The following is a 57,491-nucleotide window of genomic DNA, read 5'->3' as shown; positions in this document are numbered from 1 at the left end:
CTGAAAGCGGTAATTCTGCCTTATCAATAAATTGTGTGTATTGAGATAAATTCCAGGATTGATCCTCGGCACCGATGAGATTGGCTTCTAAAGGAATATGTTCAAATTGAGCTGTTTTATTGATATCCTGAACAACGGAAATAAAGTTTTGAGCTTGAATTTCGTACCCATCTACAGGAGCTGATACCGTCAGTTGATTATCCGGACTAGCAATCAAATGATTGGTTTCAGGTTCTTGTTTCAATAAATCCGGAAAATTTTGAATCGATTTTTCTAAAGATTGCAACCAAAATAACCGTTTTGAATAGATTGATAAGAGTTGATTTTGTTTTGTTTCAAAAAATGGTACAAACTTATCCCATAGATTGGTATTCGAAATTTTATCTAAACTTTCTAATTCCGTTTTTGAAAAATAACTCAATCCTAGCAATCGCATATCCATTGAGAAGGAATGCCCTGTTGACAGCTCAAAGCTCGCTTTGTAGGGTAAGCTTTTGTATACTGCAACTTCTGCTTCACTTCTCGAATGAACATGTAGAGTCTTTTTGTCATTTATACTCATGGGCAAACTTGGTTTATAGATCGTCATAACATATAGCAGCAAGCTAAGCATAAAGACCAAAACTAAACCTAGGGGAATGAAAGGTTGATACTTTGAAAATCTTCCCTTCATTCTAGCCTACACTCCCTGCCAAACGAACCAACAATCGTCTGTCAATTCTACGCAACAAGTCAATCATTTCTTCTGTTACAACTTCACCCGCATAAAGAAGCACACTACCATCTGAGTTCAGTAGATTTTTTTGCAATTTTTTGCCAAGCAAAAGCCGTTTTTGATTGTCGACATAACTCTTCGTTTCATCAGTTGCAACTGTCATTGGTACCACTTGATGGTGAATCACAGGCTCCGTAATGGTTTCATATTCTACTGGAATTTGAAACTCATCGCGTTTTACTGGGACTTCTTTTGGAGTATCATTGTTTGAAAATGATGCAAAGATATCTTCTAATGATTGTTTCGGTGTTTCAGCTGTTACTTCATCTTCTTTCAATTGTTTCAAAGATGTGCTTTCAATTGCCATTGACTCAAGCGCAGGCATTTCCTGTGGCATCGTTTCTTCAACTTTCATAGAAGAATTCAAATCTGAAAAATCTTCACTAGTTTTTAGATTTGCCAACATAGCATCTAAATCAAAATTTTGATCATTTTCGATGTTAGTATCCATTTCAGGTATCCATGAATTTATTTCTTTTTTAGGAGCTGGCTTCTCATTGAAAGTAGGTTCTGCTACAGGTTCTACTTTTTGAGGAACAGCAATCTCAGCTTGTTGTTCAACTCTTTCTAAAGCTGGACGTGGCTTAGCTGGAACATCAATCATTTTTGCCTGGGCACTTGCTTCCACAGTGTTGCATTCTTCATTTAAAATGATGTACTCTTTTCCAATCATTAAAATTTGTGATTTAGGAATTTGGAATACTTCTCCATCATTCTCAGGATCAACTAGCAAGAAGCCAATTTCATTTTCATTATCAATAAAGTAGTCTGTTACACGACCAATTTTATTTCCATCGACAGTAATAACAATTTCATCGATGATCACACCTTGTTTATCTACAAGAAGTTGTAATTCATCTTGTGTAATGGCCTTCAATGCATCTGAATTTTTCACAGTTGCTGCAAAATTACCAATACCATAAATATTATTTCCAATCATTAAAGCGTGCGATGGGTCTTCCTGTCGTGATTTGACAACAAAAGTTAGCGTAACCCCCTTGTCCACGACAACTTGATGAATTTCTCCAAGTCCCACACCTTTTTCAATTTCAATTACTGCAGTTCCAATGACCGACTTGCAACTAATCATAATACTTTACGCTCCTCTAAAAACTTATATTCATTTCTTATGGTTTCACTAATATGTGGATTATAGAGTTCCACTCGAATTAACTCCAATAAACAAAGGGCATTCTGACGAATTTCCTTGTCGTAAGAATCAATTAAAATCTCTTTCAAATAATCCACCGCTTCCTGATAAAAGCCCAACACTAACAACTCACGAATTTCAAATAATAAGAATCGGAAATAGATTTCTTTATCAATTTGTTCCTCAGTATTGAAATATGGTTCTTCTGTTTTCTTCGTTTTCACCCATTCAACCGCCTCGCCCGACAATGGATTAACGGTTAAAATCACGTCATCTTGTGCTTGTTTATTATGTACAGTAACTGGTGATTCTTGGTCCTTATGTTGAGAAAAAATGATTTCAATTTCTCTCAAAATCTCTTCCTCTTCATCCGTTACCGTAACATCCATCGGTTGTTCTGCCGATGATTCCAGATGCACAGGAGATTCTTTTTCAATAAATAAATTATTTGATTCTTCCTTATCCATATTTCCTGAAAACAAATTGTCCAGTTTAGATAAGGTTTGAGATACCATATTGTCCACCTCTTTTATAGAGGTTTGTTGTGGTTCAAATGTGGAAGAATGGTACGAAATTGGCGTAACTTTATCAGTGTTTTCTTTTTTATCAACAGCTAAAAACTCTTCCTCTAAACTCATACGATTTGGTTGATCGTATGCTTGTTCCTCCCGTGAAGGCATGTTTTTTTTCGCAGGTTGTGATACATTTTTCGAAGGCATCTGTATCACTTTATCGGTAGAGGATTTGGTGCTTGTCTTTTTATCCTTTTGTCTTGATTTCAAGCGAGACAGTTCTTGGGTATCATCTTCTACAGCTTCCGTTTTCTCCATCAATAAACTACCGTATACAGGATTCTCTATGAAAGATTCCTCTACTTGTGTCTCACTGACAAAGAATAGTTCTCTAGTTTCTCTAGTTTCTCTAGTTTTCTTAATCTGTTTATAATGTTCTATGTAGTCTCGGATATTTTGTGAAAATAGTGAGACTGTATAGATACCAAAAATACCCGCACATAGACCACCAAAATAGAGTGGACTTGCTTGTAAATATTGATACATTCTAGGAAGGAAAAAGACAAACATTCCCATCCATATCGCTAGAAAGATTCGCTTTGCTATCTCCAACTTAGCTACAAACATAATACTAATCGTATGAATTATGATGAATGTTAGGCCAAACATTTGTAAATACGCCATTATTTCCTCCTTCTTTTTTATTCCTTGTTCGTTCTTTCATTGTTTCTTTACATACAGAGAAATGTGTTACGAACTCAAACCATGACTCAATATGAACTAAAAGTTAAAAAATGCTACAGTAAGTTGTACTCATAGAGGTTGTTTGGTCTTGCTCTATGAATCACAAATTTACTTTTTAATTGGATATCAAACTCTGAATAGCAAAATTATCCAATTTTAGGGTTGTTCCATCACTATTGGTATTTGGTGTTTCAAAGTAGAAACCTTTTACCTTCAATGGATATGTCAAGCTCGCCACGCTGGCAGGATCAAATCGAGCTTCACGCCAACCTTCCCATTTCAAGCCTTCCAATAAACCGACTTGGATTTCTTGACCGTTCGCATTTTCAACAATCATCCCCAAGCTGCCGTCCCATTTTTTAGAACTATGGAAGTCGAAAAGGATATAATCTGGTTTTTCATTTAATGTAATAAATGGATCTTGCAATCTCATTTCATAGATGACTTTTTCTTTGCTTGCAGGAATTTGCACAACATTCGAACCCGTACCTTCAAGGAAGTCACCGGTATCAACCGTAACGTCCGTCTCTGCATTATTGGCTTTGTTTTTCAATTTTAAGTTTGTTTCAAAGCGATAAAGTGTTGAGGTATTGTAGTAAGCTGAAATTCCACCTGTATTGCTGGTTGAGTTGGCCAATTGTTGAAGATAAGCTGGTCCAGGAGCTGATCCTAAACCAGAACCCACATCCGACGAATTACCTGACGATGTTGAATCTGATTTTGAATCTGATTTTTTACCACCATCTTCAGAGATAGACAACCAAGATGCACGCTTAAATGGTGAAGCCACATGGGCAAATGGAATCGGTGTCTTATCTACATTGCTAGCTGGTTTGCTGACATACCGTTCTACATCTTCTACTTGGTAAAATCTTAGTTTGATATGCCCTTTTTCAATCAGCGGATCAATTCTATCCACTTCTTGCTTGGCCTTAGGAGAACCCAAGTCCAATTCACTTGATACGATTGTACGCTCATTGGCATCAATCATTTTCAATAATTCCAACACCTGAGAATAGGTTCCTGAGAAACTAATATCAGCTGTCATTTGTGTGATATTCGTATTGGCATACTTGTTTTCTGCCTCGTTATCTGACTGTGTAGCTGGCGCAGCACTTTTTTGTGTTTCAGCAGCAGAACTAGAACTTGTACTTGTTGACGTTGACGTCGAAGTACCTGTACTTGAAGCACTTGTTGTTGAGGAAGTTGTTTCAGTTTTTTTAGCCTTCTTATCTTTCTCTTGTGCTGCTGCATCCTTATCCGCCTTTTTAGGAAACTCTAGTTCTTTTGTTTCCGCAAATTCAACCCGTTGAAGAGTGATGCCACTTTTACTAATCAGGTGATCAATCAAATAGATAAATTCCCCCTGATTCGTATTGCCGTAATAGTTAGAAGCAACTTTATTGGTATCACTGTTCAGCTTTTTCAATTCTTGAACCAAGGCTCCTTTCCGAGCAACCTTTGCAGATTTTTCGTTAAACTCCAACTGCAACCTGTTGTACTCTTCCGATAGCTCACCATTTTTAGTTACTAAACCATTTAAAACATTGTAACAACCGAATGCAACGAGACCGACAGCAACTGTACCAAGCAAAGTTTTTTCCTTTTTGTTTAGCTTTAGCCCGGGTTTCTTATCAGTTTTGTTAGTATTATTTTTTTTCACTGAAGTCCACATCCTTTGTCTCAATTTCGATAGTAAATTTATATACATCCTTAAATGGATCATTGGCTGCTACACCAACTGCAGCACCACCACCGTCGACATTTTCAATCGTGCTGACCAAAATATGATTAAATTTGTCTGTTTTTCGTAATTCTTCCTCAAATTTTGCGATAGAAAGTCTCTCGGTTGAGAGTCCCACGATAGACACCTTATCATCTGAAATGCTCAATTCATCAAAGACTAGATTACGTGTCACACGGTTTTGGACAAAGTCCATGAAAGCTCTATTAACCTTGTGAGTCCGTTTGAAATCACCTTCTAAATTCTTAAAGATCGTCTGATCGTTTGTCACAGTTGCTTTGTCAACTTGAAGTTTTTCAATTTCTTCTAATTGCTGTGTCATTTCAGGTGCTTCTAGCAACATATGTAATTTATTGATTTCTGTCTCGTAGTTACTGTTACTTGAGTAGTAATAGAAGGTACCTAGCAATACCCCTGCTAATGCTAGTATACTCCCCGTGATCGCAGCCAAGCGAACTGTGCTGGTCTTTGCAGGAGGGATATGGTATGTCGCAAAAAAGTTTAAATCTCTCATCATCATTAGTTGGCCCTCCGAATTAACATTGCTACAGCTGGTATCATTTCAGGATCATTATCTGCATACGGTCCCCAAACAATATCCTCTGAGTCAACGCTACCGACAGCCTCAATATCACCGTCAAATTTTGTTTTTAATACTGAAATCAAATGCCAGCAAAGGGCACCTTCTCCGATAGAATAAAACTTATCAATCGTTTCACCAGTTGTTGAGCTGAAAAATCGCTCGGTATTGATAATATGCATTTTTGTTTCATTTAACCATTCATCTAAGACGCGTTTAAGAGACAAATCTGTCATATTACCAGCGACAATCTCATGAAAATGACGCATGGTCAATTCAGTATCTACTAAGTCTTCAATCTCATGATAGCCATGATCCATATGGTTACTTGTCACAAATCGACCATTCGCATAGAGATAGACATCAATACTGTGCTTGCCTAGTTGGACAATCCCAATATTTCCTTCTGTCAAATACTTGCCACGATTGTTGATCGCTTCTACACGTTCCAGCCACTTTTCATACGTATTGGAACGCAGGTCAAAGACATACGGTACCAAATGCAAGGCATCTGCCAAGTCATAATGTTGCTCTACTGTCGCTTTTGGCACAGCATAGGCAATCAAAGACTTGCTTCCTTCTTCAATCATACCATCTGCTTGTGGACTAAATTGATAATCAATGATATATGAGCTTGTATCGATATCCAGATACTGCTGCAACTCAAAGGAGATAAAGTTTTCGATGTCTTCTTCTGCAACGGCATCTGGTACCATGACTGGACGCGCAATAACCCCTGTATTATTGACTGCAAAAAAAGCATACTTAGCTATGACATCATTTTCTTTCATCAAATGATCAATGAACTCAATCAAGGCATCCATGTTGATAATCAAACCATCATGTACCAACCCTGCTGGTAACGAAGATTTGACCGTCTTTACGATTTCTAATTCTTTGCGTTTTTGCTTCGCAACTACCAAGGTCAAATCATAGTCATCAAAATCAATCGCTAACAAATTTCCTTTGATGGGCTTTGAAAACATGGTGTAGGGCTGACCGGCATTTTTCCCGCCCTGCCCTTTTTTAATTGAAAACAAACTTGTGATTGACTTGTTCTTGGTTGAAGCCGCTTGTGAGACTTGGAGGTCGCTGTCTAGCATGTACTCCTCATCTGCCAACTCCTCTTTTTTCTTAAAAAGGGGTTGGTTCAACCGTGTCAGCAAGGAACTTTTCCCGCTCCCGTTATCAGACATATGTCCTGTTTCTTTTTTTTTCTTAACAGAGAACATTGATCTCCCCATTCTACTTTCTTTTTAATTTTTTACTTCGTATTTATTTTTGAAATATTCAGTCATGGACTTAATCTTATCCTGACCTAATGAGCGTTCAAATACAGCAATTTCATTGATGTGGGTCTGTCCACCGAAGGTAACTGTTATAGGTTGTTGCCCATTACGGTTTCTATTCTTAACAGTTAGTGTATCTGTATGGATTTTTTCTCCATTCAAATATACTTCCACTTCCACTTTCAATTGAGAATCGTTAACTGGTTGGCTTACAATTTGAATAGAGTTATCTTGGTCTTTAACAAGCTTTTGGGTAACTGTAGAATTCGATGATAAATTGCCATTTGAAGCATCACTAGTTGCTATTTTCAATTCTCCATTGTCACCTATGTCTAGCTTCCAAATTAATTGGTTCCCAAACTGATACGAAACTAAGGCACCTGACTGAGATTCTTTTGTGAGCAAGAAGGAGTTTGTCAGTCCATTTTGCATTTTTAAGTTTTTAATGCTCAAGCTATTATTTCGCAAAGCTAACATTTGTCTTGCTTGATGTTTTTCCTCATCAAAAATGCTCTTTACTGCCACATTATCTGTGATTTTTTGACCATTACGATAATTAAACAACTCTATATCACTTTGGGCTTCGTCAACTGTTGGAATAGCTACAGGGGTCCCATTCTCATTTTTTTTCACAGCAAGATCAGCGTCTGTATGGAATGTCAAATCTTTCGTAACTGGGATCCCCATTACCCAGATACGATGTTCGGCTTCGTGGTATTGACCTACTCGACCAAAAGAATTGATGGCGCGAGCTGCAAAGGTTAGATAAGAGCCACGCATTTTATCTTCAATTTTAATCCCATTATGTTTCTTTGAAATTTGCTTAAAGTCTTCCAACATCTTAGGATGTACTACCTTTGATTCTGTTGACCCTATCGCCGCCAGACTTCCCACCAAAACAATCGGCTTACTTGGATTATCCTTATTTTTTATAGATAAATGGCTTTGGAACCAACCTTCTTCGGTGTAAATTTTAGAACTTGTAGACTTGTCAGTCAGTTGAACACGTCCGTCTGGTGTTTGTTCATCGACATAATAGTAGGCTTTACCTTTTTTCCCCTCTTTTTCATCAAGAGTAACCTTTAAATCCTCAGGAATTTTCAAGACACTTTCTTTATTATTCGCGACAAAGAGATGAATTTTTTTAGGAGCTTTGTCATTTTTATAGGACAAATTTGTCCCTTTGACTTTTACTGTTTGTGGAGCGTTGCTCCCAATTTTATAAACAAATTCCCGCTCCTCTGTACCTGTGCCTCCATTTTTCTTGACTTCTGCTATTCTACTTTCAAATTGCTCTTGGATTGCAAAATTAGTTTCATTCTGAGTGCGGAGCCCAAATACATTATTAAATGAGTTTGAGAAAAAGCTCATGGTTCCCACAACGATAACAGAAATAAGAATTAAGGAGATGATAACCTCCGCGAGGGTAATCCCTTTTCTTTTCTTAACGTTTTTCATATATCACCTCACTATGGACCTACAACAAACCAGAGATCTTGTTCAATTTGTTTTTTAATATCTGAAAAGACCTTTGCCAACTCTTCTTGATTAGATGCATCATAGTAGTTTGCATCGACGTGGTCATTTTTAATACCTTTCGTAAGTGCCTGACCGTAGGCTTTTTCAGATGCTACCCCAGAAAAACCGATCATGCTGACACGACGAACGCCCTTCCCAAAGGTTTTAGATACCTCTTGTGTATAAGTTACAGCCTGTTGAAGAAATTCCCCAGTTCCATAGTAAAAATCTTTACTAGCACTGCTTCCTACTTTGTCTGACAAATCAAACTGTGGCTTGACATAATCATATACATCTTTGTAACCGGACCGTTTTCGTTTTGAGTCATACTTTCCTACTGTATAGATATTAGGAACTCCGTCTGTTAAGAGGACAACATACTTGAATTGAGCGGGATTTTTTTGAAGACTAACCATAGCGTGTCGAAGTCCGTCACCAGGATTCGTCCCTCCATCTGGTTTCATATTCTGAATATTTTGCTTGATGGTATCTGAGCCAGACTTCAAATCAACAAATTCCTCTTGGATGTAGCCCCCTAGAGTTGAGAATTGTACTAGATTGACGCTAACGTTTCCCAATTCAGTCAATTCATCAATCATATTCTTTGCTTTGTCTTTCAAAATAGTCATTCTGACATTTGAAGGTTTGACACGAGTAATGTTTTTTCCGTTGATATCCCATCCCATCGAACCGGATGTATCAAAGACAAAACTGATGGCTGTATTCATCTGCCCTTCGATAGGGTCATTACGGTAAGCGATGGCGACCCCTTGCTTGTCTCTAGCAACGTGGGAGAAAACTTGTTTTGTATTGAGAGCGACGGAAGCCGAATCTAAGGCAAACTTTTTATTCGTATTAGTATACTGTCCCTTGACTTCGTAGTTCACCAAGCGGTTATCTTGGTAGTTGTCGTCACTTGAGAACTTGAGGTCCATCGTAATATCGTAGAGATGGCGATTTCCTAACTTAACTTCATCCCAAGTATTTTTTGCCTTATTCCAAGAAAAGTTAACTAGATTTTTTTTATCTTTTGTGAGGCCGATGTAACTCCAGCCAGATTTCATATTTTTGGTATCACCATCGTATTTTGAATCATCTAAGACGAAGATGGCTGTAGCATTTTGGACACTTTTATCTACAGCCTGCATACTGGTTCGAACTTCTGCTTGTATGGTCGCTTCCTTGTCAACCAAATCCTTGCTAGCAAAGACCGTATGAGAAATGACACCTAGCACAAGTGAAACCACTGCAATTAGTGAAATAGAGACGATAAGTTCAACGAGTGTAAACCCTCTTTTTGCCTGTTTCATTTTTCCCTCTTTCTATTTGGAGTGGCGAATACCACTTTTTTCTGTTCTCAAAGCTGGATTTTCCAGATTAAAACGGACTGTATGTACATAGTAATCATCACTATCTCCAACTTTTGCTTTTGACGTAAGGACGACATAGTAGTCGTTTTTAGAACGGCTAGTCTGTGGACTAAACTCACCTGTCATGGTGATCTCTGCTGTACCATGTTCAAATTGATGAGTAGCTGTTACTTTTTCTTCTGAAGTTTTCTGTCGGTTGGCTCGTTCAGAAAATTCAGTGTAGAGGTCTGACTTTTTACCATCGCCCTCAAAGAAAGCTCCCAACGCCAACTGACTACCCGATGTCGCGACATACTTGGCATCCAGATAGTAATAATTCCGTAGGGTCTGTCGGTTGGCTGTGCTTAAGACTCCTGCCATCAGAGCAACTGTGGCTGTCACGATGACCATCATAACGATCACCATGGACAAGGTCCCACCTTTTCTTTTTTTTCGGATAGTTTTGATCATATGTTCCTCCTCTATAGTCTTATCAAAGGCCTGATGAGGTGTATCAGACCTTTGATAAGACCCGACGAAACGTCGGGGTAGAGTTTTATAGATTATTTTTTATTATTTATTTTTTCCCTGCTGGGCTAAAAACATATTCCCATGTATCATTTTTGCTAGAATCACCTGGATTAGTATAAGTTGAAGTTAGTTTTCCATCAGCGATTACGTGAGCAGGTTGTTTATTGTTTTTCTCAACAGATGAAGTCACAGTTCCACCTTTGATATTCATATAATCTTTGAGATCGTCAAGCTTAGTAATTTTTTCATACTCTGTTGTTGGTTCAGCTGCTTGGGCAATGCGTGATTGAATAGCTGTTACCAACTGACGGTGTTCAGATTGGATACGTGATTTACGAGCACTTTCTTGGAAAGAAGCGATACGTGGAAGGGCTACAGCAGCGATGATGGCGATGATGATGATAACTACGACCAACTCGACAAGGGTAAACCCTTTTTTCTTAGCGTTGCGACGGATGTTTTGTAATTTACTTAGCATGTTTATTTCCTTTTCTTTTTCAAAATGTATAGGTCTGACCCGCTTGATAGTTAGAGAGACTCTACAAACTCTCAAAGTAAGCGGGGCAGTTGAGAGGAGCCATAGGTAATTGAGGGAAGGCTAGGATAGTTTGTACCAGTCTCAACCTTCAATCACTGGCCTATGGTCATCTCCAGTGCCAGTTTTGTTTGTCTATTGGAAGGTCTTGCAACTCCCAAGTTTTTTTGTTTATTGACCAGCGCCTGACTCAACCGCTCCTGCGAGACCGAGCAATGGAAGCATGATAGAGGCTACGATACCACCAATAACAATCCCCATGATGATGATGAGGGCTGGTTCCATGAGGGAGAGCAACTGCTTAATGGCAGCTTCGAGTTCTTCCTCGTAGTAGGCAGAGGTCTTATGAAGCATGGACTCTAGTGAACCTGACTCCTCTCCGATTTTAACCATGGAGAGCATCATTGGAGGAAAGAGTTCAGTTTGGCCAATCATCTCAGTCAGATTTTCACCTTTTTGGATTCCCTCGCTAGCCTTATCAATCTTATCCACCACCACACTATTGTTGGTCGTTGAAGCAGCTGCTTCCAAAGCATCTACCAATGGAATGCCCGCACTAGTTAGCGTCGCTAGTGTACTTGAAAAGCGAGCAGTGATAATTTTTTGGATAGAAGTTTTGATAATCGGAAGGTTCAGTTTGAGTAGGTCAAGCTGAAAGCGCCCTGCCTCTGTCTTACGGTAGCTAAGAAAGCCAAAGGTTCCACCAATAATCGTCAGCAAGAGGATGTACCAGTAGGACTGGACCCAATTACTGAGGAAGAGGACGATCCGTGTCGGTAGTGGCAACTCCACACCTCCACTCTCGAAAATATCCTTAAAGGACGGTACCACGACATAGAGAAGGACAAAGACCGCACCGATAACTAGCAAACTCAAGATTGCCGGATAAATCATAGCACCTGTAATCTGACGATTGATTTTGACTTCTTTGGTATAGTGAACGGACATTTTTTCCAAAACTTCATCGATTTTACCTGTCTTTTCACCTGCTTCAATCATACGGACAAGGAGATTAGGGAAAACCTTACCTTGCGCTTTCATCGTTTGAGAAAGCTGATTCCCCTCTTTGAGCTGAGTACTCATTTTTTTCAGAGCAGCTTTGAGAGGCTTAGAGGTCGTTTGATGCTCCATGATATCCACAGCATTATTAAGCGGAATACCGGCTTCCAACATAACAGACATCTGCTTACAGAAAAGGGAAATATCTGTTATTTTGACCTTTTTAGGTCCACCTAGTGTAATCTCGGTTGAACCAAGTCCCTTTTCTTCCACACTGATGGGACGACCTTTTAATCGGAGCTGGGCTAGAGCTTCGCCTTTAGAATCTACATCCAGTTCTAAAACTTGAACTCGATTTTTTTCGTCAAGATATTTACATATAAATATTGCCATGGTTTTCTACCCCATCATGACTGCTTTTTCAACTTGCTCACGGTCTACTGCGTAAGAAAGCAAGGTCTTGCGATCAATTAGATTGCGACGATAGAGTCCAAGTAGAGAGGTGTCCATTGTGATCATGCCCTGACTAGCTCCCGTTTGGATTGGCGTCAACAATTGGTGAGTTTTTCCTTCACGGATAAGGTTTCGAACCGCAGGTGTTGCCAGCATAATTTCAAATGCTGCCACACGCCCTTTCCCATTTGAAGTACGCATCAATTGCTGAGATACAACTCCCTCTACAACGGCAGAGAGCTGAACACGAATCTGTTCTTGCTGTTCGGCAGGGAAGACATCAATAATACGGTCCATTGTATTGACCGCTCCGACCGTATGGAGTGTAGAAAGAACTAAGTGACCCGTTTCTGCCGCACGAAGGGCAATCTCGATGGTTTCCTTATCCCGCATTTCCCCTACAAGGATGACATCCGGGTCCTGACGGAGAGCACCACGAAGGGCATTTCCAAAACTTTGTGTATCCGCACCAAGCTCACGCTGGTTAACCAAGCACTGCTTATGTGTGTGCATGTACTCGATCGGATCTTCGATGGTGATGATATGCTCATCACGTAGCTCGTTCATATAGTCGATCATCGTGGCTAGGGTCGTTGATTTCCCTGAACCAGTTGGTCCTGTAACCAAGATCAGCCCCCGACGCTTTTCAGCCAATTTTTTTATAACTGCTGGCAATCCGAGGGATTCCATGCTAGGAATTTGATTTGGAATAACCCGCAAGGCAATCCCAGAGTTGTTTCGTTGTTTAAAGATATTGACCCGCAAACGGAAACCGTTATCAACTTCGTAGGCACAGTCAACTTCTCCCACTTCAAGTAGGTGTTGAATTTGTTTTTCTGTTAGTATTTCTTTGGCAAATCGAACCGTGTCCGTATTTGTCATCTTTTCATCGGTAATGGGCATTAGCTTCCCGTGCAAACGCATCGTTGGCTCAGCCCCCACCGTAAAATGAATATCCGACGCACCATGTTCAATGGCTTGTTTGATTAATCCATCTAAATTCATCTTAGGCTTCTCCCTCTAGACTAAAGGCAATCTTCATTGCTTGTTCCATTGTCGTTATCCCATTTTTGGCTGTCTCTATTGCTTCTTCTGACAAATCTCTCATCCCTTGTGAACGAGCTTGATTGCGCAATTCAGCAGTTGTCGCACCTTGGTTGATCATGGCTTTTATTTCTTTGGTAACAGCCATGATTTCATGAATCGCAATACGACCATAGTAGCCAGTCCCACCGCAATAGTTACAACCTTCACCCTTGTAAAGCTTGTCTCCATGATGGATGCCTAAGTGCTGATATTGATTTCCTTCAACGGTATAAGCCGTTTTACATTTCGGACAGATCCGCTTAATCAAACGCTGTGCGATAATACCAACAGTAGCTGTTGAAACCAAGTAAGGTTTAATTCCCATATCCACCAGACGGTTGACAGTAGAAGCTGTATCGTTGGTATGGATTGTAGAAAGAACGACGTGACCTGTAATAGCGGCACGAACAGCGATACTTGCTGTCTCTTCATCCCGAATTTCTCCCAGTAGGACAATATCCGGGTCCTGACGCAAGATACTTCTCAAACCACTGGCAAATGTCAAACCTGCTTTGACATTCACTTGCACTTGGTTGACTCCGTCTAGTCTATACTCTACCGGGTCTTCAACAGTGATGATATTTTTTCCAACATCGTTTAACTCGCGCAAGGCTGTGTAAAGAGTGGTCGTTTTACCAGATCCCGTTGGCCCTGTCAGCAAAATAATTCCTTCAGGTGCTTTCAAGATATCATCAAAGATTTTTTCATTGGCCGGTGAAAATCCAAGTTCTTCCTTACTCAAAAGAGTCGCGTTCCGATTCAGAATCCGAATAACAATCTTCTCACCAAAAACAGTTGGAAGAACAGACACACGCATATCCACTTCACGTCCATCAATCGTAGTCTCAATCCGACCATCCTGTGGAATACGACGTTCAGCAATATCCAAGCCACTCATAATCTTAATCCGTGTCGCAATAGCAGAATGCGTAGAAGCCTTTAATTGCATATTTTCAACCAGTGTTCCATCCACACGGAAACGAACACGAACAACTTTTTCAAATGGCTCGATGTGAATATCTGATACCCGTGTTTTGATAGCTTGACTAACAATCGAGTCAATCAAGCGTACTACAGGTGAATTTTTGATTGAGATATCTTCTTCTACGACATCATCTTCAACACCAAAGCCCTCAATCTCTGTCGCCGCTTGGTGGGCCGCATCCCCCTGTGAATAATACTGGTCAATATATTTTTGAATATCGTCACTCAAACCAATGTGTGGTTCAATCGACATCTTCGATACAATTCGAACATCATCCAAGGCGATGTAGTTTTTTGGATCTGCCATCGCAACGATAAGTCTTGGCTCCATATCCTCTGTGAAGGCAATTGGAATCAAGCAGTGGCGACGTGCGATTTTTTCGGTTACCTTAGCTACCGCTTCCTTATCAATCGAAAACTGAGAAAGGTTGACTTGAGGTGTTTTGTAGTAGTAACTTAACACTTTCAGCAAATCTTCTTCATTGACATACTTTTTTTTCAAAAGATATTTTTCAAGAGAAGTATCCGTTTCTTTCATTTCGTTTATGATATTTTGTCTATCACCCTCGCTGATTAAGCGCGAACGGACCATTATTTCTAAAATTTCTATATCACTCATCACCTTTCTTTATTTTTGTTTATACTCTTGTGTTTTTGCATCCGAACAACGATACAATTTTGCTAGCAAAATTTTTTACCACAATTCCTCACTGAAATTGTTAGAAAATTGCTGTGTTGTATTTATCTCAAAGACTGTCTACGATAGTCTGTAATAAAATCTGGTATCTCACTATATAAACGTTGCACCGATTGGCTATCTGTCAAGCTGCGTAGTTCTGCATCTGTTACTCCGACAAATTGAATAAACCGGACTTCTTCATTTGGCGTCTGAACTTTTTCTACTGTATCATCTGGAACACAGATAAATCCTGTCAACAGGGACTGTTGGTCTACGTCAACTCCCTCTGTCTGACCGGTATAGACATACTCGTATGGACCAAAGAGTTCACCCTTTTCACGTGTCAAACTCGCTAAACTTTTCAATAAGTTTGCAGTGCCAATGATGACCTTTTCTTCATTGTCGTCAGGGTATTTTTTCAGCTTATACGTAAATTCCATCCCAAAGCTAGTCGTATCTGTCCCTTGATCATATACATCCGATAAGCCATAGGTTACAAAATGCCAGTAATCTCCAGCATCATAGATAGTAATTCCCTCCAAGCTATGCTTTCCACCTTCTAAGCGAGAAGGACTAGCGCTTAACTGTCGTGGTTTATCTTGTCCTGGATAAGACAATAAAAAAGCATCTGTAATAGACTGCCAACCAGCTGGAATCTTTTGCGGAGATGTTTCATTTTCTGATGACATCTCTTTTGCGGAGTCACTTGCTGTATTTTGATAAGTATTTATACTCTCTTCCGATTTCGGCTTTTTCATTAAAAAGTTTAATAATCCCATCTGACCCCTTTCCATCTTTTCCATCTATTTTGACTAGCTGCTTAGTATTAGCAAATAGAAAACGCCTACACCAAACAACCCTGATAGATTATAACACATCAAATCCGTCGTTTAACTTCTATGTTTTAGGTGTTTTTTCTCAAAATCCGACGCATTTATAAGACCAAAAATGAGAAAACGGCATAAACATATAAAAATATTTATAAATTATCAACTATAATCTGTATCCTTTTCCCCATTTTTTTAAAGATTTTTCCCTTGCATTTTCTCTATCTTATAAAAAAATAAATTTCACTGTATTGTAAAATAAAGTGCATAAAAAAAGGCATATTTATCCACTATACTAACGGTTAGAACACCAAGTATAGAAAAATGATCAATATGTCTACTACTAATTATACAATAAAGTATGATATTGATACCACACATCTGACCCGTGGCGGCGCATCACTTTCTTCAAAAAACAAGTCACTTCTTAGACTGAAAGGGGCCATCAGCTAGATGTCATCCTTCTACCCTCACTCGTGAAATCTACTATCATTATGATGGACTACAAAAAAATCCATGTTTAAAAACATGGATTTTTGAATCATTAAAATTGTGCTGGAACAGCTGCTAGAAGTTCTGCAATCTTGCTTGCATCACTACCACCGGCCATGGCCATGTCTGGCTTACCACCACCACGTCCAGAAACGATTGGAGCAAGGGCCTTGATGATATTGCCTGCGTGAGCGTCAGCTGACTTGCTAGCCACGAGAACATTGACTTTCTCACCGATAGCTGCGACGAGTACAAGAACGTCTGAGTAGTCTTTTTGCTTCCAGTTATCTGCAAAAGTACGAAGCGCACCGGCATCTGAGACAGATACTTGGCTTGCAATGTAGCGTAAGCCATTTGCCTCTTTGACATCTTTGAAGATGTCACCAGCTGCGGCTGCTGCAGCTTTTTCTTTCAATTCAGCTGTTTCTTTTTGAAGATCACGTAGATTTTCTGAAAGGCTAACGACCTTAGCAGGAACTTGCTCCAACTGCGGCACTTTAAGCGTTTGTGCTACTTCTTTGAGGGCATCTTCACGTTGGCGGAAGGCTTCAAATGCTGCTTGACCTGTCAAGGCAAGGATACGACGCGTTCCTGAACCAATTCCTTCTTCTTTGACAATCTTGAAAAGGCCGATTTCAGATGTGTTGGATAAGTGAGTCCCCCCGCAAAGTTCAACAGAGTAATCTCCGATGGTAACGACACGTACAACCTTACCATATTTTTCACCAAAGAGAGCCATTGCGCCCATTGACTTAGCCGTTTCAACGTCTGTTTCAATTGTTGTCACAGGAAGAGCTTCCCAAATCTTTTCATTAACCTGTGTTTCGATCGCACGTAATTCTTCTGCTGTTACCGCTTCAAAATGCGTAAAGTCGAATCGCAAGAAACCTTCTTCATTGAGTGAACCCGCTTGAGTCGCATGCTCACCGATAATCTGATGAAGGGCTGCGTGGAGCAAGTGTGTCGCTGTATGGTTTTTCTCAACAGCCAAACGACGTTTGTTGTCAATTTCAAGTACGTAGTTGGTACCAACTGACAGACTCGCCAATACTTCTACCGTATGGAGCGGCTGACCATTTGGTGCTTTTTGGACATCAATCACACGCGCAACTGTGTCACCCTTGTCATTTTTCACGATACCGTGGTCAGCAACTTGTCCACCCATTTCAGCGTAGAATGGTGTTTGGCTAAAGACAAGGAGGGCCTGACCTTCTGACACGGCTTCAGTACGCTCATTGTCTGCAACGATAACAGACAAGTTCGCTTCAAGGCTTGTTGCTTCGTAGCTGAAAACAGACTCCTCAGTGATGCTTGCCAAGGTTTCATTTTGCATACCCATTGAACCACCTTTGACAACAGCCGCACGCGCACGGTCTTGCTGCTCTTTCATGGCTGCTTTGAATCCCTCGTGGTCAATCTTATAACCGGCATCTTCTGCCAATTCTTCTGTTAACTCAACTGGGAATCCATAGGTATCATAAAGTTTGAAAATGTCTTTTCCTTCAAGAATATCTTGACCGGCTGTCTTCAAGTCAGCAAGTAAAGAATCCAAGTGACCGCTACCTGCGTCAATTGTACGAGCAAATGTTTCTTCCTCACGTTTAACGATTTTCTCGATAAACTCACGTTTTTCAAGCACTTCTGGATAGTAGCTTTCCATGATATGACCAACAGTTACAACCAATTTGTACAAGAAAGTTTCGTTAATACCAAGACGACGTCCATGCATAACAGCGCGACGAAGTAGACGACGAAGGACATAACCACGACCTTCATTTCCTGGAAGGGCACCATCACCGATGGCAAATGACAGGGCACGGATGTGGTCAGCGATGACCTTAAAGCTCATATTGTCCCCATCTGGATCATAGGTCTTGCCAGACAATTTCTCCACCTCACGGATGATCGGCATGAAGAGGTCTGTTTCAAAGTTTGTTTTAGCACCTTGGAAAATGGCTGCCAAACGCTCAAGACCTGCGCCCGTATCAATGTTTTTATTCGGCAATTCCTTGTATTCTGAACGAGGAACAGCTGGGTCAGCATTGAACTGTGACAAAACGATGTTCCAGATTTCGATGTAACGGTCGTTTTCGATGTCCTCTGCAAGGAGACGGATACCGATATTTTCTGGGTCAAAGCTTTCTCCGCGGTCAAAGAAAATCTCTGTGTCTGGACCTGAAGGACCCGCACCGATTTCCCAGAAATTGTCCTCGATTGGAATCAAATGAGATGGCTCAACACCACAAGCAATCCAACGATTGTATGAATCTGTATCCGCTGGATAGTAGGTCATGAACAACTTATCTTTGTCAAATCCGAACCATTCTGGGCTTGTCAACAACTCAAAGCCCCACTCGATAGCTTCGTCACGGAAGTAATCTCCGATAGAAAAGTTTCCGAGCATTTCAAACATGGTATGGTGACGAGCTGTCTTCCCAACATTTTCGATGTCGTTTGTACGGATTGATTTTTGCGCATTGGTAATCCGTGGATTTTCAGGGATAACGGAACCATCAAAATATTTCTTAAGGGTTGCTACACCTGAGTTGATCCAGAGAAGGGTTGGGTCATTAACAGGAACCAGATTTGCTGATGGCTCTACTGAGTGACCTTTTGATTTCCAGAAATCAAGCCACATTTGGCGAATTTGTGCTGATGATAATTGTTTCATGATGTCTCCTATTTTACGAGAAAATGACAAATCCAATCAAACGAAGGGCGAAAAACCGCGGTACCACCTTCATTCGATGAACTTGTCATCCTCTTATTATTTACATTTGTATCCTGTCATAAGTAGCAAGTAGTCGGTCTTTCATGGCTCGCAACAACCGCCAATTTTCTGAAGAAAGATTCCTTTCTACCATTCTTATGATTATTTGCTTGATGAAGAGCTTGAAGTTGAACTCTTGCTTGTTTTGTCTGTTGTGATGTAGCTTGACAATACATTTGAGAATGCAGAGTCTTTCACTTTAACATTGGCATCTTTCAAGGCTTTTGAAATAATACTTGTTTTGAACGTGTAGTCATTTTGCTTAGAGGTCAAGATCGATTCTTTCAAGACTTTCTTGTAATCTTTCCAGTTTTCTGACTTAGCAGTTTTCTTGTTCAATTTCACAACATAGTAACTTGTTTTGTAAGTAGACGCATCGGTTACTTTCACAACTGAAGCACCAACTTGGCCTTCTTCCAAGGCAAAAATAGCTGTTTTCACTTCTGTTGCAACACTTGTTGACGTTGAGTCAAATTTCACTTCGCCACCTTTTTCTTTAGTAGCAGTGTCTTCTGAGTTGTCTTTTGCAAGTTGTGCAAAGTCTTCACCAGCTTGTGCTTTGGCTAATACTTCTTTTGCTTTTGCTTCATCTGAGAATTTGATGATTTGAGCAGAAACCTCTGGTGTGTAAGCATCATAAGCTGCTTTGTAGTTAGCATCTGTCAATTCTTTTTTAGCTGCTTCTTTTACAGCGTAATCCACCAACATATTGGCACGGATTTGTTTTTTGTAAGTGTCTGTTGTCAAACCTGCTGAAGTCAACGCCGCGGTAAATGAATCGCCGTATTGTTTTGCGATTTTGTTGTAGTACTCGTCTACTTCTTTATCGGTCACTTTTTTACCGTATTGTTGTTCAAAAACGTCAGAAATGACCAATTCAAGCAATACTTGTTGAGCACTTGAATTAGTTTTCACACGATCATAAAACTCAGAAGTTGTGATAGAACCACCCTTCATCGTAATGATGTCTTTACCGTTTGAGCTACAAGCTGCAAGTGTGACTGCTGCTAAGAGTGTCACCGCACCTGCTAGAATTTTTTTAGTTTTCATTCTGAAAATACTCCTTTTTTCGTTAACCCTATCATTATAACATAAAAGCTTAAAACTTGCTTAATTTTCCTGAATAGGCAATGAAATCGTCTCACTATTTTTCCGAAGCATGAGTAAGCCGTCACTTAATGGCAGTAAGCTGGCCGTCAAGTCTGGATTGTCCAAGGTTGCGTCGAATAATCGTTGCAGACCTCGATAAATAGTCCGCTGTCCACGGCGCACATCCATAATATCTCGCGCCACATCTCCACCTTGAAAAATATCATCAAAAATAATGATACCACCCACTTTTACCTTTTTCAAAACTTCTGGTAAAAAGACGATATACTTAGACTTAGCTGAGTCCATGAAGACAAAGTCATATTGGTTATCTGGCAAGGTTGGAAGGAGGTCTAAAGCATCGCCTTCCAAGAGCTCAATCTGCTTGCGGCTATCGTACTGGGCAAGATTTTTCTTAGCCAAGCCAATCATTTCTTCATTGCGATCAATTGTCGTAATGTGAGCCTCAGGAGCATTTTCAGCCATTAAAAGCGCTGAAAATCCAATAGCCGTACCGATTTCCAAGATATTCTTAGGCTGCATTGTCTGCAGAAGTAAGCGAAAATAGGCTACCACCTCGTGTTGGATAATAGGAATATTTTCTTGACGAGCAAAGTCTTCCAAGTCTTTCAGAAAACCTTGATTTTGAGCCTGGCGCGTCCGCATAAAATCAACGATTTCTTCCTTGACAACGGGACGTCGCATATTGTGATTTGCATTTTTACTGTATGATTCAACCATGCTTTCTAGTATAGCGTATTTATGTAGTTTTTTCAAAGTTTTCATTTTGTAATCTAGCGACTAAAAATCTCATTTATGATATGATGTAAAGAAAGACTAGGAGGTTCTATGAAAGCTACAAAACGACGCCAACTGATTATTGACTATTTATCAAATGCCAATCGCCCCATATCAGCAAGTTATTTGGCGAAACATTTATCCGTGAGCCGGCAAATTATTGTGGGAGATATTGCTCTGTTACGTGCTGAAAACCATGATATTTTATCCACACATAGAGGCTATCTTTTATCCCCGACAAAGAACTCACATGCATTTTTAGGAAAAGTTGTCTGCTCCCATCAATCTCTAGATACAGAAAAAGAAATGCTGCTTATTGTCAATCAGGGAGGGAGCATTCTTGATGTCCAAGTAGAACATCCTATCTATGGTATGTTGACTGCTGTTCTTAACATTGAAACACGTGAGGATGTTTATCATTTCATCAAGGAAATGAAGAATTCAAATGCCACCCTACTATCAAGCTTGACTCAGGGACTTCATCTTCATACGATTTCCTGTGCTTCCAAAAATCAATTTGAAGAAATTAAGAAGAGCCTGGCAGCCGCACATTTATTATGGAATGAAGAATAAAAACATTACAAGTGTCTTGACACTTGTAATGTTTTTATTTATAATTATTTCACAAAGGAGATAAACAACAATGAAAAAAAGACAAACAAAATCGCTCGCTTTTACTGCAATATTGGTTGCATTTGGTATTCTGATTCCAATGATTATGCCTATCAAATTAATAATTGGACCAGCATCATTTACCCTTGCCAGCCATGTCCCGCTATTCATTGCACTATTTCTCTCTCTTCCGATTGCTATAATCGTTGCCTTAGGGACAGCACTTGGCTTTTTTATGGCTGGCTTTCCAATGATTATCGTCCTGCGTGCTCTTTCCCATCTTATCTTTGCTACAGTGGGCGCCTCTATTTTTCAAAAACACCCTCTCTTACTACACAAAACTTCCCTCACTTTCTTCTCCGCCCTATTCCTAAACGTGTTACATGGATTGACTGAATTTGCTGTCGTCTATGCTATAGCAGTTACTGAAAATCCCAATCCTAATTACTTTTGGTACTTATTAGTACTTATCGGACTGGGATCATTAATTCATGGCATCATTGATTTTTACTTGGCCCATTCTCTCTTTGGTGTTCTCAAGCATCGAGTTGGAATTCACTTTTCATAAAGTAAAAACCACCCGTGAAAACGGGTGGTTTTTACAAGGGCTATAAGCCCATATTACCAGCTAGCACCTAAAGACGCTGGCTTTCACTTTGTTCAAGCCTCTCTGTTCTTGACTCGTCACCAACTTCTCAACGAAGCAGAATAAGGGCACACCTAAACTTTTTCTGTATTGTGATTATAGATAATTTTTCGCCTATACTTAGGGGTAAAGATAATGTGATATTTACGCATCCAATTTTTGTGCGATAAACTATGCGTTTTTTATGCCATATTTTTTCTCCTTTCGATTTACAATAGGCTTAAACACCTTTACTGTACTCCGATGGAAGATTTTTTGTATAACCGGCGCTGATACGAACTCAAATGGCGAATAGTTCTTTCGCGCCTTTGGAGCAAAACGGACTACGGTCACCAATAGAACTCCTGAACTTATTCAAATGCCAGATTTTGTTTTACAGATTAGAAATAGAGATTTTTGGGGGTACTTCATATAAGGAATGGATAAAAAAATTATCTGGACTATCCGACTGCGTCAAGCTGATACTGCGCACACCGCTATTGAGAGCAAACTCCATATCCAACTTGCGGTCACCGATATAATAAGTCTGCTGCCTATCCAAATCATACTTTTCCACCAAGTAATCCATAGCTTCTGGAGCCGGCTTGCGTGCAAAGCCAGATTGACTGTGGAGAACTTCTGTAAAGTAGGACTCGATGCCCAACATTTTTAAGACATGCTGGGTGTTGTCCCCCTTGTGGGTATAAATATGATTGGCAACGCCTTTCGAGCGAGTCCAGTCGAGAACAGTTTGCGCTTCTGGAAATAGTTGTAATTCTCGATCACGCTTTTTCAAATCCGCCGAATACAAGGTCTTGACCTCACGGGCATCCAGCTGATGCTCTTGCGCCATTTCTCCCAAGAGTTGTCCAACTGAGAATTCTAAAATATAGTCCTGCAACTTCTCCCCGTCAAATTCCCACCCGTAATGGGCATAGGTGACCTCTAAAGACCGCATAATGGCAGGATAGGAATCAATCAAGGTCCCATCCAAATCCCACACAAACGTTACTGTCATGTATTTTCCTTTCCTAGATAAATCCAATACTTGGCTGCTAACATGGACTGACCAAAATAGTGAATCTGCCTAATGCTCTCCAATTGCCCCCCCATTTTTTTAATCAAGCCACGACTGGGAAGATTGTCACGGTCGGTTGCCACAGAGACTTTTTCATAGCCTTTTTTCTCAAATAAATCCAAGGCAAATGCCAAAAGTGCTTGAGCAATTCCTTGCCACCGATAATGGGGATGTACCATGTAGCCCACCTCACCTAAATCAAGAACTGTAGAATTATCAGCCTCCCAAAAACAGCGCACCATCCCTACAATCTCATTATCAATAAAACCATAATACGTCGAATAGGGAGACCAGGTTTGTCCTGCTTGCTTGACCTCAGACTGTTGCCCATCTAAGATAGCTTGTTCTAGGTCTTCGACGAATTCCAACTCGACAAAAGGATTGCCCTGCTTATCTGACAACATAGCTGCTTCGTAGCGACGATAGGCTTCTTGGTCACTCAATTCTAATTTGCGAATGTCCATACTAGCCTCCTTTTCTGATATCTACCCAGTACCGTGCTAGTCGCTTTCCGTCTTCGAGGTCAATCACATCCTGCAAGACACCACCGACACTTTCAATCGTTTTTCGGCTGGGAAGGTTATTTTCCAAAGCCGTAATAAAAATCTTGTCAATACCGCGCTCCAAGTAACGGTCAAAGGCAAAGTACAAGAGACCTTTCATAATCCCCTGACGGCGAAAACGAGGGGACGTTGCATAACCGATATGGCCTCCGATTTCTGCCAGGTTTCCTTTTTCTAATTCCCAACGGCAAGAAATCTTACCAGCAACTTGGCCATCAACAAAGGCAAAATAGGATGTGACCATCGACCAATCTGGATGTTCCACTAGCCTTTCTTGGTCTGTCAACTTCTGAACATACGCCGCAAAATCTGTCACTTCCTTGGTTTCGATAAAGGATTGTCCTGCTTCTTTTTCTGCTAGCAAGAGCTGATTAAATTCTAGAAAAGCCGTTTCGTCTGCCAAGTCTAATCTTCTAATTTCCATAGTACCTCCAAATGGACAAAAAATCCCCTGAGGGATTTTTTATTATTTATGCACACCTTTTGCAACAAGTTCTTCTAGCTCAGTCAAGCGTTTTTCAAATACAGCAAAGGCATCGTTGAGATAGTCTTCTTTTGTCATGTCCACGCCTGCTTTTTTGATGACTTCGAGTGGATAGTCTGAATTTCCTGCCTTGAGGTAATTGAGGTAGTTTTCCTTGTCTTCAGCTGTACCGTATGTGATTTTGTTGGCCAAGGCTGAAGCAGCTGCGAAGCCTGTTGAGTATTGATATACGTAGAAATTGTAGTAGAAATGCGGAATACGTGCCCATTCAAATTGGATTTCGTAGTTGTCTTCGGCTGACAATCCATAGTATTTCGCATTGATATCTGCGTACAATTGGTTGAGAAATTCTGCTGTCAAGACTTGACCTTCTTGGTCTGCCTTGTAAATTGCTTGTTCAAATTCTGCAAACTGAGTTTGACGGAAGACTGTGCCGCGGAAACCATCGAGATAATGGTTCAAAATAGCAAAGCGTGTCTTCTCATCCGTCACTTCTGCCAAGAGTTTCTCAGTCAAGAGATTTTCATTGGTTGTAGAAGCAATTTCCGCCAAGAAAATAGAGTAATGTCCATAGACATAGGGTTGATTTTGACGGGTAAACATAGAGTGGAGTGAGTGCCCTGTCTCATGAATCAAAGTATAGAGATTGTCCAAGGTATCTTGCCAGTTGAGCAACATAAAGGCATTGGTATCGTAAGCACCACCTGAGTAGGCACCTGAGCGTTTTCCTTCATTTTCGTGAACATCAATCCAGCGCTCGCTGAATGCTTTATCCACGATGGCAGAGTATTCTGGGCCAAAGATTTTCAAGGTATCCGCTGCTTTTGCAAGCGCTTCTTCATAAGTGAACTTGTAGTCTGTTTCTGACAATGGTGTGTACATGTCGTACATTCTCAAGTCATCCAAGCCCAACAATTCCTTGCGGAGGTTGATGTAGCGATGCAAGAGTGGCAAATGCTTGTTAACAGCTGCGACCAAAGTTTCATAGACTGATTCTGGGATGAAATTGTTAGACAAGGCTGCTTCACGAGCAGAGCTATACTTGCGCAAACGAGCTTTTAGGTTATTAACTTTGACATTGGACTGCAAAGTCTTCGCATAAGTATGCTGGAATTGCTCATAGGTACCATACATGGCTTCGTAAGCTTCTTGACGAACGTCGCGATTTTTTGACTCCATGTATGAAATGTAGCTACCGTGTGACAATGGCACCAAGTGACCATCTTCATCCGCGATTTCTGGGAATTGGATGCTGGCATTGTCCAAGATAGAGAAAGTTTCAGATGGCGCTTCAAAGATTTCACTAGTTGCAGCCAAGACTTCCTCTACTTCTTGAGACAATACATGAGCTTTTTGTGCCAAAAGTGTTTCAAATTGGTGTTTGTACTGTTTGAGAGCTGGTTCTTCTTCTAAGAAAGCTGCCAATTGCTCATCAGTGATTTGCAAAAATTCTGGCTCGTAGAAAGAGAAAACTTGACCATAAGCTGAGTAAACTCCCATTGCCTTGGCTTGGAATTCTTGATAGATGCCTTCACGCGTATCTTGGTCATTTTTCATAGATGCATAGACATAGAGACTTTCAATACGGCGCATGAGACCAAGTTGGAACTCACTGATTTCTAAGAGAGAGGCTGCTGAGTCCAAGAGATGACCTACAAAGTCTTTGGCTTTTTCAAGTTCTTCTTGGATAGCTGCTAGTTCGGCTTCCCAGGCTTGATCCGTTGCAAAAATGGTGGTTAAATCCCATTTGTATTTGTCATCAATTTCATTACGTTGTTTTGTCATTTTCATTTCCTTTCTTGACCTTAATATTCCTATTATAGCACATTTTAGCGCTTACAGGACATTTTATAGTAGATTGGTGGATAGAGTTTTTGGTGGTTTTTATTCTTTACTTTTTTGTAAAATGCATTAAAATCTTGATAAAGTGCCGACAAATCCTGACTAATCTGCGCAAATCCAATGAAGCTCTGTGGCAAACGGACTTGGGGATAAAATTCTTCTGTTTTGTAGGTCAACAAATTTTTCCCATTTTCATAAGCCTGTGCTTGCAGTCGCATCCATTTGGGTGTCTGATAATGAAGCTGCTGCGCCACATAGTGACAGATGTTGGGATCCAATTTCCCCTCAAAAGAAACCAACTGTTGACGACTATAAGGTAAACGAAGAATGCTCAGCAAATCCCCTTTTCCAAAGGCAAACGACCGGATTCTGTACTGAACTTGACCGTGCAAATCCTCATGAATCAGGTACTTGAGGCGCAATTCCTTCTTCTCCACATCCAACTCCCAGAGATGAAAGCCCATGTTCTGACTGAAATATAGAAATTGCTTTTGCAAGGGTTTCAAGGACTTTTTCAGCCACAAGTCTTTTCCGAGAAGCCAGAGAACCTGATAACCCGCCTTGCGATAGCTGGTCGTCCGCTCACGCAGCCGGTCAATAGACAAACTTGAGCACTGCACCTCCAGCGCCAAATGACCATCAACCAAAACATCTACAATTTGCTGAATTTCTGGCAAAACCACTTCTATCCCAGCTTCTGCCGTCTGGCTAGCCCACTGGTAGAGGACTGACTTCAACTCCAAGTGCTGGGCCGACTCATTTTCAGAGAAATACTGACAGTCCTCCAGACTGACATGTGCAAAATGCGGCCGCATAACAGAGCCGTGTTTCAGACGAACAGCAGCTTGACAGGCTGGGCAAACGTACCCTTTTCTATCCGCTGGCACAGTTTGCACCAGATTGACCAACGTCCCCATTTTATCGTAAGCAACTAGCATAGAACCTCCTTTTACTACTTATTCGTAATTAAAAGTTGTTTGACTTCCAAAGCAACAACTGCTATACTAAAACTATCTTATCAAAGGAGATTTGAAAAATGGAAACACCTAAATCAAAGGCCCCTCTTGTCTTGGGCATCGTCTCAATCATCTTTAGCTTGCTAATTGCAATCGTTGGTCTTATCTGTGGGATTATCGGACTTGTCCTATCCTTGAACGGCAAAAAAGCGACAGCTCATGATTACAAATTGGAAATCATCCTAAACGGTATCGGTATCGCAATCGCGGTTGCCAACATGCTCTACACCTACTTGGTCCTCATGCCAGCTATCTTAGGAAAGTAAGAAAATTTTATAGTGCACAAAAAAATCAGAGCAAAAGCTCTGATTTTTTTATTATCCAATAATCGCCCCATTCGGCACGCTTGAGTCAACTTACCACCATGTCTTGCAGAGAGAATCATGCACTGGCTGATATATTTGCGTGGTTGAGGTTAGCGACGATTTGGAGAACTGTACACTACTAGCAAGCTCCTTTGTTTTACTGACGAATCAAGTAATCAAAGGCTCCGAGAGCTGCGGTTGCTCCCGACCCCATAGAAATGATGATCTGCTTATAGACAGAGTTCGTACAATCACCCGCTGCAAAGATTCCTGAAACATTGGTCGCCCCGTGACTATCTACGATAATCTCACGGCGGTCGTTGAGAGCCACATCGCTGTCTAAAAGCCATTCTGTATTAGGTACTAGGCCAATTTGCACAAAGACACCTTGCAAAGAAATAATCTGCTCCTCTTGACTTTCTCGGTCAATATACACCAATCCTGTCACTTCTTCATCACCGACGATTTCCTTAGTCGCTACATTTTTAAGAACCGTCACATTTGGTAAAGCAGCAATGCGGTCTTGTAACACTTGATCTGCCTTAAGCTCTGGTAAAAATTCCAAAACATAGACATGCTTGGCTAGACCGGCTAGGTCGATAGCTGCTTCGATACCCGAGTTACCACCACCTATTACAGCGACATCTTTTCCAGTAAAGAGAGGACCATCACAGTGCGGACAATAGGTTACACCCTTATTGCGGAACTCATTTTCACCAGGAACGTTGATATTGCGCCACTTGGCACCAACTGAAAGGATAGCTGTCTTGGTCTTAAGGATGGCTCCATTCTCCAGCTCGACCTCAATCAAGTCTGTTCTCCTAATAGATTTGGCTTTTTGTGCTTTCATAATATCAACTGGATATTCCTTGGTATGAGCTTCGACTTGAGCCATGAGTTTAGGACCCTCAGTATACGGGGTACCAATCATATTTTCGATACCAACTGTTTCCATGACTTGGCCACCAAAAGTTTCTGCAATCAGACCTGTCTTAATCCCTTTTCGAGCAGCATAGATGGCTGCACTATTTCCAGAAGGACCGCCACCAACTACTAATACATCAAAGATTCCTTTCTCTTCAAAGGTATCTTGACTAATCGGCCCAGCAACCATCTCCACCAGTTCGTCTATAGTTGCGCGACCAGAATGGAAGAGTTTGTCACTATGGAAGACAGCAGGGACCGCCATGATTTTTTTGCTTTCTACTTCCTTCTGAAACATCCCTCCTTCCACCATGGTATGGGTGATATTTGGATTGAGGACTGCCATTATATTGAATGCCTGCACAACATCTGGGCAATTATGGCAAGATAGACTGACATAGGTCTCAAAATGAAGCGGGCTTTGAATAGCCTTGATTCGTTTGACTAAGTCATCCTCTATTTTTGGTGGACGACCAGAAATCTGCAAGAGGGCCATCACAAAGGAAGTAAACTCGTGTCCCAGCGGTAGACCAGCAAACTCCACACCGCTCTCTTGACCAACTTTGGCAATCTTAAAACTAGGAGTTCTAGAAAGACTAGCAGGAACAATGCTAATTCGATCGCTCATTGCTGCAATTTCTTCCAAAAAATCACGAACCTTCTGAGAAGATTCATCCTCGCCAAGCTGAACCTGAAAGACCACATCGGCCTCCAACAGTTGTAAATACTGGGCAAACTGCCCCTTAATCTGTGCATCTAATGCCATAAAAAATCCTTTCATACGATAAAAACAAGATGAAATGAGAGATGTAGCGGGCTACATACAAGAAACTCTACCTTATCTGAACTTATCTAGCCTAGGTTCCATTAAAAGAATGGGACGGGAAACCCCGCCCCACCATTATAATTTGTCTGTAATAGGTTCGTACGAAAACCAGGTCACTCTTCCCCAAAATTGAACTTTTGGGAAGAGAGTGCCGAGTCTTCTAAAAATGAGAAAAAACTTAAATTTTACCAACTAGGTCAAGACTTGGAGTAAGGGTTTCTTCTCCTTCTTTCCATTTAGCTGGGCAAACTTCACCTGGGTGTGCGCGAACGTATTGAGCAGCACGGACCTTATCAGGAAGGCTACTTGCATCACGGCCAATACCACCTGCATTAACTTCCATCATTTGGATAATGCCATCTGGGTCTACAATAAAAGTTCCCCGTTGTGCCAAACCATCTTCTCCAAGAACCTCGAAATCAAGAGATAGCTGATGTGATGGATCCCCAATCAATGCATACTCCAGTGTACCAACGACATCCGAGTCATCGTGCCAAGCTTTATGAACATAGTGAGTATCGGTCGAAACACCGAAAACTTCTACATCCAAGGATTGTAATTCAGCATACTGCTCTTGCAAGTCACCCAATTCAGTTGGACAGACGAATGAAAAATCAGCTGGATAGAAGCAGAAAATAGACCATTTCCCCTTCAAATCCTCATTAGAAACAGTAATAAATTGACCATTTTGATAAGCATCTGCTGAAAATTCAACAATAGGTTTTCCAATTAATGACATAAGTTACCTCCTTTTTATTTAGTTTCATTATAAATAAGTATCAAGAAAAAGTCCACTAAAACGTTTCCAAAAATAAAAATATATTAAAAAGCTTGCAGAAAACTCTACAAACTTTTTATTTTTCTCTTACCCAATCACACTACCATTCGGCACGCTTGGGTCAACTGTCAAGACCGTCAACTTACCATCATGTTCCGCAGAGAGAATCATGCCTTGGCTGATGTATTTTTTCATCATTTTGCGTGGTTTGAGGTTAGCCACGATTTGGAGTTTTTTACCAACTAGTTCTTGTTCGTTTGGATAGAATTTAGCGATTCCTGACAAGATTTGGCGGTGGTCAGCGTCTCCCGCATCCAATCGGAAGCGAAGTAACTTGTCTGATCCTTCAACTTTTTCCACTTCGATAACTTCGGCAACGCGGATTTCCGAAGCGTCGAATTCTTCGAATTTAATGGTTTCTTTGCTTGAAGTCAATTCGACTTCTTCTGGCACCCACTCTTTTTCAACAGGCGCTTTGCCAGCGTTCATTTGTTCTTTGATGTAGGCAATTTCCTCGTCCATGTCAAGACGTGGGAAAATTGGTGTTCCTTTGGCAACGACTTTGATACCTGTTGGAAGTCCTGATAATGCAAGGTTTTCAAGGTCAAAGGCAGAGCCAAGTCCCAATTGTTCCATGATAGCATTTGACGTTTCCATCATGAATGGTTGGATAAGATGCGCTACCACACGGAGGCTAGCTGCCAAGTGAGCCATTACCGCCGCCAGTTTATCACGGTCTGCTTCATCCTTAGCCAATACCCAAGGAGCTGTTTCATCGATGTATTTGTTGGTACGAGAGATGATGTTCCAAACAACTTCAAGCGCACGCGGGTAATCCACTGCTGCCATTTGTTTGTGGTAGGCTGCGATGTTATCAGCTACAACTGTTGCCAAGTCAGCATCAAATTCAGTAGCCGTCGCAAAGGCAGGAACCTCACCACCAAAGTATTTGTTAATCATGGCAACGGTACGGTTAAGAAGATTTCCAAGGTCGTTGGCAAGCTCATAGTTGATACGACCAACGTAATCTTCTGGCGTGAAAGTACCATCTGAACCAATTGGAAGCGAACGAATGAGGTAGTAACGAAGTGGGTCAAGACCGAAGCGCTCTACCAACATTTCTGGGTAAACAACATTCCCTTTAGATTTAGACATTTTCCCATCTTGCATGACAAACCAACCATGCGCTACCAAGCGTGTTGGCAATGGTAAGTCAAGCGCCATCAACATAATTGGCCAGTAGATAGAGTGAAAACGAAGGATGTCTTTCCCAATCATGTGAATCACTTCATGTTGGTCATCATTTCCCCAGAATTTATCCATTTGATTTGGCAAGCTATTGTTGTAACCAAGCGCAGTGATATAGTTTGAAAGGGCATCAATCCATACGTAAACCACGTGTTTAGGGTCATTAGGAACTTTAACCCCCCAGGTGAAGGTCGTACGAGAAACTGCCAAATCTTCCAAGCCAGGCTCGATGAAGTTTTTCAGCATTTCATTCATGCGTCCGTCCGGTTGAATGAACTCTGGATGCTCTGCATAGTAGGCCTTCAAACGGTCCGCGTACTTACTCATGCGGAAGAAGTATGACTCTTCAGAGACTTTTTCAACTTCGTGTCCTGATGGGGCCACCCCACCAATCATGTTGCCATTTTCATCACGATACACTTCTGCCAATTGGCTTTCTGTAAAGAATTCTTCGTCAGAAACTGAGTACCAACCAGTGTATTCACCAAGGTAGATATCCCCTTTTTCCAATAATGTATCAAAGATTTTCGCAACAGCTTCTTCATGATAGTTGTCTGTTGTACGGATAAATTGGTCATAAGAAATGTCTAAGAGATTCCACAACTCTTTTACACCAACTGCCATACCATCTACATATTCTTGAGGTGTAATGCCAGCTTCTTCTGCTTTTTGCTGAATTTTTTGACCGTGCTCATCAAGACCTGTCAAATAATGCACATCAAAGCCCATCATGCGTTTGTAACGTGCTAAAACGTCGCAGGCAATGGTTGTGTAAGCAGAACCGATGTGCAATTTTCCTGATGGATAGTAAATCGGTGTGGTAATGTAAAAATTCTTTTCAGTCATATTTTTTCCTTTCAGCCCTAATGGGAGGCTATTCTAAGTATAACAATTCATTATACCATAAATTTGTCAAATTCCCCATCCAGTGGTATAATCGGTAACGTTATGAAAAGGAGAATCCGATGATTATTTTAGCAGGAATGATTGGGGTTGGAAAAACCACCTACAGTGCTCGTTTAGCTCAAGAATTAGGTACCGAGGCATTCTTCGAACCCGTAGATGACAATCCAATTCTAGATAAATATTATGAAAATCCTGATAAGTATGGCTTTGCCCTTCAAGTCTATTTCCTCAATCAACGTTTTAAGTCTGTCAAGGCCGCCTACGCCCAAGACAACAATATCCTAGACCGCTCGATTTACGAGGACGCTCTCTTTACCTACATCAATGCCTTGCAAGGAAAAATCAGCCAAGAAGAGTACGGCGTCTACCAAGGATTGCTGGAAACCTTCGTCCACGAAATCACTCATTTCCCAAAAGAACAACCTGACTTGCTGGTCTATTTGGATGGCAGTTTTGAGCACATTTTGAGTAACATCAAAAAACGTGGTCGCTCCTTTGAGCAACCCACTCCTGGCAACGGATTGGAAGACTACTACCGTCTGCTGCACAGCCACTACCAAAAATGGTATCAGGACTACGACCGTTGCCCTAAGATGATCATCCATACAGACGACTTAGACATTCATCAAGACCAAGACTGGGATACAGTTTACCAGATGATTTCTCAAAAAATGAAAGACATACGAAAAGAAGCTTAGTCAACTAGGCTTCTTTTTTGACATGCGATAAGAGTACACAACCGGCACAAGGACCATTACAACAACACTTGCCATAAAAACATAGGGTGCGATCAAGGGAATAAAACTGGTCACAAAGGACAAGCCTCCACAAATCACCCAAACTTTTCCTGCCAACCTGTGCGTCTGATTCCAATTTTCTTCATCATACAAGGTCCACGGCAACTTGATACCAACGATGTAATTTTGATGAATTTTAGGTAAATAATTTCCAATCACCATAAAGAGCAGACTGATGCTCGCTGCAATCAGGACACTGGGACTATTGAGATAACCAAGCGCTACAACCAAGGTGGACAGCTGGACCACTAGGGCAACTGCAGGAATCATCCAATAAATCACTTGGAGCATTTTAGAGCCAACATTAGCAGACTTGGGGCTAATCACTGTTAGGACAACTGTGAAAATATGCATAGCCAGCAAAATCAAAGGCAAGATAACGACCGCTTCAAACTTCGACGAATAGCCATCCGCCTGACCACTGATTCCAAAGTGAGTCGGCATTTGAGCTGGGAGCTGCTTCCATACCAACAGTCCCACTAAAATCGGCAAGCAAATCACCAAGGAGGTGATGCACAATAATTTTTTGTTAATCTTCATTTGAATCTCCTTTCAAATCCGATACCCAGGCGATAATATCCTCCAAAACAGAGGTGTTGAGTTCGTAAAAAATAAAATTTTTCTCCCGCCGCTCTCGTACCAAATCCGCCTCCTTGAGGAGTTTGAGATGATTGGAAATGGTGGCAGCTGTCAGATGAAAACACTCAGAAATCTCACCTGCCGAACGCTCTCCTGATTTCAATAAATCAAGAATTTCACGACGAACTGGATTTGACAGAGCCTTGAATGTTTTTGCGAAACTCATTCGTCCTCCTCCTTTTCTATTTAGAACTATTTCTAAATAGATTGTAGTCCTTTCTTTTAAAAAAAGCAAGAGCTATTTCGATATTTTTCAAAATAATTTTCAATCCCTGAAACTCGCACAGACGTCAGATTTTTGCTACAATAAATCCATACTGAATTGTAAAGGAAAAACTATGAAACTCATTTCTTGGAATATTGATTCCCTCAACGCAGCCTTGACCAGCGACTCGCCACGCGCACTCTTATCACGCGCTGTTATCGATACACTTGTTGCGGAAAACGCCGATATCATTGCCATTCAAGAGACAAAACTCTCTGCCAAAGGTCCGACTAAAAAACACTTGGAGATTTTGCAGGACTATTTCCCCGGCCACGACGTAGCTTGGCGCTCATCTATCGAACCGGCGCGCAAAGGGTATGCAGGAACCATGTTTCTCTACCGTAAAAACTTGGCACCAATCATCACCTTCCCAGAAATTGGTGCACCTACAACCATGGACTTGGAAGGGCGCATCATCACCTTGGAATTTGATAACTTCTTCGTCACTCAAGTGTATACGCCAAATGCAGGCGATGGACTCAGACGCTTAGAAGACCGCCAAGTTTGGGATGCTCAATACGCTACGTACTTAGCTACCCTAGACGCACAAAAACCAGTTCTTGCAACAGGTGACTATAACGTGGCCCACAAGGAAATTGACTTGGCAAACCCAAATAGCAACCGTCGTTCTCCTGGATTTACCGATGAAGAACGGGCTGGATTTACCCAGTTATTGGCCAAAGGCTTCACAGATACCTTCCGCCATATGCACGGTGATGTGCTAAACGCCTATAGCTGGTGGGCTCAACGCAGTAAAACTTCCAAAATCAACAACACAGGCTGGAGAATTGACTACTGGCTCACTTCAGAACGACTAGCAGACAAGATTACTCGCTCTGACATGATTGACTCTGGCGCACGTCAAGACCACACACCTATTGTCTTAGAAATTGAGTTATAAACAAAATTCCTATCTCATTGATAGGGATTTTTTCTTGTCAACCTCGTGTCAACTATGTGATAAACTATAAAAAAGGCTGTTTTTAGTAAATGTAAAAGACTTTTGATAGACGAAAATAGCCTCTACGAGTACACTAATGATGTCGAAAGGAGAACAATATGAAACTTGGGCAGCAAATTGTCAGCTACCGCAAATCACTACAACTCTCACAGGAAGAATTGGCAGAAAAAGTATATGTTAGCCGGCAAAGCATTTCCAACTGGGAAAATGATAAAACCTATCCTGACATCCACAGTTTGCTTTTATTAAGCCAGATTTTCCAAGTGAGTCTTGACACACTCATAAAAGGAGACATCGAAGAAATGAAAATGATCATCAATCAAAAAGAACGGGACACTTTCAACAAAGACACCTATGTCATGCTCATCCTCCTCGTCCTATCTTCTATCAGTATCTTTCCACTCTTGTACTTTTTAGACTGGTGGGGCTTGCTTATCTGGGGCGTCCTTCTTGTTCCACTCTTTTTTGTTACCAATCGGATTGAGCAATTTAAAAAGAAATACGACCTACAAACTTACAAAGAAATTGTCGCTGTTTCAGAAGGAAGAACCCTTGATACCATAGAAAAAAGAGAGGAAAAAGCAAAATATCCCTACCAAAAACCGCTTATCGTTCTCATTTTTACTCTTGCTGCAATGGCACTCGCCCTATGCAGCAACCTCATTGTCTTATGGTTGATTCGTTAATTCAAAAAGGTTTCAGTAGTAACTGAAACCTTTTATTGTCTAGAGATCCGAAAAGTCATACAATTGCGGGTATTGATGGCACTCTGGATTTTTTGGATGACAGATGGCCCGCCCAAAGTAAATCATGGCTTGATGCGCAGCCAACCATTTTTCTGGTGGCAATATGGCGCAAACCGTATCTTCCACTTCTCTAGGTGTCGCTGATTTTTTCACAATATCATGGTGCTTACAAATCCGCTCCACATGTGTATCCACAGCGAAGGCTGGAATGCCAAAACCAACAGACATAACAACGTTGGCTGTCTTGCGACCAACTCCCGCCAGACTTTCTAATTCCTTACGCGTTTGTGGCACGACTCCATCAAATTCATCCACCAACTGCTGGGCACATTTTTTCATAAATTTTGCCTTATTGCGATAGAGTCCCAAAGTGGCAATGTACTTAGCCAAGTCTGCTTCACTGGCTGCCGCCATCGCTTGTGGCGTCGGATAAGCCGCAAACAGGGCTGGCGTTGCTTTATTGACCGCCGCATCTGTCGTCTGGGCTGACAAGAGGACGGCAATGACTAACTCAAAATGATTCTTAAAGTCTAGACTGGGCTGAGCATCTGGAAACAGAGTGATAATCTCCTCCAGCACTTTTCTAGCACGTTTCTTTGATAAAACCATAGTTTCTCCTTTTTTCTATTATATCATGACGCGCGTGAAAGAGAGCCCCGTCAGCTTAGACAAAACAATTGACTTGCCATTCTTTTCATCATATAATACCTTATCACTAATTTGTGGATAGTTCCACGGAGGAAAAAATATGATTACAAAATCAACAACTATGTTATACGTTTCAGACACAAAAGCTGCATTAGATTTTTGGGTAGAAAAAATCGGATTTGTCCTACTTGATACGGCTGAGCATCCTGAAGCAACTTCTTACGAAATCGCTCCAAGTAAAGAGGCTGCATTTAGTTTTGGTATTCACGATAAAAACTGGGTCGCTACCAGTAATCCTGGTATGAATGTCGGATTTCCAAGTCTTCTCTTGGAAACAACGGATTTAGAAGAGGAATATACACGCCTCACAGAAGCTTGTGTCGCTACCAATCCCATCATGGAATACCAAGGAATGGTGCATTTCACCTTTGCCGATAACGAAGGCAATTATATCGCAGTGAAGGCGAGTTAAGACAGTCTAGTATGACAAGTCAAGAAACATATGAGCTATTAGTAGAACGTTTTGAGGCTGCTGCCAGTGAAACAGGTGCCCAGGCCATGTCTGCCTATTTACAGCATCAATTTACCTTTTTCGGTGTCCGCACTCCTCAACGCCGCCTGCTCTATAAGGACATTATTGCTACAGAAAAAAAGAAGAAGAAAATCGACTGGAAGCTGCTCGAGCTTGCTTGGAATCATCCCCATCGGGAACTCGATTATTTTGTCTGTGATTATCTAAAAGCGCAGCAAAAACTGCTCACCTTAGAGGATGTGCCCCGCTTGATGAACTTTGCGACCAGCCACCAATGGTGGGATTCCATTGACTGTTTGGACCGGATTTTTGGAAATATCGCTGACCAGCGCATTCCAGAACTGATGTTGGAATTTGCCACGTCAGATGATTTTTGGTTGCGGCGCATTGCCATTGACCACCAACTAGGACGAAAGGAAAAGACAGATACCAATCTACTGGCACAGATTGTCTTATTAAATCTTGGTAGTTCAGAATTTTTCATCAACAAATCCATTGGCTGGGCACTGAGAGATTACTCCAAAACCAATCCCGCCTGGGTGCGAAATTTTCTAGAGGAACACCGAGCTAAACTAGCCCCTCTATCACTCAAAGAAGCCAGTAAATATATATAAGAAAAACGGTATCTCTACCGTTTTTTATAATCCCAACTCTTTATATTCCGTCCGATAACCGATTTGCAGAACTTTCCCATCCTTGATTAAAATCGGCCGCTTGATCAGCATGCCATCACTAGCCAATAAACTCAAGGCCTCATCCACCGTCAAATCATCAAATTTATCTTTCAAACCAAGTGCACGGTAGCTATTTCCCGAGGTATTGAAAAACTTTTTGAGCTCCAATGGTGAATTTTCTAGCAAGCTGCGCAAGATTTCCACCTGCGGAGGGTTTGTCTTGATATCAATAGCTTCAAACTCCACACCTAACTGTGTCAATTCCTTCTTGGCTGCACGACAGGTCGTACATTTTGGATATTCATAAAAAGTATACATCTTAACTCCTTCTCTCATGTTCTAGTAACCAAGATTTGCGTTCTAGCCCACCTGCATAGCCCGTCAAGCTTCCATCCGCCCCAAGGATACGGTGACAAGGGATGATGAGCGACAGGGGATTTTTTCCGACGGCTCCGCCAATAGCTTGCGCTGATTTACAAGACAGTCTATCTGCCAGTTGACCGTAGGTCAAACTCTCTCCTGCTGGAATCAATCGCAACTCCTCCCAGACCCTTTTTTGAAAATCCGTCCCGTAAATGGACAAAGAAACTGCTGGCAAATTCTGACCGGAAAAATAAGCATCTAGCCAATTTTTGCCAGCTTCTAACAGGCTAGTTGACTGACAAGCAATTTCTTCCTTGTCGAATCCTCTTAACTCATACTTTTGTCCTACAAAATACAGCCCACAAAGCCCTTCTTCATCGGCTAAAAGACGAATTTCCCCTAGTGGAGACGAATAAAAATCTTGGTATAACATAGTCTAAGCATAACCTAAAAAGTCCTGAAAATCAATTCAGGACCTTTACTAATCTTAGCCTTCAATCAAGCGCACGCGCACAATGTTTTCAGACTGTTTGAAAGTCTCCACAAGACCTTGAACTTTTTCCTTGTCACTTTCGTTCAAATCCAACAATGTATAGGCATAGTCGCCCTTAGCACGATTCAAAATGTTCTCAATATTGATACCCAATTCTGACACGGCTGTCGAAATATTTGCGACGATATTTGGCACATTTTTGTTGATTAAGGTAATGCGGTAAGGTGCATTCAGCGGTTGATGCATATTTGGGAAGTTTACAGAATTTGTAATCTCACCAGTTTCCATAAACTGACGAATAGTCTTACCGGCCATGATGGCACAATTGAGCTCGGCTTCTTCGGTTGAGCCACCCACATGCGGGAAGACAGTAATGCCTGGCTTATTGAGCAATTCTTCTGTACCAAAGTCGGTGATGTAGCGCTTAATCACACCTGTTTCAATAGCTTCAAAGAGAGCTTGATTATCCACTAATTCTGCGCGAGCAAAATTGATAATCGTCGTCCCTTTTTGCATAAGAGCAAAGGCATCTGCATCAAATGTATGCTTAGTATCCGGTGTCAATGGAACGTGAACAGTAATATAGTCTGCTTGACTAAAGATTTCTTTCAAATCATTGACCCGTTTGACATGGCTGGAAATATTCCAAGCTGTTTCAATAGAAACATAAGGGTCGTAGCCCAACACGTTCATGCCAAGACGACGGGCATCGTTGGCAATACGCGCACCAATTGCCCCCAGACCGATAACACCCAAGGTTTTTCCGGCAATTTCTGAGCCTGCAAACTGGCTCTTCCCCGCTTCAATTTGCTTAGGTACATCGTCACCAGACAAGGTATTGGCCCAAGCAGAAGCAGACAAATAATCACGGGCAGACAAAAGGAGGGAGGTAATGACCGCTTCTTTTACCGCATTAGCATTGGCTCCAGGTGTGTTAAAAACAACGATTCCCGCCGCAGTTGCTTCGTCGATAGGAATGTTGTTGGTTCCCGCACCTGCACGCGCGATGGCTTTTAGATTTTCTGGAAATTCCACTCCGTGAAGTTTTTGACTACGGATGATGTAGGCATCTGGATTCTCCGCCTTGTCCCCATCAATCTGGAAATGATTTCCCAATTCTTTCAGCCCAATTTGATTGATATTGTTATAAGTTTTGACGCTAAATACCATAAATTTCCCCTTTTATTCTTCTGCATAGGCAGCCTCTTCTCCACCTCGTAACCAGCTGTCATTTTCAGAAAGTTCTTGGTAAAGAGCGGTTTCTGCCCTATTTTTTATTTTCTGATAGGCCAAGCGTTCCCCGTCGATGGGAACTTTTCCACAGTAGACAAAGCCTAATTTTTCTAAGATGTGCTGCATGGCAAGATTTTTCTCATGAGTATCACAACGAAAATCTGGCCCTTTGTGGCCTTCAATCAAGCCCTGCAAAAAAGTCTGTGCAACCTTTTGTCCAGCAACTTCCTTGGCCACAGCAACACGATGAAAGGCCACATAGAGATAATGATCATGTTTCCATTTACCATCATAAATGGCTGTATACTCTGGCTGATTGCCCAAATAAACCGCTGAATAAGCAACAATCTTCCCATCAAGAATGCCGACATAACCACGATTTTCTAAAATATCTTCAATAATAATTTCAGAATTTGGGTAACCGTTTTGCCACTGAAGACTACCTGCTGCAGCCAATGTTTTCTTGGCATCTTCTAAGATGTCCATGATAGACTCAACTTCGTTTGGATGAGCTAGTCGTATGTCCATTATTTATTTTCTTCCTCGAATTTCTTCATAAAGTCCATCAAATCAAGTACACCTTGACGTGGAAAGGCATTATAGAGACTGGCACGCATACCGCCTACACTACGGTGACCCTTGATATTTTTAAATCCAAGTGCATCTGCTTCTTTGGCGAATTTGGCATCCAATTCCTTACTTGGTGTCACAAATGGAATGTTGGCAAGAGAGCGGTCAGCTGGATTTTTAACCGGACTAGAATAGAAATCTGATTTTTCAATGGCATCATAGAGAAGACCAGATTTTTCACGATTGATTTCTTCCATTTTCTCCACACCGCCAAGTGCTTTTACATGCTCAAAGACCAACTTAGCAATGTAAATTCCAAATGTTGGTGGTGTATTGTAGAGAGAATCGTTGTCTGCTTGGATGCGGTAATCCAACATGCTTGAAAGAACAGGCTGGTCATTCAACAAGTCTTCACGGATAATGACAATGGTCACACCTGCTGGGCCAATATTCTTCTGTGCTCCAGCATAGATCATCCCAAAGTCTGCTACATTGTATCTGACAGCTAAAATGTTTGAAGACATGTCCGCCACGATTGGAACACCATTTGTGTCTGGTAAGTCATAAACGGATGTTCCTTCAATGGTATTATTGGTTGTCAAATGAACATAAGCAGCGTCTGGATCAATCTCACTGCTATCAAAACTTGGTACATAATCATAAACCGTTTCTTCAGATGAAGCCAATAAAATCGGCTCAAAGTCAATGGTTTTTGATAATTTCACAGCTTCTGTGTAAGCTTTTTTCCCCCATGAACCACCCACGACATAGTAAGCTTTTTTACCTGGCGCCAAATTCAAGGGAATCATGGAAAATTGTGTCGATGCTCCACCTTGCAAAAAGAGAACCTTGTAATTATCTGGGATCTCCATCAATTCACGCAAAAGGCTTTCTGCATCTTTTATAATATCGTCAAACTCTTTGGAGCGATGGGACAATTCCATTACACTCATGCCGGAGTTGGCATAATCCAAAAATTCTGCTTGTGCTTTTTTGAGCACTTCTTGTGGCAATACTGCAGGTCCTGCAGAGAAATTGTAAATTGTCATCATTTACCTCCAAAATTTATTTTGTTCATTATAGCATAAAAACAAAACAATTACACTACAATTTACAATTTTCTGAATATTTATTCTAAAAATCTCTTTTATTTTACGATATATACATTTTTAAACTGTAAATTGAGGACGTCATTTTTTTTGAAAAAAATAGCCTTGTTTCTAAACAAGACTAGTCTTCTTTTAACTGATGATACTGGGCGTAAACTTCTTGACGATTGAGACCAAATTCTTTGGCAACTTGCTTAATGGCCTGATTGGGCTTCAAGCCGCCAGCAATGGCATTTGCTACACGTTCCATGATGTCGACTTCTTGGGCAGATGGTGCTTCTACTTCATCCCCCTGCCCAGCTACAATCACCAGACATTCTCCCTTGAGTGGCGTTTCACGAATGAAGCTCAACACTTCTGAAATCGTCCCCCGTTGGTATTCCTCATAGAGCTTGGTCAATTCCCGCACAAGGGTCACCTGACGATCACCATAAACTGTTAGCATATTTTCCAAGGTATCCACAACACGATAGGGTGACTCGTAAAAAATTTGTGTTTCTGGATAGGATTTTTTTTCTTCAAAAAAGTTACGTTGCTGACCAGATTTTCGAGGTAAAAATCCATAAAAAATATGCGGTTGCGGAGCGAGCCCGCTAGCAATCAAGGCTGTAATTCCTGCCGAAGCCCCTGGCAAGGCTACGACCGTTATATTTTCTGCGATAGCTGCTTTAACCAAGTCATGACCTGGGTCCGAGATGGAAGGCATTCCCGCATCTGATACTTGCGCTAGCGATTTTCCAGACCGCAATAAGTCCAATAAATCTGGAATTTTTTCAAAAGCATTGTGCTCATGAAAGGAAATCTGCTTGGTCTCCACTTCAAAATGCTTGAGTAATATTCCTGTATTACGCGTGTCCTCTGCACAGATAAAGTCCACCTGCTTGAGCGTTTCCACTGCTCGAAATGTCATATCCTGCAGATTGCCAATCGGTGTCGGAACCAGATAGAGTGTCCCTGCCCCTTTTTCTTCTTTGAATGATTTCTGTACTTGCATCTTAATCTCGATTCAATAATTCTAGACAGAACATACAGTCCTCGTCATTGTCCCGGCGCTGACCGTAGGAAAAAGTACAGATATGGAAACCATCTTCGTAGATATTTTCCAAATTGACTTTACCAAAGTTTGTTTTGGCATTTTCCTTGTCATCCTTTTCTAAGCGTTCCCGCAACTTAGAATTCTCTAATCTGAGGGCCGTATTTTCATCAATCACAGCTTGGAGGTGCTTCTTGATGGCCTCAACTTCTGCCAAGGTCATCAAAATATTCTGCGAAAAATCTTCCAAAGCATCAAAAATCTCTTTTTTATCCATACGCTTCCTTCTATTTTTTCTTGCTGAGGGTCAATACCCAGAATTCCAAGGCATTTTGGAAACTAACATTGCTCATCCACATCTTCCTAGCATCCAAGAGCCCTACTAAGGCAGCCTGTCCCCTTTTTTCAGTCAATTTCTCTGACAAATACAGCCCCAAGAGCTCGAATAATCTTCCTTGATCCGCTTTCTCACTGGCTAATTGCACCAAGTTCCCCACCATCAAGTAGGCTTTTTGCGGTTGCACCAAAAGTGTCTCGACAAACTTTTTCGAAACCTGTAAACTGTCCAAGATACTTTTTTGCTGGGCAAGCTGCTCCGCCTCTTCCAATCCTGTCGCTAATTGTGCCAACAGCCGAGCTTGATTTTTCAAGAGCCCTTTTTCTTCCAAAACTTGGGTCATATAGGCAATATTCTTGGGAAAGGATACCAATTGCGTTCGACTCTTAATGGTTGGCAAGACCGCTTCTTCTTGGTTGGTAATGAGGAAAATGTGGATGTCCGACTGGGGTTCTTCAATCGCTTTTAGTAGTGAATTTGCAGCATTGGGGTGCATCTTCTCTGCATCACGGATAATAAAAACCTGTCTATTTCCTTCAAAGCCCGACTGAGAAAAGTCCTTGACCAGATCACGAACAGTATCCGTCTTAATCACATTCCCCTGCGGAGCGACAATGGTCATATCAGGAAATTCTTCCTGCTCAACCAAACGGCAATTCCGACAATGACCACAAGGAAGTACGGAATCTGATTCCTGACAGAAAACAGCCTGAGTCAGAAATTTGGCCATATCAAAACTAGCAAAATTTCCCGAAAAAAGATAGGCATGCCCCAAGCGATTGGCTTCTAAAATCCGACTAAACCGCTCAAAAAGTTGGGGTTGTAGTTGTTTGAGTATTTCCTGTTTCATTCTTCAAAAAAACGTTTCTTAATCACTGCAAGTGCATCTGCCACAACAGCCTCTAGAGGTTGGCTGGCATCGATTTTCACCATACGCTGAACTTCTTTTTCCAAAATGGACAAGTATCCTTGACGCACACGCTCATGCATATCAACCGTTTCCATATCCAAACGATCCACATCACGATCCTTGTTGCGCGCAATCCGTGCCAAGCCTTCTTCCACATTAATATCAAAATAAAGTGTCAGGTCCGGCTTCAAACCATCCGTTGCAAAATCATTGAGCCAATCAATATCTGCTGCATTAAGACCACGACCAAAACCTTGATAGGCAACTGAAGAATCAATAAAACGATCAACCAAGAGCAGCTGGCCCTTTTCTAATGCAGGCAAGATGCGCTCTTTTAAATGCTGACGACGAGCTGCGATATAGAGCAAGAGCTCTGTCTTATCATCCATAGCTATATTTTGAGGGTCCAAAATCACCTTACGAATGGACTCCGCAATCGCTACTCCACCTGGTTCACGTGTGGTCACAATTTCACGACCAAACTGCTCCAACTGAGGCAACAAATCCTGTAATACAGAGGTTTTTCCTGCTCCATCTGGACCTTCAAATGTGATAAATATACCTTTTTCCATGATTTCCTCGCACTTTTCTATTCTATTTATTTTACCAAAAAAGAAAGTAAAAAGCATCCTAAAATCCATCCAAATCATTTCCAGCTTTCTTCTATAAATGAAAGCTCTACCAAAATCAACTTGCTCCTTCCTCTAGATTTTGATAAAATAGAGTCATTAGGTCACGAGGAATCAATATGTTAAAAATTAAAAATATCAGTCTTATCTTGCTCGGTGCAGGATTGTTTTCATTTGGTTTGAACTATCTAGTCATGCCAAATGGGTTATATGAAGGTGGGGCAACTGGTCTCACATTGGTGATTTACTACCTCTTTCATATCAAGCCCTCGATTATGAATATTGTCATCAATATCCCACTTTTTATCCTAAGCTGGAAATTGCTGGGCAAACGCATGCTCTATTACAGCTTGGTGGGAACCTTTGCCGTAACGGCTTGGCTGGCCATTTTTGAACGCATTCCTCTAAAAATCAATCTGGAGGGGGATTTGATTATTGTCGCCATGCTAGCTGGGATTTTCATCGGAGCTGGTCTGGGAATTATTTTCAAGGCTGGCGGCACGACGGGGGGCAGTGATATTATCGCACGTATCGGTCACAAATTCACTCCTTACACGATCGGTCAATGGATTTTGATGGTTGATTTTATGGTCTTGGTCCTCATTGTCTTGGTATCAAAAGATCTTCGTGTTGTCCTCTACACCTTGATTGAGGTGACCATCGCTTCTAAAATGATTGACCTGGTCAGCGACGGAGGTTATGGTAGCAAGGGCGTGATGATTATTTCGGAAAAATCTCAAGAACTGGCAACGGCCATTGATGCACAAATTGAACGCGGTGTGACCTTTATCAAGGCCCAAGGTTTTTACAGCAAACGTGACACAAATATGGTCTATTCCGTTATTTATAAAAGCCAATTGCAGGAAATGAAAGAACTCATTCATAAAATTGATCCCCATGCTTTCATCACGATCGTAGATGCACACGAAGTGCTGGGCGAAGGATTTACACTGGATGCTAACAAGCAACCACTTGAAAAGGACTAGGAAATCCCTAGCCCTTTTTCTATTACCTAGCCCAACTCACCTTTTGCCAGAGCAATCTGCCATTTGACCTGGTCAAAACCTGTTCCACCCAAGGAATTACGACGTTCTACAGTCGTATGAGATCTGAGAGTTTCATAGATATCTTTCTCAATTAAATCCGAAATTTCTTGATAACGTTCGAGGGAAACATCTTGTAAATAGTAACCAGCTTTGGTGCACTCCAAGACGAGTTTACCGACAATTTCGTGGGCTTCGCGGAAAGGAAGTCCTTTTGAAGCAAGATAGTCTGCTAGTTCAGTCGCATTTGAAAAATCTTTCTCGGTTGATTCTGCCATGTGCTTATCATTGACCGTCATGGTGTTGATCATACCAGCCAAGATATCGATAGCCACGGTGATGGTTTCAGCGGTGTCAAACATACCTTCCTTATCTTCTTGAAGGTCTTTATTATAAGCCAAAGACAAGGATTTCATGACCGTCAACAGACCGATAAGATTACCGTAGACACGACCAGATTTTCCACGGATAAGCTCTGCCATATCCGGATTTTTCTTCTGAGGCATGATGGATGAGCCTGTTGAAAAAGTGTCTGACAAGGTCACAAATTGGTACTCGTGGCTACACCAGTTAATAATTTCCTCGCAAAGACGAGACATGTGCATCATGAGAATGCTGGCGTTTGCTAAAAATTCCAAGATAAAATCACGGTCAGACACAGCATCAAGAGAATTGCTGTAAGGCTTGGCAAAACCCATGAGCTGCGCCGTCATCTTACGGTCAATAGGAAAGGTTGTCCCTGCCAAAGCTGCCGCACCAAGAGGAGAAATATCCGTATGCTTGACATTGAACTCAAAACGCTCACTATCACGGGTAAACATACTGTAATAAGCCATCAAATGATGCCCGAAAGAAATCGGTTGAGCATGCTGCACATGGGTATAACCTGGCATAATGGTATAGACATGCCTATCCGCCAAGTTCACCAAAGACTGACGCAAATTAGCCAATTTTTCAATGACTTCGGACAACTTAGACTTGAGATAAAGATGCATATCCGTTGCCACTTGATCATTCCGTGAGCGCGCTGTGTGGAGTTTACCAGCTACTGCACCAATTTCAGCGGTTAGGAGACTTTCAATGTTCATGTGAATGTCTTCGTTAGAAACGTCAAAGACCAGTTGACCCTCTTCATACTGCGCCAGCAATTTTTCAAGGCCAGCCTTAATCGTATCCGCTTCTTCTTGGGCAATAATCCCCGTCGCACCCAGCATGGTTACGTGAGCTATAGAGCCCTGAATGTCAAATTTCGCCATTTTTTGATCGAAACTGATGGATGCTCCAAACTCTTCAACCCACTTCTCAAGACCAGCCTCAAAACGGCCTCCCCATAATTTGTGATTTTCTGCCATAATCTTATCTCTCTATTTACTTTAAAACTATAAAAGCCGGGACTCTTGTCTCAGCTTTTAGTGTCTCTCAGGACAGAAAGCCCATAGGCTTTTCGAGGCATCTCTCTGAACGCCTTATCGAATGCAAATAATATAAAAAGTCTCAGATGGAGCTCGCCGGCTCCTTTTATCTGAAGGTTTTATTACTAATGTTATCTTATTATTTCCCTTTTCTTAAATGGTGACCCGCTTTTCTCTTACTTGCTATTGACTTGTGAATTTACTTGGGTTGGTAGTCCCCATAGTTTGATGAAGCCTACGGCTGCGTCTTGGTCAAAGCTATCTGCTGCTGTGTAGGTTGCTAAGTTTTCATCGTAGAGTGAGTTGGGTGACTTACGTGCGACAACCTTCGCTGAACCCTTGTAAAGTTTCACTTTTGCAGTACCATTAACGACTTTTTGAGTTTCCTTGATGTAGGCAATGATGGCTTCTGTTGCTGGACTGAACCACAAAGCGTTGTAAATCAAGTTGGACAGTTCATTTTCAAGGATTGGTTTGAAGTGTGAAACTTCACGTACCAACGTCAAGTCTTCAATTTCTTTGTGAGCTGCTAAAAGAACGGTGGCACCTGGGCATTCGTAGATTTCACGTGATTTGATACCGACAAGTCTGTTTTCAACGTGGTCGATACGGCCAACACCATGTTTTCCTGCAATGATGTTGAGTTCTTGGATGAGGTCAGCTAATTTCAGTTCTTTTCCGTTAATGGCTACTGGCTTCCCAGCTGCAAATGTGATTTCAACATATTCCGCTTCATTTGGTGCGGCTTCAGGAGCGTTTGTAATCCCAAAAGCTTCTTCTGGGGCTTCATTCCAAGGATTTTCAAGAACGCCACATTCATTAGCCCGCCCCCATAGATTTTGGTCGACAGAGTAAGGATTGTCTAAATCCGCTGGAACGGGAACACCGTTTTCCTTGGCAAATTTAATTTCTTCTTCTCTATGCCACTTCCATTCGCGAACGGGAGCTACAACTTTCAAGCTCGGATCCAGTGCAGCGATGGCAACTTCAAACCGTACCTGGTCATTTCCCTTACCAGTACAACCGTGTGCAATCGCTGTAGCGCCTGTTTTATGAGCAATTTCTACTAATTTTTTAGAAATAATGGGCCGACTAAGCGCCGAAACCAATGGGTATTTTTGTTCATACATAGTATGGGCCTGTAAGGCAGGTAGGACAAATTCTTCTGCAAACTCATCCTTCACATCTAAAACATAGGATTCAATTGCACCAACTGCCAACGCCTTATCATGAATAAAACCCAATTCTTTCCCTTCGCCGACATCCATACAGACTGCAATCACATCATAATCTTTTTTCAGCCAGACAATCGCTACAGAAGTGTCTAAACCGCCAGAATAAGCCAAAATCAATTTTTCCTTTGTCATCGTTACCACCCGTTTTCTTTCTTCTTTCACTACGTTTTCGTAATGCATAAATTGTATTTTAGTGAATTTTTATTTATTTGTCAATAGTTTTTGTATATTTTTTCATTTAACGCTTGACTTATGTTTAAATACAGCATAAAATGTATAATAATACAAGTGTTTTTAAAAGGAGATTTGAATATGTCATTCAAAAAAAACAGCTTTAGGATTATCAACAATCGCTCTTTCTATATTATTAAGTGCTTGCTCTACTTCGTCAGGGCAGGATGCAACTGTTAATAATATACAAAAAAATGATAAATTAGTCGTCGCTATGAATCCTGAATTCGCACCGTTTGAATACAAGACTCTTGTCAACGGCAAAGACACCATCGTCGGCTCAGATGTAAAATTGGCCCAGGCAATCGCAGATGAACTCGGAGTCAAGCTGGAACTCTCTCCAATGAGTTTTGACAACGTCCTCTCAAGCCTTCAAACTGGCAAGGCAGACATTGCGATTTCAGGTATTTCCGTCACAGAAGAGAGAAAGAAAACATTCGACTTCTCAGACCCTTACTACAAAGCCAATAATGTTCTCATCATCAAAAATGAACAGCTAAATACCTTCTCTTCCATCAAGAGCCTAGCCGGTAAAACCATTGCTGCTCAAAAAGGTTCTGTACAAGAATCCGTCATCAAAGACCAAATTCCAGATGCAACCTTGATTTCACTCACATCAAATGGAAATATGATCACCGAATTACAAGCCGGAACAGTTGATGCGGTCATCTTAGAAAAGCCAATCGCAGAAGGTTATATCAAAAATAACCCTGGATTAACCTTAGCAAAAATCGAACTAGACTCATCAGATACCGACTCATATGCCGTTGCATTTTCAAAAAATAATGACATCTTGAAAAAGAAAATCAATAAAGTTGTCAAAGAATTGGTCACATCTGGCAAATACGCTACCTATGTACAGGAAGCCTACGAGTCAAATACTTCTGAGTAACTAAAAAAGGCCTGTCCTCAATTGGACAGGCCTTTTTCTTATATTTTCTTGGCAACGGTGTGTTGGATACTATCCACAACAAAGCCTGCTTGCGTCAAACAGGTTGTCAGGCTGTCTTCATCAACCTTACCACCAATTTGGATTTCGACTACAGCACGTTCAGAACGGTCTTCAATTTGTACCGTCCGCTTAATGTTATAGCCTTCCTTGGCAATGACTTGAAGAATATTTCCCAAAACACCTGCCTTATCATCTACTAGCATGCGGAGGCGTACTCCCTCTTCTCCATAGCCAGATACATGAAGAAAGGCTGCAAATGCATCTCGGTCTGTGATAATTCCATACAGCTGACCATCATCCACAACGGGTAAAATACCCACCTTATTTTGGTACATGAGATAGACTGCATCTTCCAGACTCGCAAATTGCGATACGGTAATCACATCTTTAATCATGACATCTTTGACCTTGGTCTTATTGAGAAGGTAATTCATCTCATAGATGGATAGGCTAGTAGCCTTAGATGGACTCGCTTCAGCAATAGTTCCTTCCGTTACAAGGCCGACCAATTTATCATTTTCAATCACGGGCAGACGGTGAATATTTTGATCACGCATGAGATCTGCTGCATGGGCAATTGTCGTATCTGGTGAAATATACACCACTTTTCGTGTCATAAATTCTTTGACAGCCATAGAATTTCCTCCATTTTTCTAAGTCTATTATAGCATATTTTAGAAATTACTAACCACTACCTTTGCACTGATTAGCAGGTAAATTGTAAGCTAAAAGCCATCCAAAAGGAATGACTTTTACGACTTTTATCCACCAAGATAAGCCTTACGGACTTCATCAGAGGCAAGAAGTTCTTGGCCACTACCTGTCAAGACGACCTTACCAGTTTCCAATACGTACCCGCGATCTGCGATAGCGAGTGCCTTATTGGCATTTTGCTCGATCAAGAGAACGGTTGTTCCTTGTTTTTGGATATCTTGGATAATATCAAAAATTTCTTGGATAAAGATTGGTGCCAAGCCCATAGATGGTTCATCCAAGAGCAAGAGTTTTGGCTGGCTCATGAGCGCACGACCCATAGCAAGCATCTGCTGTTCACCACCTGAAAGTGTCGCTGCATCTTGTCCCTTACGCTCTTCCAAGCGTGGGAAACGGTCAAAAACTTTTTTCAAGTTCTTTTGATTTTCTTCGCGATTGTTTTTCAAGAAAGCACCCATTTCCAGATTTTCTATAACTGTCAATCCTGGGAAAACATGGCGTCCTTCTGGTACCTGAGCGAGCCCTGCAGCTACGATTTTACGAGCTGGAACTTTTTGAATCTCATTACCCAGATAAGAAATAGTTCCTGATGATGGACGAACCAATCCTGAAATAGTCCGCAAGATAGAGGTTTTCCCAGCACCATTGGCACCAATCAAGGTAACAACTTCGCCTTCATTTACCTCAAAAGAAACATTTTTTACGGCTTCGATGACGCCGTAATGTACAGATAGATTGTCAACTTTTAACATAGACATTAGGCTTCACCTCCTAGATAGGCTTCGATAACACGTTTATTTTGTTTGATTTCATCCGGTGTTCCGTGTGCAATCAAGCGACCATATTCCAATACGTAGATGCGTTCGGTAACTTCCATAACCAGACTCATATCATGCTCAATCAGCATAATGGTAATCTTGAAATCATCCTTGATTTGACGAATCAACTGCGTTAATTCAGCCGTTTCTTGTGGGTTCATACCTGCAGCAGGCTCATCAAGGAAAAGAATTTTTGGCTCTGTTGCCAGTGCGCGAACGATTTCCAACCGACGTTGCTGTCCGTATGGAAGATTTTTAGCAAGTGTATCTGCATCCTTGTCCAAGTTGAAAATTTTCAACAATTCCAAGGCTTTTTCTTTTAAGTCAGCTTCATTTTTATAGAAGACTGGTAAGCGGAAGAAACTTGCAAATACATGTAGTTTATGGTGATTCCCAAAGGCAATCAAAACATTTTCCAGCACTGTCATGTCCTTGAACAAGCGGATATTTTGGAAAGTACGTGATAAACCAAGTGACGCAATTTTAGAAGGCGCCTTGCCATTTAGCAAGGTATCATCCAGCGTAACGCTTCCTTCACTCGGCTCGTAGACACCTGTCAGAAGGTTGAAAAGTGTTGTTTTACCAGCACCATTTGGTCCGATAAGACCGACCAATTCTCCTTCTTCCAATTCTATGGTCACATCGCCAACAGCCGTCAATCCACCGAAATGTTTGGTTAATTTTTTTACTTCAAGAAGTGCCATTTACTTGTCCTCCTTCTTTTTAAAGAATGCTGACAGGGCAAGTTCTTTTGTGCCCAAGAGTCCGCCTGGACGGAAAATCATGATGAGAATCAAAGCCAGCGAATAGATAATCATACTGATATCAGAGTAATTTTTGAGGAAAACGTTCAAGACACCAAGTACAATAGCTGCTAAGAAAGTTCCTGTAATTGAACCCAAGCCACCCAAAACGATGATAATCAAGATATTAACAGATGTCATGAAGGCAAAGTCTTTTGGCACAACTGTCCCAACATAACCCGCTTGCAAACCTCCGGCAATGGCTGCTGTCATAGCACCAATAACAAAGGCCACAACTTTCATTTTAGTTGGATTAACACCAACTGACTCAGCAGCAATCTCATCTTCACGGACAGAAATGACCGCACGTCCCATCGGACTACGCAAGAAATTCAAGGTTAAAATCGTTGTAATCACTACAAAAGCATAAACAATTTGCCAATTGGTAAAGAGAGGAATGTTCATAATTCCAGCAGCGCCGTTTGTCAAATCACCACCGTTGATAATAAGGATACGTATAATTTCAGCCACACCAAGTGTCGCAATGGCAAGGTAATCCCCTTTTAGACGAAGAGTTGGAATCCCTACGAGCAATGCCACTGCACCTGCTAACAACATCCCAATCACAATGGCCAAGATGAATCCACCATAAGTTGGCATTTGGGAGCCGATAATGGCCACAGCATAAGCACCGATGGCCATAAAACCAGCGTGCCCCAAAGAGAACTGCCCAGAAAAACCAACAACTAGGTTTAGTCCTACAGCCAAAATGATATTGACCCCAATTTGCTGCACAATTTGAATGTAGTAAAAGTTAAAGACGCCAGCTGCTACTAAGACATCAATCAAAAGAAAGCCTGCAACAAGAATGGCTAACCAGATAAGATTGAGTTTCAAATTTTGTTTCATGGTTACACCTTCTCTTTCACATTTTTACCGAGGATACCACTTGGACGGACCAAAAGGATAAGAATGAGGACGATATAGACAACTGCATCACGGAAGTCTGACAAGCCAACAGCTGTCGCCATTGTTTCCAAAATACCGATAACAAATCCACCCAGAGCGGCACCAGGAATAATTCCGATACCACCAAGAACAGCGGCAACAAAGGCTTTGATACCTGGTGTCATCCCCATCAATGGCTCAATAGAGTTATAGTACAGGCCAATAAGAACACCGCCAGCACCCGCCAAGGCTGAACCAAGTGCGAAAGTAAAGCTGATTGTACGGTCTACATTGATTCCCATGAGTTGAGCGGCATCGCTATCCACAGAAACAGCTCGCATAGCTTTCCCCATTTTGGTTTTGGTGACGATGAATTGCAACGCAACCATAAGTACGAGGGAAATCCCAAGAATCAAGAGTTGAATATTGGTCACACTGATTGGACCTAAAGTAAACTTAGTCGTTTCAATAGCCTGTGGGAATGGGCGCACATTGGCTGAGAAGAAATAGACCATCGTATACTCTAAGAAGAAGGAAACCCCTATGGCGGTAATCAAGGCAGCAATCCGAGTCGAATTGCGCAATGGACGATAGGCTAAGAATTCAATGACCACACCTAGGAGTGCTGTAATTGCCATAGCAATCGGCAGAGCCACAAAGAAGCGGACGGCCATATTATCGATAACCGTCAGATTGTTAATCAGATAATAACCCAAAAAGGCACCAATCATATAGATATCACCATGGGCAAAGTTAATGAGTTTGATGATTCCGTACACCATGGTATAGCCAAGGGCCAACAAAGCATAGACAGAACCCAGAATCAAACCATTGACAAGTTGTTGAAGCATAAGTTCACCAATCTTTCTAAATATTTTCAAATACGGTCTATTATACGATAATTTTCTGACAATTTTCAAGTGCTATTGTCTGACAATTCGTAAAAATTTTCAACTGTAAAGAAAGGCCGGAACCGCAATCCTAGCCTTCTATTTTTCTAATTAGTCTACAGAAACTGTATCAACTGTAGATTGTTTGCCATCTTTCAAACCAACGACATAAACTGATTTCACAACATTGTGCTCTTTGTCGATAGACATTGTACCTGTCACACCTTCAAATTTAGATAATTTAGCTAAGTTATCTTTGATATCAACAGATGTTTTGGCACCTTTAGCTGCTTCTGCTGCCATGTAAACTGAGTCGTATGCAAGTGCAGAGAACATTGATGGCTCTTCACCATATTCAGCCTTGTATGCATCGTAGAATGCTTTTGCTTTTTCGCTAGCTGATGTAACGAATGCTGAGAGGTAGTAGACATCTTTGGCTGCTGCCGCTGTTGCTAATTCAGCATATTGTGGTGAGTCAAATCCATCTGAACCAAGAATTGGTTGGTTCAAACCAAGTTCACGTGCTTGTTTTGTAATCGTACCAGTTTCATTGTAGTAACCTGGCATGATGATTGCGTCAAAATCTTTGTCTTTGATTTTTGTCAAAGCAGCTTGGAAATCTTTATCTCCTGAAGCAAATGTCACTTCTGAGACGATTTCGCCTTTGAATGCTTTCTTAAATGCTTTCGCTACACCTTTACCGTAATCAGATGAGTTATCGTAGTAAAGGACAACTTTTTTAGCGCTGAGTTTTTCAGTTGCATACTTAGACATGATTTGACCTTGGTATCCATCTGTAAATGTTGTACGGAAGAAGTATTCTTGCGTATTCCCTTTGCTGTCTACTACCAAGTCAGTTTGTGTACCCGAAGGTGAAATCATTGGAACAGCTGCCTTGGTCACGCTTGAGGTTGACGCACCTGAAGCACCAGAGGTCGCAGGACCAACGATGACGTTTACGCCTTCACTTGCCAAGCTTGTCGCAACTGTAGCAGCTTCTGCAGTTTCAGATTTGTTGTCTTTTGAAATGATTTCGATATCTTTTCCATCAACGCCACCTTTAGCATTGATTTCTTTAGCGGCCAATTTAGCACCTTTTTCTTCTGTTTGTCCATAAGAAGAAACAGCACCTGACAATTCCAAGTTAAGACCAACTTTTACTGTGTCTCCAACTTTTGTCCCAGCTGAACCAGATCCACCTGTGCTAGAAACACTTGAACATGCTGCAAGCATAGCAGCTGAAGCAAGGCTCACAAGAGCGATGGTAAATTTACTTTTTTTCATAAATAGTTTCCTAAACTTTCCTTAAAATTTAACGATGTAACTAATATACTGAATTATCTGAAAATTGTCAACAAAAAAAGAAAAATAATTTTTGAAACCATTTTCCTTTTTTAACGATATAAAGAACCAACAAAATCCTTGTCAATTTCTTTGAAATAAGATGGAACCACACGCTTAACAAACTTCTCTTTTTTCAAACTTGTCATGATTTCTTCTGCTTTTTCCTGACCAACATAGAGAATGGCATAGCGCAATCGACGTGAATGATAGGTCAAGTCGCCATATTGATTTAGCTTGCGGGCATCACGATTGTAGTACAGATAAACTGCCAAACTCAAACGTTCTTCTTTCTCAAACATGCTTTACTCCTTTTCTTTCATTATAACAAAAAGAGAAGTCTGCTTCAACTTCTCTTTCTTTGTCTATTATTTTAATTCTGTATTTTTCATGATTTTGTCGATAAAACCATAGGCCAATGTTTCTTCCGCACTCATCCAGTAATCACGTTCTGCATCTTTGTGAACTTGTTTTACTGTTTTTCCTGAGTTTTCAGCCAAAATTTGTTCCAAATTATTACGTGTTTTCAAGAGGTGTTCTGCAGCGATAGCCATATCGGTCTGCTGTGTACCTCCACCCGTTCCACCCATTGGTTGGTGAATCATGTACTCTGCATTTGGAAGCATAAAGCGTTTGCCTTTGGCGCCAGATGATGCAATGATGGTTCCCATTGAAGCGGCCATTCCCATAACAATGGTTTGTACATCTGCCTTGATGAAGTTCATGGTATCCACAATGGCAAGCCCTGCTGATACTGAGCCACCAGGTGTGTTGACATAAAGATAGATGTCTTTAGTCGGATCTTGAGCATCCAAGAACAAGAGCTGAGCAATAACAGAATTGGCCATATTGTCCTCAACTGGTCCTGTCAACATGATAATACGGTCTTTTAATAAGCGAGAATAAATATCGTAGGAACGCTCGCCACGGCTGGTTTGTTCGATAACTACTGGAATCATACATTTCTCCGTTTCTCTATTTCAATAGTCTTATTATAATTTTTTGGTCAAAAAAGGTCAAATAAAAAGTTTCATTTCTATTTATATTGATTGACAGTTTTTATTTATAGAGTTATAATTTATATATATTAAACTTTAATATATAAATTATAAAACTATATATTAATAATTACTATAACTATGACTGAAAGGAGTGTTTCTCATGCAATTCCCTGTCCCCGCAGCATTGACAGAATTTCTGATTATCAGCATTTTAGAATCTCAAGATTCTTATGGATATGAGATTTGCCAAACTATCAAGTTAGTATCCAATATAAAAGAATCGGCTCTATATCCTATCCTAAAACGTCTGGAACAAAATGATTTATTAGCCACTTATTCTCAAGAATACCAAGGGAGAATGAGGAAATACTACAGTTTAACCCAGTTAGGACATGAAGAGTTGGTTCGTCTCAAAGATGATTGGGATACTTATGTGAATACAATCAATGGCATCATAGAAGGGAGCATCCGCCATGACAAAAACTGAATACTTGGCTCAACTAGAAAAACATTTGAAAAAATTGCCGCATAGGGAATTTCAAGAAGCCATCACTTTCTTTCATGAATACTTTGATGAAGCCGGCCCTGAAGAAGAGGAACGTGTGATGACAGAATTGGGTACGCCTAAAGAAGCTGCTAGCGAACTCATCAACAATATCCTAAATCGCCACATCCAAGGAGAAGGCACGGAAGATTCTTCTGACAAGAAAGTACGATTCCCAAAATATCATCTCTATACTCTGATTGGGCTGGGAATTGGCCTCCTTACCTCTTTCTGCTTGGTTACAATTTTATACCGCCCATTACTTGGAATTTTTATTTTCTTTTTAACTTCTAGTTTTGGAGCATTTTATATTGGGAAAAATTGGCAAGAAATTCGCGAAACAAAGAAGACAATTTGGCTGGCTATTCTTGCTGTCATTTCGCTACCAATTGCCATACCAGCACTGATTTTACTAATTATTAGTCTGGTTGGTCTACTATTTCTTGCACTTGGTTTACTTTTGGCTGGTGCTATCGCAGGTTTGATCGCTTTTATCGGTGGCATCTACTTCATCTGGGAAGCTATCACTCTCCTTTCTCAAGGGGGAAATGTCTTTTTAATAGGCTTCGGAATCGGATTGAGCCTAGTTGGAGGAGCCATTCTCCTCTATCTGCTAACTGGATTTTTCTCTTATTGGGCATGGCAGGGAATTAAATTCTCTTTCAAATGGATCTTGAAAAGAGGTAAACGAGTATGAAAAAGAAATTAACAATCATTATTATCACCGCCTTCTCCAGTGTCATTTTGGGTCTAGTTATTATAGGAATTGGTTTCTTCTCTGGCGGAGTAGACCGTCTGCAACAAATCAGTAAACCAGAACAAATTACAAAGACTTACACCGATATATCGTCTCTAAAGATTGACTATATCCCTCAGCATATTGCCATTCAAGAATCTGCCGATAACTACTACCATGTCTCCTATTATAATTCTCCAAATCATTTATACAATTCTGTGAAAATAAATCAAAATAAAAATACATTAACTCTCTCTTCGGAAACAATGAGATTCAGAATAAAGGGCCTATTACACGTCTTGGGTGAAGTATTAGCACAAAGAAATTCGACCAGCCAAACGATCAATATTCAAATTCCTAAAAATAAAACTTTAGAGAAATTAGAAGGTTATAACATGAACTCTATTTCTATACAAAATAGTAAACTTGGAGAAATTAACTTTTCCGGTAATCTAAACTTGGAAAATGTAGATATTTTAAGTGGAAACATCAGCGGCTATAGGATCGATGTTCTTCACTCAAATCTTAAAAATGTAACAATTTCAGCCCAGACAAATACACTTAACATGTCAGACTCAATACTTGAACAAGTAAAGATCGAGGGTTACCATAGTCTAGAAGGACGTCAGCTTACGCTAATCGGCGAGAACGTGTTTACTCCTGGTAAGCAAGGGCTGACAGTGACGAATTTAGATTTTACGGATAAAAATCTTACTACACTTTCCTTCAATATTCATAATAAAATTAACAAAAAAGATTTGGCACAAGAGCTTGGTTATAGCTATGGAGGGGAAGAAAACTCAAGTTATGAAACAAACAGTAACTTTCAAACA

General features: G+C 41.0%; 59 protein-coding genes and 2 pseudogenes (2 of these 61 only partly in view). 13 read left to right on the top strand and 48 right to left on the bottom strand.

The window, feature by feature from the left end; all coding sequences use genetic code 11:
• From ABID27_RS01505 to ABID27_RS01425, 17 genes are all read right to left on the bottom strand, one after another.
• Positions 1–589: the 5' portion of a hypothetical protein gene (locus ABID27_RS01505; protein ID WP_354279737.1), read on the bottom strand. 371 nt of this gene lie to the left of the window's left edge; 589 of the gene's 960 nt are visible here — the first part of the coding sequence; it begins with the start codon at positions 587–589; its stop codon lies beyond the left edge, outside the window.
• Positions 590–674: 85 nt separating this feature from the next.
• Positions 675–1,865: a PRC-barrel domain-containing protein gene (locus ABID27_RS01500; protein WP_354279735.1), complete on the bottom strand. Its 1,191-nt coding sequence runs from the start codon at positions 1,863–1,865 to the stop codon at positions 675–677.
• The gene (locus ABID27_RS01495) at positions 1,862–3,121 is read right to left on the bottom strand and encodes an SSA_2305 family type IV pilus system protein (protein WP_354279733.1); all 1,260 of its coding nucleotides are present in this window, start codon (positions 3,119–3,121) and stop codon (positions 1,862–1,864) included. Before ABID27_RS01495 ends, ABID27_RS01500 begins: the two co-directional genes overlap by 4 nt.
• Before the next feature lie 175 nt (positions 3,122–3,296).
• Positions 3,297–4,775 carry a hypothetical protein gene (locus ABID27_RS01490; protein WP_253362817.1) on the bottom strand — a complete coding sequence of 493 codons (1,479 nt, stop codon included), beginning with the start codon at positions 4,773–4,775 and terminating at the stop codon, positions 3,297–3,299.
• A 55-nt stretch (positions 4,776–4,830) separates the two neighbouring features.
• On the bottom strand, positions 4,831–5,445 hold the full coding sequence (locus tag ABID27_RS01485) for a PilN domain-containing protein (RefSeq protein ID WP_253362815.1): 615 nt from the start codon (positions 5,443–5,445) through the stop codon (positions 4,831–4,833).
• The gene (gene pilM / locus ABID27_RS01480) at positions 5,445–6,701 is read right to left on the bottom strand and encodes a pilus assembly protein PilM (protein ID WP_354279731.1); all 1,257 of its coding nucleotides are present in this window, start codon (positions 6,699–6,701) and stop codon (positions 5,445–5,447) included. The genes ABID27_RS01485 and pilM overlap by 1 nt, the downstream gene beginning before the upstream one ends.
• A gap of 60 nt (positions 6,702–6,761) precedes the next feature.
• Positions 6,762–8,252 carry a type II secretion system protein gene (locus ABID27_RS01475; protein ID WP_354279729.1) on the bottom strand — a complete coding sequence of 497 codons (1,491 nt, stop codon included), beginning with the start codon at positions 8,250–8,252 and terminating at the stop codon, positions 6,762–6,764.
• A gap of 11 nt (positions 8,253–8,263) precedes the next feature.
• Positions 8,264–9,622 (bottom strand): VWA domain-containing protein, encoded by a 1,359-nt coding sequence (locus tag ABID27_RS01470; protein WP_354279727.1) that lies wholly within the window; start codon positions 9,620–9,622, stop codon positions 8,264–8,266.
• Between the two features lie 12 nt (positions 9,623–9,634).
• Positions 9,635–10,132, bottom strand: coding sequence for a hypothetical protein (locus tag ABID27_RS01465; RefSeq protein WP_354279725.1), 498 nt, complete (start codon positions 10,130–10,132; stop codon positions 9,635–9,637).
• 106 nt (positions 10,133–10,238) lie between these two features.
• Positions 10,239–10,670 (bottom strand): type II secretion system protein, encoded by a 432-nt coding sequence (locus ABID27_RS01460; RefSeq protein WP_253362808.1) that lies wholly within the window; start codon positions 10,668–10,670, stop codon positions 10,239–10,241.
• Positions 10,671–10,898: 228 nt separating this feature from the next.
• Positions 10,899–12,119, bottom strand: a complete 1,221-nt coding sequence (locus ABID27_RS01455) for a type II secretion system F family protein (protein ID WP_354279723.1) — start codon at positions 12,117–12,119, stop codon at positions 10,899–10,901.
• A gap of 6 nt (positions 12,120–12,125) precedes the next feature.
• Positions 12,126–13,184, bottom strand: coding sequence for a type IV pilus twitching motility protein PilT (locus tag ABID27_RS01450; RefSeq protein ID WP_354279721.1), 1,059 nt, complete (start codon positions 13,182–13,184; stop codon positions 12,126–12,128).
• 1 nt (position 13,185) lies between these two features.
• Positions 13,186–14,868, bottom strand: a complete 1,683-nt coding sequence (locus ABID27_RS01445) for a GspE/PulE family protein (protein ID WP_301282783.1) — start codon at positions 14,866–14,868, stop codon at positions 13,186–13,188.
• 122 nt (positions 14,869–14,990) lie between these two features.
• Complete coding sequence (locus tag ABID27_RS01440; protein ID WP_354279719.1) at positions 14,991–15,617, bottom strand: suppressor of fused domain protein; 627 nt, start codon at positions 15,615–15,617, stop codon at positions 14,991–14,993.
• A gap of 682 nt (positions 15,618–16,299) precedes the next feature.
• The gene (alaS, locus tag ABID27_RS01435) at positions 16,300–18,918 is read right to left on the bottom strand and encodes an alanine--tRNA ligase (RefSeq protein WP_354279717.1); all 2,619 of its coding nucleotides are present in this window, start codon (positions 18,916–18,918) and stop codon (positions 16,300–16,302) included.
• A 201-nt stretch (positions 18,919–19,119) separates the two neighbouring features.
• The gene (locus ABID27_RS01430; protein WP_253362802.1) at positions 19,120–20,067 is read right to left on the bottom strand and encodes a peptidylprolyl isomerase; all 948 of its coding nucleotides are present in this window, start codon (positions 20,065–20,067) and stop codon (positions 19,120–19,122) included.
• 60 nt (positions 20,068–20,127) lie between these two features.
• Positions 20,128–20,847: an O-methyltransferase gene (locus ABID27_RS01425; RefSeq protein ID WP_354279715.1), complete on the bottom strand. Its 720-nt coding sequence runs from the start codon at positions 20,845–20,847 to the stop codon at positions 20,128–20,130.
• A gap of 108 nt (positions 20,848–20,955) precedes the next feature.
• Here ABID27_RS01425 and ABID27_RS01420 point away from each other — a divergent pair, with 108 nt between their 5' ends.
• Positions 20,956–21,477, top strand: a complete 522-nt coding sequence (locus ABID27_RS01420) for a transcription repressor NadR (RefSeq protein ID WP_253362798.1) — start codon at positions 20,956–20,958, stop codon at positions 21,475–21,477.
• 70 nt (positions 21,478–21,547) lie between these two features.
• Complete coding sequence (locus ABID27_RS01415; RefSeq protein ID WP_253362796.1) at positions 21,548–22,084, top strand: hypothetical protein; 537 nt, start codon at positions 21,548–21,550, stop codon at positions 22,082–22,084.
• A gap of 150 nt (positions 22,085–22,234) precedes the next feature.
• Here ABID27_RS01415 and ABID27_RS01410 read toward each other — a convergent pair.
• The 6 genes and pseudogenes from ABID27_RS01410 to ABID27_RS01385 form a co-directional block, all read right to left on the bottom strand.
• Positions 22,235–22,314, bottom strand: a pseudogene (locus ABID27_RS01410) (IS200/IS605 family transposase); the annotation flags it as partial.
• A 221-nt stretch (positions 22,315–22,535) separates the two neighbouring features.
• Positions 22,536–23,159: an HAD hydrolase-like protein gene (locus ABID27_RS01405; protein ID WP_354279713.1), complete on the bottom strand. Its 624-nt coding sequence runs from the start codon at positions 23,157–23,159 to the stop codon at positions 22,536–22,538.
• The gene (locus ABID27_RS01400; RefSeq protein WP_354279711.1) at positions 23,156–23,683 is read right to left on the bottom strand and encodes a GNAT family N-acetyltransferase; all 528 of its coding nucleotides are present in this window, start codon (positions 23,681–23,683) and stop codon (positions 23,156–23,158) included. Before ABID27_RS01400 ends, ABID27_RS01405 begins: the two co-directional genes overlap by 4 nt.
• A gap of 1 nt (position 23,684) precedes the next feature.
• Positions 23,685–24,206: a GNAT family N-acetyltransferase gene (locus ABID27_RS01395; RefSeq protein ID WP_354279709.1), complete on the bottom strand. Its 522-nt coding sequence runs from the start codon at positions 24,204–24,206 to the stop codon at positions 23,685–23,687.
• 42 nt (positions 24,207–24,248) lie between these two features.
• The gene (gene pepF / locus ABID27_RS01390) at positions 24,249–26,051 is read right to left on the bottom strand and encodes an oligoendopeptidase F (RefSeq protein WP_354279707.1); all 1,803 of its coding nucleotides are present in this window, start codon (positions 26,049–26,051) and stop codon (positions 24,249–24,251) included.
• 44 nt (positions 26,052–26,095) lie between these two features.
• Positions 26,096–27,046, bottom strand: a complete 951-nt coding sequence (locus ABID27_RS01385; protein ID WP_253362786.1) for a competence protein CoiA — start codon at positions 27,044–27,046, stop codon at positions 26,096–26,098.
• Positions 27,047–27,144: 98 nt separating this feature from the next.
• Between ABID27_RS01385 and ABID27_RS01380 the strand changes: the two genes are divergently transcribed.
• Positions 27,145–27,390: a hypothetical protein gene (locus ABID27_RS01380; protein ID WP_253362784.1), complete on the top strand. Its 246-nt coding sequence runs from the start codon at positions 27,145–27,147 to the stop codon at positions 27,388–27,390.
• Between the two features lie 196 nt (positions 27,391–27,586).
• On the opposite strand, the gene ahpF is transcribed toward ABID27_RS01380, so the two are convergent.
• From ahpF to metG, 3 genes are all read right to left on the bottom strand, one after another.
• Positions 27,587–29,119 carry an alkyl hydroperoxide reductase subunit F gene (gene ahpF, locus ABID27_RS01375; RefSeq protein ID WP_354279704.1) on the bottom strand — a complete coding sequence of 511 codons (1,533 nt, stop codon included), beginning with the start codon at positions 29,117–29,119 and terminating at the stop codon, positions 27,587–27,589.
• A 238-nt stretch (positions 29,120–29,357) separates the two neighbouring features.
• Complete coding sequence (gene ahpC, locus ABID27_RS01370; protein ID WP_354279702.1) at positions 29,358–29,918, bottom strand: alkyl hydroperoxide reductase subunit C; 561 nt, start codon at positions 29,916–29,918, stop codon at positions 29,358–29,360.
• Positions 29,919–30,044: 126 nt separating this feature from the next.
• Positions 30,045–32,051 (bottom strand): methionine--tRNA ligase, encoded by a 2,007-nt coding sequence (gene metG, locus ABID27_RS01365; protein WP_253362778.1) that lies wholly within the window; start codon positions 32,049–32,051, stop codon positions 30,045–30,047.
• 119 nt (positions 32,052–32,170) lie between these two features.
• Between metG and ABID27_RS01360 the strand changes: the two genes are divergently transcribed.
• Positions 32,171–32,809, top strand: a complete 639-nt coding sequence (locus ABID27_RS01360; protein ID WP_354279700.1) for a deoxynucleoside kinase — start codon at positions 32,171–32,173, stop codon at positions 32,807–32,809.
• On the opposite strand, the gene ABID27_RS01355 is transcribed toward ABID27_RS01360, so the two are convergent.
• Both ABID27_RS01355 and ABID27_RS01350 read right to left on the bottom strand, forming a co-directional pair.
• On the bottom strand, positions 32,810–33,448 hold the full coding sequence (locus tag ABID27_RS01355; RefSeq protein ID WP_354279698.1) for an SdpI family protein: 639 nt from the start codon (positions 33,446–33,448) through the stop codon (positions 32,810–32,812).
• Entirely contained in the window at positions 33,438–33,713 is a 276-nt protein-coding gene (locus ABID27_RS01350; protein WP_253362766.1) for an autorepressor SdpR family transcription factor, read from the bottom strand. Before ABID27_RS01350 ends, ABID27_RS01355 begins: the two co-directional genes overlap by 11 nt.
• A gap of 172 nt (positions 33,714–33,885) precedes the next feature.
• On the opposite strand from ABID27_RS01350, the gene ABID27_RS01345 reads away from it, so the two are divergent.
• Positions 33,886–34,713, top strand: a complete 828-nt coding sequence (locus ABID27_RS01345; protein ID WP_354279696.1) for an exodeoxyribonuclease III — start codon at positions 33,886–33,888, stop codon at positions 34,711–34,713.
• 158 nt (positions 34,714–34,871) lie between these two features.
• Positions 34,872–35,459, top strand: coding sequence for a helix-turn-helix domain-containing protein (locus tag ABID27_RS01340; protein WP_354279694.1), 588 nt, complete (start codon positions 34,872–34,874; stop codon positions 35,457–35,459).
• Positions 35,460–35,498: 39 nt separating this feature from the next.
• Here ABID27_RS01340 and nth read toward each other — a convergent pair whose 3' ends face one another.
• Positions 35,499–36,128, bottom strand: a complete 630-nt coding sequence (nth, locus tag ABID27_RS01335; protein WP_253362753.1) for an endonuclease III — start codon at positions 36,126–36,128, stop codon at positions 35,499–35,501.
• 139 nt (positions 36,129–36,267) lie between these two features.
• On the opposite strand from nth, the gene ABID27_RS01330 reads away from it, so the two are divergent.
• Positions 36,268–36,639, top strand: coding sequence for a VOC family protein (locus tag ABID27_RS01330; RefSeq protein ID WP_354279692.1), 372 nt, complete (start codon positions 36,268–36,270; stop codon positions 36,637–36,639).
• Between the two features lie 11 nt (positions 36,640–36,650).
• Complete coding sequence (locus ABID27_RS01325; RefSeq protein ID WP_354279690.1) at positions 36,651–37,313, top strand: DNA alkylation repair protein; 663 nt, start codon at positions 36,651–36,653, stop codon at positions 37,311–37,313.
• Positions 37,314–37,337: 24 nt separating this feature from the next.
• Here ABID27_RS01325 and ABID27_RS01320 read toward each other — a convergent pair whose 3' ends face one another.
• From ABID27_RS01320 to tmk, 9 genes are all read right to left on the bottom strand, one after another.
• On the bottom strand, positions 37,338–37,691 hold the full coding sequence (locus ABID27_RS01320) for an arsenate reductase family protein (RefSeq protein ID WP_354279688.1): 354 nt from the start codon (positions 37,689–37,691) through the stop codon (positions 37,338–37,340).
• 1 nt (position 37,692) lies between these two features.
• Complete coding sequence (locus tag ABID27_RS01315; protein ID WP_354279686.1) at positions 37,693–38,169, bottom strand: methylated-DNA--[protein]-cysteine S-methyltransferase; 477 nt, start codon at positions 38,167–38,169, stop codon at positions 37,693–37,695.
• Between the two features lie 54 nt (positions 38,170–38,223).
• A complete protein-coding gene (locus ABID27_RS01310) occupies positions 38,224–39,399 on the bottom strand; it encodes a 3-phosphoglycerate dehydrogenase family protein (RefSeq protein ID WP_354279684.1) in 1,176 nt (391 codons plus the stop codon).
• Positions 39,400–39,411: 12 nt separating this feature from the next.
• Positions 39,412–39,990, bottom strand: a complete 579-nt coding sequence (locus ABID27_RS01305; protein ID WP_354279682.1) for a GNAT family N-acetyltransferase — start codon at positions 39,988–39,990, stop codon at positions 39,412–39,414.
• Positions 39,990–41,081, bottom strand: a complete 1,092-nt coding sequence (serC, locus tag ABID27_RS01300) for a 3-phosphoserine/phosphohydroxythreonine transaminase (protein WP_354279945.1) — start codon at positions 41,079–41,081, stop codon at positions 39,990–39,992. The genes ABID27_RS01305 and serC overlap by 1 nt, the downstream gene beginning before the upstream one ends.
• Positions 41,082–41,262: 181 nt before the next feature.
• On the bottom strand, positions 41,263–42,135 hold the full coding sequence (gene rsmI / locus ABID27_RS01295; RefSeq protein ID WP_354279680.1) for a 16S rRNA (cytidine(1402)-2'-O)-methyltransferase: 873 nt from the start codon (positions 42,133–42,135) through the stop codon (positions 41,263–41,265).
• 1 nt (position 42,136) lies between these two features.
• Positions 42,137–42,451: a DNA replication initiation control protein YabA gene (gene yabA / locus ABID27_RS01290; RefSeq protein ID WP_253362735.1), complete on the bottom strand. Its 315-nt coding sequence runs from the start codon at positions 42,449–42,451 to the stop codon at positions 42,137–42,139.
• A gap of 10 nt (positions 42,452–42,461) precedes the next feature.
• Complete coding sequence (locus tag ABID27_RS01285; protein WP_354279678.1) at positions 42,462–43,361, bottom strand: DNA polymerase III subunit delta'; 900 nt, start codon at positions 43,359–43,361, stop codon at positions 42,462–42,464.
• Positions 43,358–43,993 (bottom strand): dTMP kinase, encoded by a 636-nt coding sequence (gene tmk, locus ABID27_RS01280; protein WP_354279676.1) that lies wholly within the window; start codon positions 43,991–43,993, stop codon positions 43,358–43,360. Before tmk ends, ABID27_RS01285 begins: the two co-directional genes overlap by 4 nt.
• 176 nt (positions 43,994–44,169) lie before the next feature.
• Here tmk and ABID27_RS01275 point away from each other — a divergent pair, with 176 nt between their 5' ends.
• Positions 44,170–45,036, top strand: a complete 867-nt coding sequence (locus ABID27_RS01275; protein ID WP_253362729.1) for a YitT family protein — start codon at positions 44,170–44,172, stop codon at positions 45,034–45,036.
• Positions 45,037–45,062: 26 nt separating this feature from the next.
• Here ABID27_RS01275 and argH read toward each other — a convergent pair whose 3' ends face one another.
• On the bottom strand, positions 45,063–46,445 hold the full coding sequence (gene argH / locus ABID27_RS01270; protein ID WP_354279674.1) for an argininosuccinate lyase: 1,383 nt from the start codon (positions 46,443–46,445) through the stop codon (positions 45,063–45,065).
• A gap of 236 nt (positions 46,446–46,681) precedes the next feature.
• The gene (locus ABID27_RS01265) at positions 46,682–47,872 is read right to left on the bottom strand and encodes an argininosuccinate synthase (protein WP_253362725.1); all 1,191 of its coding nucleotides are present in this window, start codon (positions 47,870–47,872) and stop codon (positions 46,682–46,684) included.
• 313 nt (positions 47,873–48,185) lie between these two features.
• Between ABID27_RS01265 and ABID27_RS01260 the strand changes: the two genes are divergently transcribed.
• Entirely contained in the window at positions 48,186–48,863 is a 678-nt protein-coding gene (locus tag ABID27_RS01260) for a transporter substrate-binding domain-containing protein (protein ID WP_354279672.1), read from the top strand.
• Positions 48,864–48,901: 38 nt separating this feature from the next.
• Here the strand turns inward: ABID27_RS01260 and ABID27_RS01255 are convergent, their stop codons facing one another.
• The 8 genes and pseudogenes from ABID27_RS01255 to ABID27_RS01220 form a co-directional block, all read right to left on the bottom strand.
• Positions 48,902–49,558 (bottom strand): CBS and ACT domain-containing protein, encoded by a 657-nt coding sequence (locus ABID27_RS01255; protein WP_253362721.1) that lies wholly within the window; start codon positions 49,556–49,558, stop codon positions 48,902–48,904.
• Between the two features lie 126 nt (positions 49,559–49,684).
• Positions 49,685–50,395, bottom strand: coding sequence for an ABC transporter ATP-binding protein (locus tag ABID27_RS01250; protein ID WP_253362719.1), 711 nt, complete (start codon positions 50,393–50,395; stop codon positions 49,685–49,687).
• Positions 50,395–51,159, bottom strand: coding sequence for an ABC transporter ATP-binding protein (locus tag ABID27_RS01245; protein WP_354279669.1), 765 nt, complete (start codon positions 51,157–51,159; stop codon positions 50,395–50,397). The genes ABID27_RS01250 and ABID27_RS01245 overlap by 1 nt, the downstream gene beginning before the upstream one ends.
• Positions 51,160–52,107 carry a branched-chain amino acid ABC transporter permease gene (locus ABID27_RS01240; RefSeq protein ID WP_253362715.1) on the bottom strand — a complete coding sequence of 316 codons (948 nt, stop codon included), beginning with the start codon at positions 52,105–52,107 and terminating at the stop codon, positions 51,160–51,162.
• 2 nt (positions 52,108–52,109) lie between these two features.
• Entirely contained in the window at positions 52,110–52,997 is an 888-nt protein-coding gene (locus ABID27_RS01235; protein ID WP_354279667.1) for a branched-chain amino acid ABC transporter permease, read from the bottom strand.
• A gap of 150 nt (positions 52,998–53,147) precedes the next feature.
• Complete coding sequence (locus tag ABID27_RS01230; RefSeq protein WP_253362712.1) at positions 53,148–54,320, bottom strand: ABC transporter substrate-binding protein; 1,173 nt, start codon at positions 54,318–54,320, stop codon at positions 53,148–53,150.
• A gap of 110 nt (positions 54,321–54,430) precedes the next feature.
• Complete coding sequence (locus ABID27_RS01225) at positions 54,431–54,679, bottom strand: DUF2129 domain-containing protein (protein ID WP_354279665.1); 249 nt, start codon at positions 54,677–54,679, stop codon at positions 54,431–54,433.
• Between the two features lie 66 nt (positions 54,680–54,745).
• Positions 54,746–55,339, bottom strand: a pseudogene (locus ABID27_RS01220) (ATP-dependent Clp protease proteolytic subunit); the annotation flags it as partial.
• 199 nt (positions 55,340–55,538) lie between these two features.
• Here ABID27_RS01220 and ABID27_RS01215 point away from each other — a divergent pair.
• The 3 genes in view from ABID27_RS01215 to ABID27_RS01205 are tightly spaced (each overlapping or abutting the next) and all read left to right on the top strand, a layout consistent with a single transcriptional unit that may run on beyond the window.
• Positions 55,539–55,865, top strand: coding sequence for a PadR family transcriptional regulator (locus ABID27_RS01215; protein ID WP_253362709.1), 327 nt, complete (start codon positions 55,539–55,541; stop codon positions 55,863–55,865).
• Positions 55,852–56,619 carry a DUF1700 domain-containing protein gene (locus tag ABID27_RS01210; RefSeq protein WP_354279662.1) on the top strand — a complete coding sequence of 256 codons (768 nt, stop codon included), beginning with the start codon at positions 55,852–55,854 and terminating at the stop codon, positions 56,617–56,619. The genes ABID27_RS01215 and ABID27_RS01210 overlap by 14 nt, the downstream gene beginning before the upstream one ends.
• Positions 56,616–57,491, top strand: the 5' portion of a protein-coding gene (locus tag ABID27_RS01205) for a DUF4097 family beta strand repeat-containing protein (RefSeq protein ID WP_354279660.1). Its footprint extends 162 nt past the window's final position; 876 of the gene's 1,038 nt are visible here — the first part of the coding sequence; the start codon lies at positions 56,616–56,618; the stop codon falls past the right edge of the window. Before ABID27_RS01210 ends, ABID27_RS01205 begins: the two co-directional genes overlap by 4 nt.

Origin of the sequence: Streptococcus gallinaceus (genome assembly GCF_040545695.1) — a bacterium.
Classification (GTDB): domain Bacteria; phylum Bacillota; class Bacilli; order Lactobacillales; family Streptococcaceae; genus Streptococcus; species Streptococcus gallinaceus.
Note: the sequence above shows the minus strand (reverse complement) of the source record. Positions and strands in the feature narration are given on the sequence as shown.

What these genes read in the sequence shown, in the direction of transcription:
- ABID27_RS01355 (WP_354279698.1), bottom strand. Translation starts at nt 33,448, where the DNA reads ATGAAGATTAACAAAAAATTATTGTGCATCACCTCCTTGGTGATTTGC.
- ABID27_RS01350 (WP_253362766.1), bottom strand. Translation starts at nt 33,713, where the DNA reads ATGAGTTTCGCAAAAACATTCAAGGCTCTGTCAAATCCAGTTCGTCGT.
- ABID27_RS01315 (WP_354279686.1), bottom strand. Translation starts at nt 38,169, where the DNA reads ATGTTATACCAAGATTTTTATTCGTCTCCACTAGGGGAAATTCGTCTT.
- ABID27_RS01430 (WP_253362802.1), bottom strand. Translation starts at nt 20,067, where the DNA reads ATGAAAACTAAAAAAATTCTAGCAGGTGCGGTGACACTCTTAGCAGCA.
- pepF (WP_354279707.1), bottom strand. Translation starts at nt 26,051, where the DNA reads ATGACAAAACAACGTAATGAAATTGATGACAAATACAAATGGGATTTA.
- ABID27_RS01475 (WP_354279729.1), bottom strand. Translation starts at nt 8,252, where the DNA reads ATGAAAAACGTTAAGAAAAGAAAAGGGATTACCCTCGCGGAGGTTATC.
- yabA (WP_253362735.1), bottom strand. Translation starts at nt 42,451, where the DNA reads ATGGATAAAAAAGAGATTTTTGATGCTTTGGAAGATTTTTCGCAGAAT.
- ABID27_RS01240 (WP_253362715.1), bottom strand. Translation starts at nt 52,107, where the DNA reads ATGAAACAAAATTTGAAACTCAATCTTATCTGGTTAGCCATTCTTGTT.
- nth (WP_253362753.1), bottom strand. Translation starts at nt 36,128, where the DNA reads ATGGTTTTATCAAAGAAACGTGCTAGAAAAGTGCTGGAGGAGATTATC.
- ABID27_RS01260 (WP_354279672.1), top strand. Translation starts at nt 48,186, where the DNA reads ATGAATCCTGAATTCGCACCGTTTGAATACAAGACTCTTGTCAACGGC.
- ABID27_RS01275 (WP_253362729.1), top strand. Translation starts at nt 44,170, where the DNA reads ATGTTAAAAATTAAAAATATCAGTCTTATCTTGCTCGGTGCAGGATTG.
- ABID27_RS01255 (WP_253362721.1), bottom strand. Translation starts at nt 49,558, where the DNA reads ATGGCTGTCAAAGAATTTATGACACGAAAAGTGGTGTATATTTCACCA.
- ABID27_RS01425 (WP_354279715.1), bottom strand. Translation starts at nt 20,847, where the DNA reads ATGGTTGAATCATACAGTAAAAATGCAAATCACAATATGCGACGTCCC.
- tmk (WP_354279676.1), bottom strand. Translation starts at nt 43,993, where the DNA reads ATGGAAAAAGGTATATTTATCACATTTGAAGGTCCAGATGGAGCAGGA.
- alaS (WP_354279717.1), bottom strand. Translation starts at nt 18,918, where the DNA reads ATGAAACAATTATCATCAGCACAAATTCGCCAAATGTGGCTTGATTTC.
- ABID27_RS01210 (WP_354279662.1), top strand. Translation starts at nt 55,852, where the DNA reads ATGACAAAAACTGAATACTTGGCTCAACTAGAAAAACATTTGAAAAAA.
- ABID27_RS01330 (WP_354279692.1), top strand. Translation starts at nt 36,268, where the DNA reads ATGATTACAAAATCAACAACTATGTTATACGTTTCAGACACAAAAGCT.
- ABID27_RS01500 (WP_354279735.1), bottom strand. Translation starts at nt 1,865, where the DNA reads ATGATTAGTTGCAAGTCGGTCATTGGAACTGCAGTAATTGAAATTGAA.
- ahpF (WP_354279704.1), bottom strand. Translation starts at nt 29,119, where the DNA reads ATGGCATTAGATGCACAGATTAAGGGGCAGTTTGCCCAGTATTTACAA.
- ABID27_RS01215 (WP_253362709.1), top strand. Translation starts at nt 55,539, where the DNA reads ATGCAATTCCCTGTCCCCGCAGCATTGACAGAATTTCTGATTATCAGC.
- ABID27_RS01495 (WP_354279733.1), bottom strand. Translation starts at nt 3,121, where the DNA reads ATGGCGTATTTACAAATGTTTGGCCTAACATTCATCATAATTCATACG.
- ABID27_RS01345 (WP_354279696.1), top strand. Translation starts at nt 33,886, where the DNA reads ATGAAACTCATTTCTTGGAATATTGATTCCCTCAACGCAGCCTTGACC.
- ABID27_RS01305 (WP_354279682.1), bottom strand. Translation starts at nt 39,990, where the DNA reads ATGGACATACGACTAGCTCATCCAAACGAAGTTGAGTCTATCATGGAC.
- ABID27_RS01235 (WP_354279667.1), bottom strand. Translation starts at nt 52,997, where the DNA reads ATGCTTCAACAACTTGTCAATGGTTTGATTCTGGGTTCTGTCTATGCT.
- ABID27_RS01440 (WP_354279719.1), bottom strand. Translation starts at nt 15,617, where the DNA reads ATGTCATCAGAAAATGAAACATCTCCGCAAAAGATTCCAGCTGGTTGG.
- ABID27_RS01360 (WP_354279700.1), top strand. Translation starts at nt 32,171, where the DNA reads ATGATTATTTTAGCAGGAATGATTGGGGTTGGAAAAACCACCTACAGT.
- metG (WP_253362778.1), bottom strand. Translation starts at nt 32,051, where the DNA reads ATGACTGAAAAGAATTTTTACATTACCACACCGATTTACTATCCATCA.
- ABID27_RS01405 (WP_354279713.1), bottom strand. Translation starts at nt 23,159, where the DNA reads ATGACAGTAACGTTTGTGTGGGATTTGGATGGGACCTTGATTGATTCC.
- ABID27_RS01325 (WP_354279690.1), top strand. Translation starts at nt 36,651, where the DNA reads ATGACAAGTCAAGAAACATATGAGCTATTAGTAGAACGTTTTGAGGCT.
- ABID27_RS01250 (WP_253362719.1), bottom strand. Translation starts at nt 50,395, where the DNA reads ATGTCTATGTTAAAAGTTGACAATCTATCTGTACATTACGGCGTCATC.
- ABID27_RS01320 (WP_354279688.1), bottom strand. Translation starts at nt 37,691, where the DNA reads ATGTATACTTTTTATGAATATCCAAAATGTACGACCTGTCGTGCAGCC.
- ABID27_RS01455 (WP_354279723.1), bottom strand. Translation starts at nt 12,119, where the DNA reads ATGGCAATATTTATATGTAAATATCTTGACGAAAAAAATCGAGTTCAA.
- ABID27_RS01485 (WP_253362815.1), bottom strand. Translation starts at nt 5,445, where the DNA reads ATGATGATGAGAGATTTAAACTTTTTTGCGACATACCATATCCCTCCT.
- ABID27_RS01230 (WP_253362712.1), bottom strand. Translation starts at nt 54,320, where the DNA reads ATGAAAAAAAGTAAATTTACCATCGCTCTTGTGAGCCTTGCTTCAGCT.
- ABID27_RS01245 (WP_354279669.1), bottom strand. Translation starts at nt 51,159, where the DNA reads ATGGCACTTCTTGAAGTAAAAAAATTAACCAAACATTTCGGTGGATTG.
- ABID27_RS01385 (WP_253362786.1), bottom strand. Translation starts at nt 27,046, where the DNA reads ATGCTAGTTGCTTACGATAAAATGGGGACGTTGGTCAATCTGGTGCAA.
- ABID27_RS01460 (WP_253362808.1), bottom strand. Translation starts at nt 10,670, where the DNA reads ATGCTAAGTAAATTACAAAACATCCGTCGCAACGCTAAGAAAAAAGGG.
- ABID27_RS01465 (WP_354279725.1), bottom strand. Translation starts at nt 10,132, where the DNA reads ATGATCAAAACTATCCGAAAAAAAAGAAAAGGTGGGACCTTGTCCATG.
- ABID27_RS01225 (WP_354279665.1), bottom strand. Translation starts at nt 54,679, where the DNA reads ATGTTTGAGAAAGAAGAACGTTTGAGTTTGGCAGTTTATCTGTACTAC.
- ABID27_RS01400 (WP_354279711.1), bottom strand. Translation starts at nt 23,683, where the DNA reads ATGGACATTCGCAAATTAGAATTGAGTGACCAAGAAGCCTATCGTCGC.
- ABID27_RS01340 (WP_354279694.1), top strand. Translation starts at nt 34,872, where the DNA reads ATGAAACTTGGGCAGCAAATTGTCAGCTACCGCAAATCACTACAACTC.
- ABID27_RS01450 (WP_354279721.1), bottom strand. Translation starts at nt 13,184, where the DNA reads ATGAATTTAGATGGATTAATCAAACAAGCCATTGAACATGGTGCGTCG.
- ABID27_RS01445 (WP_301282783.1), bottom strand. Translation starts at nt 14,868, where the DNA reads ATGAGTGATATAGAAATTTTAGAAATAATGGTCCGTTCGCGCTTAATC.
- ABID27_RS01395 (WP_354279709.1), bottom strand. Translation starts at nt 24,206, where the DNA reads ATGGAAATTAGAAGATTAGACTTGGCAGACGAAACGGCTTTTCTAGAA.
- rsmI (WP_354279680.1), bottom strand. Translation starts at nt 42,135, where the DNA reads ATGCAAGTACAGAAATCATTCAAAGAAGAAAAAGGGGCAGGGACACTC.
- ABID27_RS01310 (WP_354279684.1), bottom strand. Translation starts at nt 39,399, where the DNA reads ATGGTATTTAGCGTCAAAACTTATAACAATATCAATCAAATTGGGCTG.
- ABID27_RS01285 (WP_354279678.1), bottom strand. Translation starts at nt 43,361, where the DNA reads ATGAAACAGGAAATACTCAAACAACTACAACCCCAACTTTTTGAGCGG.
- ahpC (WP_354279702.1), bottom strand. Translation starts at nt 29,918, where the DNA reads ATGTCATTAATTGGAAAACCTATTGTTGAATTTTCAGCAGATGCTTAT.
- ABID27_RS01380 (WP_253362784.1), top strand. Translation starts at nt 27,145, where the DNA reads ATGGAAACACCTAAATCAAAGGCCCCTCTTGTCTTGGGCATCGTCTCA.
- ABID27_RS01470 (WP_354279727.1), bottom strand. Translation starts at nt 9,622, where the DNA reads ATGAAACAGGCAAAAAGAGGGTTTACACTCGTTGAACTTATCGTCTCT.
- argH (WP_354279674.1), bottom strand. Translation starts at nt 46,445, where the DNA reads ATGGCAGAAAATCACAAATTATGGGGAGGCCGTTTTGAGGCTGGTCTT.
- ABID27_RS01415 (WP_253362796.1), top strand. Translation starts at nt 21,548, where the DNA reads ATGAAAAAAAGACAAACAAAATCGCTCGCTTTTACTGCAATATTGGTT.
- ABID27_RS01420 (WP_253362798.1), top strand. Translation starts at nt 20,956, where the DNA reads ATGAAAGCTACAAAACGACGCCAACTGATTATTGACTATTTATCAAAT.
- ABID27_RS01265 (WP_253362725.1), bottom strand. Translation starts at nt 47,872, where the DNA reads ATGACAAAGGAAAAATTGATTTTGGCTTATTCTGGCGGTTTAGACACT.
- pilM (WP_354279731.1), bottom strand. Translation starts at nt 6,701, where the DNA reads ATGTCTGATAACGGGAGCGGGAAAAGTTCCTTGCTGACACGGTTGAAC.
- serC (WP_354279945.1), bottom strand. Translation starts at nt 41,081, where the DNA reads ATGACAATTTACAATTTCTCTGCAGGACCTGCAGTATTGCCACAAGAA.